The organism is Streptomyces sp. NPDC002265, assembly GCF_040296125.1.
In the GTDB taxonomy this organism is placed as follows: Bacteria; Actinomycetota; Actinomycetes; order Streptomycetales; family Streptomycetaceae; genus Streptomyces.
The window spans coordinates 1-57,671 of record NZ_JBEOWS010000003.1 but is presented as its reverse complement, the minus strand read 5'-3'; the positions used below and the strand labels follow the sequence as shown (position 1 = coordinate 57,671).

At 72.5% G+C, this 57,671-nt stretch carries 46 protein-coding genes and 1 pseudogene (1 of these 47 running past the window's edge); 31 read left to right on the top strand and 16 right to left on the bottom strand.

What is annotated here, in order from left to right:
- Positions 1-210: the final stretch of a hypothetical protein gene (locus ABT085_RS01085; RefSeq protein ID WP_351600191.1), read on the top strand. It extends 594 nt beyond the left edge of the window; the window shows 210 of its 804 coding nt (coding positions 595-804); its start codon lies off the left edge, out of view; its stop codon occupies positions 208-210.
- Positions 211-349: 139 nt separating this feature from the next.
- Here the strand turns inward: ABT085_RS01085 and ABT085_RS01080 are convergent, their stop codons facing one another.
- Together ABT085_RS01080 and ABT085_RS01075 are read right to left on the bottom strand one after the other, a co-directional pair.
- Positions 350-2,746 (bottom strand): cation-translocating P-type ATPase, encoded by a 2,397-nt coding sequence (locus tag ABT085_RS01080; RefSeq protein WP_351600189.1) that lies wholly within the window; start codon positions 2,744-2,746, stop codon positions 350-352.
- Between the two features lie 206 nt (positions 2,747-2,952).
- Complete coding sequence (locus tag ABT085_RS01075) at positions 2,953-3,222, bottom strand: DUF2530 domain-containing protein (protein WP_351600187.1); 270 nt, start codon at positions 3,220-3,222, stop codon at positions 2,953-2,955.
- Between the two features lie 240 nt (positions 3,223-3,462).
- On the opposite strand from ABT085_RS01075, the gene ABT085_RS01070 reads away from it, so the two are divergent.
- Entirely contained in the window at positions 3,463-4,914 is a 1,452-nt protein-coding gene (locus tag ABT085_RS01070) for an NCS2 family permease (RefSeq protein ID WP_351600185.1), read from the top strand.
- 13 nt (positions 4,915-4,927) lie between these two features.
- Here ABT085_RS01070 and ABT085_RS01065 read toward each other — a convergent pair whose 3' ends face one another.
- A complete protein-coding gene (locus ABT085_RS01065) occupies positions 4,928-5,110 on the bottom strand; it encodes a ribbon-helix-helix protein, CopG family (RefSeq protein ID WP_152894851.1) in 183 nt (60 codons plus the stop codon).
- Positions 5,111-5,295: 185 nt separating this feature from the next.
- On the opposite strand from ABT085_RS01065, the gene ABT085_RS01060 reads away from it, so the two are divergent.
- The 3 genes from ABT085_RS01060 (at position 5,296) to thpR (ending at position 7,991) form a co-directional block, all read left to right on the top strand.
- Complete coding sequence (locus ABT085_RS01060) at positions 5,296-5,733, top strand: MarR family winged helix-turn-helix transcriptional regulator (RefSeq protein WP_351600183.1); 438 nt, start codon at positions 5,296-5,298, stop codon at positions 5,731-5,733.
- Between the two features lie 60 nt (positions 5,734-5,793).
- A complete protein-coding gene (locus ABT085_RS01055; protein WP_502982583.1) occupies positions 5,794-7,149 on the top strand; it encodes an MFS transporter in 1,356 nt (451 codons plus the stop codon).
- 203 nt (positions 7,150-7,352) lie between these two features.
- Entirely contained in the window at positions 7,353-7,991 is a 639-nt protein-coding gene (gene thpR, locus ABT085_RS01050; protein WP_351600181.1) for an RNA 2',3'-cyclic phosphodiesterase, read from the top strand.
- 345 nt (positions 7,992-8,336) lie between these two features.
- Here thpR and ABT085_RS01045 read toward each other — a convergent pair whose 3' ends face one another.
- The 3 genes from ABT085_RS01045 to ABT085_RS01035 all read right to left on the bottom strand — a co-directional run bounded on the left by ABT085_RS01045 (position 8,337) and on the right by ABT085_RS01035 (position 10,746).
- Positions 8,337-9,326: an aldo/keto reductase gene (locus ABT085_RS01045; RefSeq protein WP_351600247.1), complete on the bottom strand. Its 990-nt coding sequence runs from the start codon at positions 9,324-9,326 to the stop codon at positions 8,337-8,339.
- A 44-nt stretch (positions 9,327-9,370) separates the two neighbouring features.
- Positions 9,371-9,964 carry a Uma2 family endonuclease gene (locus tag ABT085_RS01040; RefSeq protein ID WP_351600179.1) on the bottom strand — a complete coding sequence of 198 codons (594 nt, stop codon included), beginning with the start codon at positions 9,962-9,964 and terminating at the stop codon, positions 9,371-9,373.
- 104 nt (positions 9,965-10,068) lie between these two features.
- Positions 10,069-10,746, bottom strand: coding sequence for an SGNH/GDSL hydrolase family protein (locus ABT085_RS01035; RefSeq protein ID WP_351600177.1), 678 nt, complete (start codon positions 10,744-10,746; stop codon positions 10,069-10,071).
- Positions 10,747-10,864: 118 nt separating this feature from the next.
- On the opposite strand from ABT085_RS01035, the gene ABT085_RS01030 reads away from it, so the two are divergent.
- From ABT085_RS01030 to ABT085_RS01005, 6 genes are all read left to right on the top strand, one after another.
- Positions 10,865-11,854, top strand: coding sequence for a WD40 repeat domain-containing protein (locus tag ABT085_RS01030; RefSeq protein WP_351600175.1), 990 nt, complete (start codon positions 10,865-10,867; stop codon positions 11,852-11,854).
- A 116-nt stretch (positions 11,855-11,970) separates the two neighbouring features.
- Positions 11,971-13,485 carry a cellulase family glycosylhydrolase gene (locus ABT085_RS01025; protein WP_351600173.1) on the top strand — a complete coding sequence of 505 codons (1,515 nt, stop codon included), beginning with the start codon at positions 11,971-11,973 and terminating at the stop codon, positions 13,483-13,485.
- A gap of 236 nt (positions 13,486-13,721) precedes the next feature.
- Complete coding sequence (locus tag ABT085_RS01020) at positions 13,722-14,576, top strand: patatin-like phospholipase family protein (RefSeq protein ID WP_351600171.1); 855 nt, start codon at positions 13,722-13,724, stop codon at positions 14,574-14,576.
- Positions 14,577-14,733: 157 nt separating this feature from the next.
- Positions 14,734-15,336 (top strand): hypothetical protein, encoded by a 603-nt coding sequence (locus tag ABT085_RS01015; protein ID WP_351600169.1) that lies wholly within the window; start codon positions 14,734-14,736, stop codon positions 15,334-15,336.
- Positions 15,333-16,508: a lysylphosphatidylglycerol synthase transmembrane domain-containing protein gene (locus tag ABT085_RS01010; protein ID WP_351600167.1), complete on the top strand. Its 1,176-nt coding sequence runs from the start codon at positions 15,333-15,335 to the stop codon at positions 16,506-16,508. Before ABT085_RS01015 ends, ABT085_RS01010 begins: the two co-directional genes overlap by 4 nt.
- Positions 16,509-16,615: 107 nt before the next feature.
- A complete protein-coding gene (locus tag ABT085_RS01005; RefSeq protein ID WP_351600165.1) occupies positions 16,616-17,920 on the top strand; it encodes an ABC transporter permease in 1,305 nt (434 codons plus the stop codon).
- Positions 17,921-18,077: 157 nt separating this feature from the next.
- Here ABT085_RS01005 and ABT085_RS01000 read toward each other — a convergent pair whose 3' ends face one another.
- On the bottom strand, positions 18,078-18,743 hold the full coding sequence (locus tag ABT085_RS01000) for a nitroreductase (protein ID WP_351600163.1): 666 nt from the start codon (positions 18,741-18,743) through the stop codon (positions 18,078-18,080).
- A 190-nt stretch (positions 18,744-18,933) separates the two neighbouring features.
- On the opposite strand from ABT085_RS01000, the gene ABT085_RS00995 reads away from it, so the two are divergent.
- Positions 18,934-19,536, top strand: a complete 603-nt coding sequence (locus tag ABT085_RS00995; RefSeq protein WP_351600161.1) for a TetR/AcrR family transcriptional regulator — start codon at positions 18,934-18,936, stop codon at positions 19,534-19,536.
- 97 nt (positions 19,537-19,633) lie between these two features.
- Here ABT085_RS00995 and serC read toward each other — a convergent pair whose 3' ends face one another.
- Complete coding sequence (gene serC / locus ABT085_RS00990) at positions 19,634-20,752, bottom strand: phosphoserine transaminase (protein ID WP_351600159.1); 1,119 nt, start codon at positions 20,750-20,752, stop codon at positions 19,634-19,636.
- Positions 20,753-20,959: 207 nt separating this feature from the next.
- On the opposite strand from serC, the gene ABT085_RS00985 reads away from it, so the two are divergent.
- The 3 genes from ABT085_RS00985 (at position 20,960) to ABT085_RS00975 (ending at position 26,470) form a co-directional block, all read left to right on the top strand.
- Complete coding sequence (locus ABT085_RS00985; protein ID WP_351600157.1) at positions 20,960-24,004, top strand: FAD-binding and (Fe-S)-binding domain-containing protein; 3,045 nt, start codon at positions 20,960-20,962, stop codon at positions 24,002-24,004.
- A 226-nt stretch (positions 24,005-24,230) separates the two neighbouring features.
- On the top strand, positions 24,231-25,352 hold the full coding sequence (locus ABT085_RS00980) for a lipid II:glycine glycyltransferase FemX (protein WP_351600155.1): 1,122 nt from the start codon (positions 24,231-24,233) through the stop codon (positions 25,350-25,352).
- Between the two features lie 158 nt (positions 25,353-25,510).
- Complete coding sequence (locus tag ABT085_RS00975; protein ID WP_351600152.1) at positions 25,511-26,470, top strand: EamA family transporter; 960 nt, start codon at positions 25,511-25,513, stop codon at positions 26,468-26,470.
- Positions 26,471-26,495: 25 nt separating this feature from the next.
- Here the strand turns inward: ABT085_RS00975 and ABT085_RS00970 are convergent, their stop codons facing one another.
- On the bottom strand, positions 26,496-28,088 hold the full coding sequence (locus ABT085_RS00970; RefSeq protein WP_351600148.1) for a M48 family metalloprotease: 1,593 nt from the start codon (positions 28,086-28,088) through the stop codon (positions 26,496-26,498).
- Positions 28,089-28,287: 199 nt separating this feature from the next.
- Between ABT085_RS00970 and ABT085_RS00965 the strand changes: the two genes are divergently transcribed.
- Together ABT085_RS00965 and ABT085_RS00960 are read left to right on the top strand one after the other, a co-directional pair.
- On the top strand, positions 28,288-29,082 hold the full coding sequence (locus ABT085_RS00965) for a TIGR03084 family metal-binding protein (RefSeq protein WP_351600144.1): 795 nt from the start codon (positions 28,288-28,290) through the stop codon (positions 29,080-29,082).
- Positions 29,079-30,480: pseudogene (locus tag ABT085_RS00960) on the top strand (acyclic terpene utilization AtuA family protein); the annotation flags it as partial. The gene ABT085_RS00965 and the pseudogene ABT085_RS00960, both read left to right, overlap by 4 nt.
- Before the next feature lie 297 nt (positions 30,481-30,777).
- Here the strand turns inward: ABT085_RS00960 and ABT085_RS00955 are convergent.
- Complete coding sequence (locus tag ABT085_RS00955; RefSeq protein ID WP_351600142.1) at positions 30,778-31,542, bottom strand: TIGR03089 family protein; 765 nt, start codon at positions 31,540-31,542, stop codon at positions 30,778-30,780.
- Between the two features lie 139 nt (positions 31,543-31,681).
- Here ABT085_RS00955 and ABT085_RS00950 point away from each other — a divergent pair, with 139 nt between their 5' ends.
- Positions 31,682-33,196: a peptidoglycan recognition protein family protein gene (locus tag ABT085_RS00950; RefSeq protein ID WP_351600140.1), complete on the top strand. Its 1,515-nt coding sequence runs from the start codon at positions 31,682-31,684 to the stop codon at positions 33,194-33,196.
- A 163-nt stretch (positions 33,197-33,359) separates the two neighbouring features.
- A complete protein-coding gene (manB, locus tag ABT085_RS00945; RefSeq protein WP_351600138.1) occupies positions 33,360-34,442 on the top strand; it encodes a mannose-1-phosphate guanylyltransferase in 1,083 nt (360 codons plus the stop codon).
- A 276-nt stretch (positions 34,443-34,718) separates the two neighbouring features.
- Here manB and ABT085_RS00940 read toward each other — a convergent pair whose 3' ends face one another.
- The 4 genes from ABT085_RS00940 to ABT085_RS00925 form a co-directional block, all read right to left on the bottom strand.
- On the bottom strand, positions 34,719-35,720 hold the full coding sequence (locus tag ABT085_RS00940) for a DNA-3-methyladenine glycosylase family protein (protein ID WP_351600136.1): 1,002 nt from the start codon (positions 35,718-35,720) through the stop codon (positions 34,719-34,721).
- Between the two features lie 105 nt (positions 35,721-35,825).
- Positions 35,826-37,157, bottom strand: coding sequence for a coenzyme F420-0:L-glutamate ligase (locus tag ABT085_RS00935; protein ID WP_351600135.1), 1,332 nt, complete (start codon positions 37,155-37,157; stop codon positions 35,826-35,828).
- Positions 37,154-38,137, bottom strand: coding sequence for a 2-phospho-L-lactate transferase (gene cofD, locus ABT085_RS00930; RefSeq protein WP_351600133.1), 984 nt, complete (start codon positions 38,135-38,137; stop codon positions 37,154-37,156). The genes ABT085_RS00935 and cofD overlap by 4 nt, the downstream gene beginning before the upstream one ends.
- Before the next feature lie 70 nt (positions 38,138-38,207).
- Positions 38,208-38,732 carry a cysteine dioxygenase gene (locus ABT085_RS00925; protein WP_351600131.1) on the bottom strand — a complete coding sequence of 175 codons (525 nt, stop codon included), beginning with the start codon at positions 38,730-38,732 and terminating at the stop codon, positions 38,208-38,210.
- 677 nt (positions 38,733-39,409) lie between these two features.
- On the opposite strand from ABT085_RS00925, the gene ABT085_RS00920 reads away from it, so the two are divergent.
- From ABT085_RS00920 to ABT085_RS00910, 3 genes are all read left to right on the top strand, one after another.
- Positions 39,410-39,673 (top strand): WhiB family transcriptional regulator, encoded by a 264-nt coding sequence (locus tag ABT085_RS00920; protein WP_003975777.1) that lies wholly within the window; start codon positions 39,410-39,412, stop codon positions 39,671-39,673.
- 252 nt (positions 39,674-39,925) lie between these two features.
- Positions 39,926-43,690, top strand: a complete 3,765-nt coding sequence (locus ABT085_RS00915; RefSeq protein ID WP_502982582.1) for a glycosyltransferase family 2 protein — start codon at positions 39,926-39,928, stop codon at positions 43,688-43,690.
- Positions 43,687-45,228 carry a DUF5719 family protein gene (locus tag ABT085_RS00910; RefSeq protein ID WP_351600127.1) on the top strand — a complete coding sequence of 514 codons (1,542 nt, stop codon included), beginning with the start codon at positions 43,687-43,689 and terminating at the stop codon, positions 45,226-45,228. The genes ABT085_RS00915 and ABT085_RS00910 overlap by 4 nt, the downstream gene beginning before the upstream one ends.
- 33 nt (positions 45,229-45,261) lie before the next feature.
- Here the strand turns inward: ABT085_RS00910 and ABT085_RS00905 are convergent, their stop codons facing one another.
- Positions 45,262-45,711, bottom strand: a complete 450-nt coding sequence (locus tag ABT085_RS00905; RefSeq protein WP_351600245.1) for a metallopeptidase family protein — start codon at positions 45,709-45,711, stop codon at positions 45,262-45,264.
- A 281-nt stretch (positions 45,712-45,992) separates the two neighbouring features.
- Here ABT085_RS00905 and ABT085_RS00900 point away from each other — a divergent pair, with 281 nt between their 5' ends.
- From ABT085_RS00900 to ABT085_RS00865, 8 genes are all read left to right on the top strand, one after another.
- Complete coding sequence (locus tag ABT085_RS00900; protein WP_152894381.1) at positions 45,993-46,415, top strand: DUF3499 domain-containing protein; 423 nt, start codon at positions 45,993-45,995, stop codon at positions 46,413-46,415.
- A gap of 153 nt (positions 46,416-46,568) precedes the next feature.
- Complete coding sequence (locus ABT085_RS00895) at positions 46,569-47,933, top strand: phosphomannomutase/phosphoglucomutase (protein ID WP_351600125.1); 1,365 nt, start codon at positions 46,569-46,571, stop codon at positions 47,931-47,933.
- 703 nt (positions 47,934-48,636) lie between these two features.
- Positions 48,637-48,807 (top strand): Trm112 family protein, encoded by a 171-nt coding sequence (locus ABT085_RS00890; protein WP_152895083.1) that lies wholly within the window; start codon positions 48,637-48,639, stop codon positions 48,805-48,807.
- 29 nt (positions 48,808-48,836) lie between these two features.
- The gene (locus ABT085_RS00885; protein WP_351600122.1) at positions 48,837-49,970 is read left to right on the top strand and encodes an SIS domain-containing protein; all 1,134 of its coding nucleotides are present in this window, start codon (positions 48,837-48,839) and stop codon (positions 49,968-49,970) included.
- A 65-nt stretch (positions 49,971-50,035) separates the two neighbouring features.
- Complete coding sequence (gene manA, locus ABT085_RS00880) at positions 50,036-51,187, top strand: mannose-6-phosphate isomerase, class I (RefSeq protein ID WP_351600120.1); 1,152 nt, start codon at positions 50,036-50,038, stop codon at positions 51,185-51,187.
- Positions 51,188-51,326: 139 nt separating this feature from the next.
- Complete coding sequence (locus ABT085_RS00875; protein WP_351600118.1) at positions 51,327-52,307, top strand: cation diffusion facilitator family transporter; 981 nt, start codon at positions 51,327-51,329, stop codon at positions 52,305-52,307.
- Positions 52,308-52,702: 395 nt separating this feature from the next.
- Positions 52,703-54,160 (top strand): adenosylhomocysteinase, encoded by a 1,458-nt coding sequence (gene ahcY, locus ABT085_RS00870; protein ID WP_351600116.1) that lies wholly within the window; start codon positions 52,703-52,705, stop codon positions 54,158-54,160.
- Between the two features lie 176 nt (positions 54,161-54,336).
- Positions 54,337-54,951 (top strand): hypothetical protein, encoded by a 615-nt coding sequence (locus ABT085_RS00865; protein WP_351600115.1) that lies wholly within the window; start codon positions 54,337-54,339, stop codon positions 54,949-54,951.
- 123 nt (positions 54,952-55,074) lie between these two features.
- Here the strand turns inward: ABT085_RS00865 and ABT085_RS00860 are convergent, their stop codons facing one another.
- Positions 55,075-56,088, bottom strand: coding sequence for an RDD family protein (locus ABT085_RS00860; RefSeq protein WP_351600113.1), 1,014 nt, complete (start codon positions 56,086-56,088; stop codon positions 55,075-55,077).
- A gap of 130 nt (positions 56,089-56,218) precedes the next feature.
- Between ABT085_RS00860 and ABT085_RS00855 the strand changes: the two genes are divergently transcribed.
- A complete protein-coding gene (locus tag ABT085_RS00855) occupies positions 56,219-57,226 on the top strand; it encodes a stage II sporulation protein M (RefSeq protein WP_351600111.1) in 1,008 nt (335 codons plus the stop codon).
- The last annotated feature ends 445 nt before the right edge of the window (positions 57,227-57,671 follow it).

Below are 57,671 nucleotides of genomic sequence, written 5' to 3'. Positions count from 1 at the left end.
GCCGGCTACGCCACCCAGCCGGTGAAGCTCCAGTTCAAGAAGAAGGGCGCCACCGCCTACACGACCGTCAAGACGGTCAAGACCAGCTCCACGGGCGCCCTGAAGACGACGGTCACCGCGTCCGCCGACGGCTACTACCGCTACGTCTTCGCGGGCACCACGACGACCCCGGCCGTCAACGCCGCGGGCGACTTCATCGACGTGCAGTAAGAGCCGCACCCGGCTGTAAGAGGCCGTGGGCGGCGGTGGCCGCCGGCAGGCGGCGGCCGCGGCAGCCACCGCACCCACAGCGTCCGCACCGAACGCCGGCACCGGCAGTACCGCCAGTACTGCGGGTGCCGGCGTTCCGTCATGCGGGGAAGCGGCGGTCGACCCACTTCCACAGCAGTTCCAGGACGACGGCCGACACCGCCGCGATGCCCACGGCCGTCCAGGGCATCGCCGTCCCCTCCAGCTTCAGCGCGAAGAAACTCTGGAGCGACGGCACCACCAGCACCACCAGGAACCCGGCGGCCATCGAGGCGACCAGGACGACCCGCCACCAGGTGTACGGGCGGGCGATGATCGCCAGCACCCACATCGAGATCAGGAACAGGGTCAGCGTGGCCGCGCTCGTCTCCGCGTCCAGCGAGTCCGCCCCGGAGTAGTGGTGGCGGGCGAGCAGATAGGTCACGAAGGTCGCCGCCCCGGCCACCACCCCGCCCGGGATCGCGTACCGCATGACCAGCCGGACGAAGTGCGGCCGGGCGCGCTCCTTGTTGGGGGCGAGGGCCAGGAAGAACGCCGGGACGCCGATGGTCAGGGTGGACAGCAGGGTCAGGTGCCGGGGCAGGAACGGGTACTCGACCTGCCAGCACACCACCAGCACGGCCAGCAGGACCGAGTAGACGGTCTTGACCAGGAAGAGCGTGGCCACCCGGGTGATGTTGCCGATCACCCGCCGCCCCTCGCCGACCACCGAGGGCAGCGTGGCGAAGCTGTTGTTCAGCAGCACGATCTGCGCGACGGCCCGGGTCGCCTCGGATCCCGAGCCCATGGACACACCGATGTCGGCGTCCTTGAGCGCGAGCACGTCGTTCACCCCGTCCCCGGTCATCGCGACCGTGTGGCCGCGGGACTGGAGGGCGCCCACCATCTCCCGCTTCTGCTGCGGGGTGACCCGCCCGAACACGGTGCCCTCGTCCAGGGCCCGCGCCATCTCCCCCCGGTCCGTGGGCAGCCCGCGCGCGTCGACGGCGGTGCCGGTGAGCCCGAGCTTGCCCGCGACCGCCCCGACGGACACCGCGTTGTCACCGGAGATCACCTTGGCGTGGACGTTCTGCTCGGCGAAGTAGCCGAGGGTGTCCGCCGCGTCCGGGCGCAGCCGCTGCTCCAGTACGACGAGGGCGGCGGGCCGGACGTCCTTCGCCACGTCGGGACCGTCGAGGTCGCGGGTGGCCCGGGCGAGCAGCAGGACCCGCAGCCCCTGCTCGTTGAGCCGCCCGGTCTCGGCGAGGGCGGGGTCGGTGTCGGGCAGCAGCACGTCGGGGGCCCCGAGCAGCCAAGTGCTCGACTCGCCGTTGCCCTCGCTGAAGGAGGCGCCGCTGTACTTGCGGGCGGAGGAGAACGGCAGGGACTCGGTGCAGCGCCACTCCTCGGTGTCCGGGTAGGCGTCGATGACGGCCTGGAGGGAGGCGTTGGGCCGCGGGTCCGACTCGCCGAGCGCACCGAGCACCCTGCGTACGTGGGACTCCTCGTGGCCGCCGAGCGGGCGCAGCTCGGTGACGTCCATGCCGCCCTCGGTGAGGGTGCCGGTCTTGTCGAGGCAGACGATGTCGACGCGGGCGAGTCCCTCGATGGCGGGCAGCTCCTGGACGAGGCACTGTTTTCGGCCAAGCCGGATGACGCCGATGGCGAAGGCGACGGAGGTGAGGAGCACGAGCCCCTCCGGGACCATCGGGACGATCCCGCCGACCGTCCGGGCGATGGAGTCCTTGAATCCGTGCTGCTGGACGAAGAACTGGCTGATGATCAGGCCGATCGCGGTCGGGATCATCATCCAGGTCACGTACTTCAGGATCGTGGAGATGCCGGAGCGCAGCTCGGAGTGGACCAGGGTGAAGCGGGAGGCCTCCTCGGCGAGCTGGGCGGCGTAGGCCTCGCGGCCCACCTTGGTGACCTTGAAGGCCCCGCCGCCGGCCACCACGAAGCTGCCGGAGAGCACCGGGTCGCCGGGCCGCTTGACGACCGGGTCGGCCTCACCGGTGAGCAGCGACTCGTCGACCTCCATCCCGTCGGCCTCGGCGCAGACGCCGTCGACGGCGACCTTGTCCCCCGGCCCGATCTCGACGAGGTCGTCGAGCACGAGCTCGGAGGTGGCTATCTGGACGGCCGCGCCGTCCCGCCGGACCGTCGGCCGGGTCTCCCCGACGACGGCGAGCGAGTCCAGGGTCTTCTTCGCCCGCCACTCCTGGACGATGCCGATACCGGTGTTGGCGAGGATCACGTAGCCGAACAGGCTGTCCTGGAACGGCGCGACGAACAGCATGATCAGCCAGAGCACGCCGATGATCGCGTTGAACCGGGTGAAGACGTTCGCGCGGGTGATCTCGGTCAGGGAACGACTGCTGCGCACGGGGATGTCGTTGACCTGTCCACGGGCCACGCGCTCGGCGACCTGGGCGGTGCTGAGTCCGGTGGCCGGCGGCGGGGGCATGGGGACGGGGTGCACGGGATCGAGCTCGGCGCCGGCGTCGATGTGCCTCATGCCTTCGACGGTACGTGCGGATTTGACGGTTCACCCGCCGAGTGGGCGGAAGTTCCGACCTGAGGACGAGGAGGGCGCGCGGGGGCTGATGCCGTGGTCGTACGGGCGCCCGGCAGGGACGACCGGCACGGACGACGCGGGGCCCGGGCCCGTGGTTCCGACGGGTGTGCGGACCCGTGGTTCCGGCGGGCCCGTCGTTCCGGTGGCTACTCGGCCGCCGGGACCGCCGCCGCCGCGGCCGCCCGCTTGATCGCCGCGTCGCGCTTGCGTACGTACCAGATGCCGATCAGGCCCAGCCCGCCGCCGGCCAGACAGGTCCAGATCCACCATGCGTGGCCGTGGTCCGCGTACCAGCCGTAGAAGGGGAGCTGCACGAGGAACAGGACGAACCAGATGATCGTGCCGCCGGTGATGGTGGCGACCACGGGGCCCTCCAGGGGCTCGGGCGCCTCGTGCGTGGGGGTCCATTTGGTCATGCGCACAGCTTACGAGGCCGTCGGGGTGGTGACGCAGGGAGCGGTGGGTCACCTGTGGGATATGGGGTCTACGCGCGGAGATAGCTAAATCGACTTCATATGTTCATACTGAAACGGTACGAGCCTGGCCACTTCTTGTCGTAGGAAACACCAACAGCATCGTGGGGGAACGCTGAAGGTGACCTGGGAGCGGCGAGGCTCGATCATGTTCCCCACCCCCGTCACCCCCTGAGGTCCCGCATGTCCACCTCGGCCCCCGCCAAGGTTCCCGCGCCCGAGCAGCCGGGCGGCACGCCCGCGTACGGCGCTCTCGACCGCTACTTCAAGATCTCCGAGCGGGGCAGTTCGCTGTCCCGGGAGATCCGTGGCGGTTTCGCCACCTTCTTCGCGATGGCCTACATCATCGTGCTGAACCCGATCATCCTGGGCAGCGCGAAGGACATGTACGGGCACCAGCTCGACAACGGCCAGCTGGTCACGGCGACCGTGGTCACGGCGGCCTTCACCACCCTCCTCATGGGTGTCATCGGCAACGTGCCCATCGCGCTCGCCGCGGGTCTGGGTGTCAACTCCGTGGTCGCGCTCCAGCTCGCCCCGCGGATGACCTGGCCGGACGCCATGGGCATGGTGGTCCTGGCCGGCTTCGTCGTGATGCTGCTGGTCGCCACCGGTCTGCGCGAGCGGGTCATGAACGCCGTGCCCTACGGGCTGCGCAAGGCCATCGCCATCGGTATCGGCCTGTTCATCATGCTGATCGGTCTGGTCGACTCCGGCTTCGTCTCCCGGATCCCGGACGCCGCCCACACCACCGTCCCGCTCACGCTGGGCGTCGACGGTCACCTCACCGGCTGGCCGGTGCTGGTCTTCATCCTGGGCACGCTGCTGACCCTGGCGCTCATCGTGCGCAAGGTTCCCGGCGCGATCCTGATCTCGATCGTCGCCATGACCGTCCTGGCGATGATCATCGATGCGATCGCGACGATCCCGTCCTGGGGTCTGACGACGCCGAAGTGGCCCGGCAACCCCGTCGCCACCCCCGACTTCGGTCTGATCGGCAAGTTCAGCCTGTTCGGCGGTTTCGACAAGGTCGGCGTGCTGACCGGTGTGCTGTTCGTCTTCACGGTCCTGCTGTCGTGCTTCTTCGACGCGATGGGCACGATCATGGGCATCAGCGACGAGGCCAAGCTGACCGACGCGCAGGGTCAGATGCCCGGCATCAACAAGGTCCTCTTCGTCGACGGCATCGCGGTCGCCGCGGGCGGCGCCTCCTCCTCCTCGGCCACCACCTGCTTCGTGGAGTCCACGGCAGGCGTCGGCGAGGGCGCCCGCACCGGCTTCGCGAACGTCGTCACCGGCGCCCTGTTCGCCGTGGCCCTGTTCCTCACCCCGATCGCCACGATGGTCCCGTCCCAGGCGGCCACCCCCGCCCTGATCGCGGTCGGCTTCCTGATCCTGGCCGGCTCGGTCAAGGAGATCGACTGGGCCGACTTCACCATCGCCATCCCGGCCTTCGTCACGATGGTCATGATGCCGTTCACCTACTCGATCACCAACGGTATCGGCATGGGCTTCATCACCTTCGTGGTGATGCGGCTGGCGGCCGGCCGGGCCAAGGAGATCCCGGCCGCGATGTACGTCGTCTCGGCGGTGTTCGCCTTCTACTACCTGATGCCGGCCCTCGGCCTGACCTGATGGCGCGGGGTTCTCACGTGACCCCGTAGAACTTCTCCGTCTCCTCGACGGCGGTCTGGAACCGCTCGTCGAAGTCATCGCGAATGAGCGTCCGGACGACATAGTCCTGGACGCTCATTCCCCTTTTCGCGGCATGTTCCCGGAGCCTCTCGAGCAGCTCCCCGTCCACACGCAGGCTGAGCACGCTGGTCCCCATGCGTACGAGAGTCGCTGCACGCTTCGGTGTGGCGCGAGACGTTCCCCCTATGGATCACCCGTATGAGTGATATCTGGGTTGAGCCGTCCGGGTCACGGGCATCCCCGCGCGCCCCGACGGCCGTGAGCGCGTGCCGCGCGTTTCCCATTGGTCTTTAGCGAGAGTAATGAGTTACGCTAAAGACCATGTCGGACCTTACCCATGGCGACGATGTTGCCGCCGTGAACTCCCTGCGATCCGCAGTCATGCGGCTGTCCCGTCGGCTCAAGCACCAGCGAGTCGACGAGTCGCTCAGCCCGACCGAGATGTCGGTGCTGGGCACCCTGTCCCTGTGCGGGAGCGCGACCCCGGGCGAACTCGCCCGCAAGGAACACGTCCAGCCGCCGTCGATGACCCGCATCGTCGCGCTGCTGGAGGCCAAGGGCCTGGTCCGGCTGGAGCCTCACCCCGAGGACCGGCGCCAGAAGGTCGTCACCCAGACCGAACAGGCCACGGCGATGCTGGAGGAGAGCCGCCGCAAGCGGAACGCCTTCCTTGCCTCCCTGGTCGACGGCCTCGACGACGACGAGTGGGCGAAACTGCGCGCTGCCGCCCCCGTCCTGGAGAAGCTCGCACACCTGTAGACCGGCACAACCCGGCCGCGCGTCAGGCGAACGGGCGGCCGGACGAGGAGGCGAATCCTTTTGAGTACGGGATCCGGAGCACCTTCCGCCCCCGCACCGACCATCCACGACACCTCACCCGGCCGGTCCCGCCGGTCCTCGATGTTCAGCTCACTGAAGGTCAGGAACTACCGCCTGTTCTTCATCGGCCAGGTCGTCTCCAACACGGGGACCTGGATGCAGCGCATCGCCCAGGACTGGCTGGTCCTCAGCCTCACCGGCTCCTCCACGGCCGTCGGCGTCACGACGGCCCTGCAGTTCCTGCCGATGCTGCTCTTCGGCCTCTTCGGCGGCGTCCTCGTCGACCGGCTGCCCAAGCGCGGCACCCTGCTCGTCACCCAGTCCGCGATGGCCGTGACCGGGCTCGTGCTGGCCTTCCTGACGCTGTCCGGAGACGTCCAGGTCTGGCACGTCTACCTCGCAGCCTTCGCCGTCGGTCTCGCCACGGTCGTCGACAATCCGGCCCGCCAGTCCTTCGTCACCGAACTGGTCGGCCGCGACCAGTTGCAGAACGCGGTCAGCCTGAACTCCGCGAACTTCCAGTCCGCCCGGCTGGTCGGCCCCGCCGTGGCGGGCCTGCTGATCACCGGGGTGGGCACCGGCTGGGCGTTCCTCGCCAACGGCCTGTCCTTCGTCGCGCCCATCGCCGGACTGCTGCTGATGCGCGCCCGCGAACTGCACGTCGTCGAGCGGGCCCCGCGCGGCAAGGGTCAGCTGCGCGAGGGTCTGCACTACGTCGCCGGGCGGCCCGAGCTGATCTGGACGATCGCCCTGGTCGGGTTCATCGGCACCTTCGGGTTCAACTTCCCCGTGTACCTCTCGGCCTTCGCCGACGACGTCTTCCACGCGGGGGCGGGATCTTACAGCCTCTTCAACACGCTGATGGCGGTCGGCTCACTGGCCGGCGCGCTGCTCGCCGCCCGCCGGGGCACGGCGCGGATGCGGGTGCTGGTCGCGGCGGCGGTGGTCTTCGGCGCGGTCGAGATCGTCGCCGCCCTCAGCCCCTCCCTGTGGCTGTTCGCCCTGCTCATGGCCCCCATCGGGATGTTCGGCATGACGGTCAACGTCACCGCCAACACCAGCGTCCAGATGGCCACCGACCCGGCCATGCGCGGCCGGGTGATGGCCCTGTACATGATGGTCTTCATGGGCGGCTCGCCGGTGGGCGCGCCGATCGCCGGCTGGATCACGGACACCTACGGAGTGCGGGCCGGACTGGCGGCGGGCGGTGCCGTCTCGGCCGTCGCGGCCGTCACCATCGGCCTGGTCATGGCCCGCGTCGGCGGACTGCGGCTGGCGGTGGGCTGGAACCACGGCCACCCGCGGGTGGGCTTCGTCCCGAAGGAGCGCCAGGAGGAACTGGCCGCGGCGGTCTGAGCCGCCGCAGCGTACGTGCCGGGCCCGGGGGAGACCGCTCCCCCGGCCCTCTGCGTTTCCCCCGGGGTGCCGGCTCCGGCGCGATGCGCCGTCGTCCGTCCGGCCGCCCGGGACACCGGCTCCGCGCCTCCCGGGCGGGCGGGGGCGTACGTGCGTGGGCGGGAGGCTCGCCGGACGGTCCGTTCCCTGGAAGGGTGACGTCCATGAGACTCTTCGCCGCCGTGCTGCCCCCGCAGGACGTCACCCGCGAACTGGCCGCCGAGGTCGACACCCTGCGCAAGCTGCCCGGCGCGCAGGGGCTGCGCTGGACGGGCCGCCCCGGCTGGCACTTCACGCTCGCGTTCTACGGCGAGGTCGACGACGACCTCGTACCCGCGCTGTCGGTCCGGCTGGAGCGCGCCGCGCACCGCACGTCCCCCTTCCCGCTGGCGCTGCGCGGCGGCGGGCAGTTCGGGCACGGACGGGCGCTGTGGACGGGCGCGGCCGGCGACCTGGAGACGCTGCGGCTGCTGGCCGACCGCAGCGAGGCCGCCGCGCGCAAGGCGGGCGTGCCCATGGGCGAGCACCGCCGCTACCAGGCCCATCTCACGGTGGCCCGCAGCCGCGACGGGATCGACACCCGCCCGTACGTCGAGGCCCTCGCCGGGTTCACCAGCGACACCTGGACGGTGACGGACCTGTGCCTGGTCCGCAGCAACCTGCCGAAGTCGGGCGTGCCCGGCGAGCAGCCCCGCTACGAGACGGTCGTCCGCTGGCCGCTGGGCTCCGCCCGGCGAACCGGGGACGACGGGAGCGAGGAGAGCGCCGGGGACACCGGGAGTGACGGGGGCCACGTGGCCTGAGCGGAGCCGGGCGGCTTCAGGACGGTCCGCCGGACGGGTTTGCGCCGGGGCCGGTTACGCTCGGACGCGTGGACCCGAAAACCCGGAACCGGATCATGGCCGGTGTGCTTGTGCTGCTGTTCGTCGTCGTCGCCCTGGCGGCCGCGCTCGGCAGGTGAGCGCGGCCGTGCGGGGCCGCGGCCGTAGGGGTCCGGGACCGGGTGAGCCCGTGCCCCTCCAGGCGCCGTGACCCGGGCCGGCCCGCCGGGCCGACGGTCCGGCCCACCGGGGCGATCCCCGGTGACCGTCCGTCGGCCGTGCGTCGACCGTCTGTGGCCGTCCGTCAGCGGTCCGAAGGCGGGCCGCCTACCAGGCGAAGGCCTCCGGGGACGGGCCCGGCCCCGGGAAGATCTCGTCGAGACCCGCCAGCAGCTCCTCGCCCAGCTCCAGCTCGACGGCGCGCAGCGCCGAGGCGAGCTGCTCGGGGGTGCGCGGGCCGACGATCGGGCCGGTCACACCCGGCCGGGTGAGCAGCCAGGCCAGCGCGGCCTCGCCGGGCTCCACGCCGTGCTTGTCGAGCAGATCCTCGTACGCCTGGATCTGCGCGCGTCCGGCCGGGTCGGCGAGGACCTCGGCCGTCCGGCCGGAGGCACGGCGTCCGCCCTCGGCCTCCTTCTTGAGCACCCCGCCCAGCAGACCGCCCTGGAGCGGCGACCAGGGGATGACGCCGAGCCCGTACTCCCGCGCGGCCGGGACGATCTCCATCTCGGCGCGCCGCTCGGCGAGGTTGTAGAGGCACTGCTCGCTGACCAGGCCCATGGTGCCGCGGCGGGCGGCGATCTCGTTGGCCTGGGCGATCTTGTAGCCGGGGAAGTTGGAGGAGCCGACGTAGAGGATCTTCCCCTGCTGCACCAGTACGTCGACGGCCTGCCAGATCTCCTCGAAGGGGGTCGAGCGGTCGATGTGGTGGAACTGGTAGACGTCGATGTGGTCGGTCCGCAGCCGCTTCAGGCTGGCGTCGACCGCCCGCCGGATGTTGAGCGCGGAGAGCTTGTCGTGGTTGGGCCAGGCGTCGCCCTCGGCGGCCATGTTGCCGTAGACCTTGGTGGCGAGGACGACCTTGTCGCGCCGCTCGCCGTTCTGCGCGAACCAGTTCCCGATGATCGATTCCGTACGGCCCTTGTTCTCGCGCCAGCCGTACACGTTCGCCGTGTCGAAGAAGTTGATGCCGGCGTCGAGAGCCGCGTCCATGATCGTGTGGCTGTCGGCCTCGTCCGTCAGGGGGCCGAAGTTCATGGTGCCGAGGACGAGTCGGCTGACCTTGAGTCCGGTGCGTCCGAGCTGCGTGTACTCCATGGTCTCCAAGCCAACGTCCTGGAGTGCACTCCAAGCAAGGGGGATCAGTCGCGCGGGAAGTCGTCGGTCCTGAGAGTGAGCGCGAGGGGAGTCGTGGTCATGTCGACGTCGGTTCCGTAGCCGACGCGCAGGTTGTACGCGTAGTCGCCCTCCTTGGGCTCGGTGTACACATGACACGCTCCCTGGTACGGGTCGGCGATCAGGTACACGGGCACCCCGGCGAGTGCGTACGCGGTCCGCTTGGGCCCGTAGTCGTTCTGGGCGGTCCCCTTGGAGACGACCTCGGCGACGAACTCGACGTCCTCGTACCGCCAGCGGCCCTCGTCGTCCTTCGCGGCGCCGTCGCGCAGCTTGGCCACATCGGGGCAGAAGCCGTTCTGGGGACCGGGGAAGTCGATACGGACGTCCGAGAACACCCGCGCGCGCCTTCCGAACCGGTCTTCGAGCGCCCAGAGGATCTCGCGAATGGTCTCCCAGTGGACGTCCCGCTGTGGCGTCATGAAGACGCAGCCCCCCACGATCTCTGCCTTGTAACCCTCGGGGACGGGCATCCGGGCGAGTCGCTCGAACCACTGGTCCAGGCGCTCGGCGTTGTCGTCGGCCATCTCGATCTCGATCCTGTCTTCCAGGACGGTCATGGTGGCGCTCCTCCCCGGCCGCCCTCCGCACGAGCGCGACCGCGCGGTTCAACGATACGCACAGTGACCGGGTCACGGCAGGAGGCGTGGGCCGGAGCGGGGCATCAGCCCCGGTCGTACTCCCCGCCCAGTCCCCACCCCTGGTGCATCGCCTCCGCGAAGGCTTCCGCGATCTTGTGTTCGCCGTTCGCGTTGGGGTGCGTGCCGTCGTAGGTGTCGTGGTCGATGCCGTACCCGGGCGGCGGCGAGGCCAGCAGCAGGGGCGAGCGGGGCTCGTCGAGGTCGGCGACCGCCTTGGCCAGGAGTTCGTTGAAGGCGGCGACCTCCAGCGCGAACTCGGGGTCCTCCAGCGCGCGGGAGTTGGGTATCACCGGCAGGACGACCATCCGCACCCGGGGGTTCGCCGACCGCGCCTCGGTCACGAAGAGCCGCACGTTGTCCGCCGTCTGCCGGGCGTTGGTGTAGAAGCCCAGGTCGATCAGGCCGAGGGCGACCAGCAGGACGTCCACCCGGTGCGCGCGGACCGCGTCGCCGACCAGCGGGGCCATGTGCAGCCAGCCCTCGCCCCAGCCGGCCAGGTGCGCGCGCGGGAAGTCCGGTTCGGCGTACTCGTACGACGTGGGCGCGTCCGTCGCCTTGTCGTGGAGCGTCTCGCGCGGGCCGACGACGGTGAACGGGCCGCCGTACGTCGTGCGCAGGTGCTGCCACATCCGGTAACGCCAAGTGTGTTCGCCGGCGCTTCCGATCGTCTGGGAGTCGCCGACGGGCATGAACCTGAGCATCCGCTCATGATGAACGATCGGCGGGCCGTCGGCGGACCGGGCCGGGTGTGAGGCCTGCCACGCGGACGACGGGCCTCGGCTGACGCGGCACCAGGTCCGGGATGGCAGTCTTGGGGGCATGCGTCGACCGTTCGCCCTCCTCGCCGGTGTCCTGCTCACGGGTGTGCTGGCCGCGCCCGCCTCCGCCTCCGACGGCGACGAGGGGTTCACCATCAAGGACCCGCGCATCACCGAGTCCAGCGGCCTGGCCGCCTCCCGTCTGCACCCCGGGATCTACTGGACCCACAACGACAGCGACGACGGGCCCTACCTCTACGCCGTGGACAGCGCCACCGGGAAGACGGTCGCCACCCTCACGCTGAGCGGCATCGGTTCGCCGCGTGACGTGGAGGCCATCTCCATCGGCCCCGGCAACCAGATCTACGTCGGCGACATCGGCGACAACCTCGACGGGACCTGGCCGTACGTCTGGATCTACCGGCTGCCCGAGCCCAAGGTCCTCAAGGACCAGACGGTCAAGGCCACTCAGTACGTGGTGAAGTACTCCGACGGCGCGCGCAACGCCGAGTCGCTGGTCGTCCACCCGAAGACCGGCCGGGTGTACATCATCGACAAGAAGGAGGACGGCGGGCACCTGTACGAGGGCCCGGCCGAGCTGTCGCCCTCCGGCGCCAACATCTTCAAGCCCGTCGCCGCGGTCGACCTCTGGGCGACGGACGCCGCCTTCTCGCCCGACGGCAGCCGGCTCGCCGTGCGCGGCTACTTCGGAGGCATCTACTACGACTGGAACGGCGGGAAGATCGAGCGGCTGGGCCGCCTGAACGTGCCGTTGCAGGGCCAGGGGGAGTCCGTCACGTACTCCGCCGACGGGACCAAGCTCATGTACGGCAGCGAGGGCGCCGGCAGTTCCGTGCAGGCGGAGGACGCGCCCGGCGGGGGCTCCGGCGGCGACGGGTCCGGCTCCGACAAGCCGTCCGGCGGCGGCAGTCCGGGGGATTCCGCGACGGGCGGCGGCTCCGGCGGCAGCGGTGTCACCTACGGCGCGCTCGCCGTCGCCGCGGTCTGCGCCGGGCTGTTCGGGGTGCGGCGGCTGCTGCGCCGGAACTGAGGTTGCGTCAGGCGTCTTGACGGACACGTGAGTTCTTACTTCCATGGGAGATGCGGTGTCGTGGGAGCGCTCCCACACGTTCCGGACCCGCGCCCCCCACGAGAGGAAGCAGCGACATGTTCCGCAGTCTGCGCAGAGCGCTGTGTGCCGCCGCCGCGGCGCTCCTGTTACCGCTGGCCGGCGTCCAGGCCGCCCATGCGGCCGCCGCCCCGGCCGCCGGGGCGGGGTACTGGCACACCAGCGGCCGTCAGATCCTGGACGCGTCCGGACAGCCGGTGCGGATCGCCGGCATCAACTGGTTCGGCTTCGAGACCGCCAACTACGTCGTGCACGGCCTCTGGTCGCGCGACTACAAGAGCATGATCGACCAGATGAAGTCGCTGGGCTACAACACCATCCGCCTCCCCTACAGCGACGACATCTTCAAGAGCACGACCGTCCCGAACAGCATCGACTTCTCCGGCGGCAAGAACGCCGACCTGGCGGGCCTGAACTCGCTGGGCGTCATGGACCGGATCGTGTCGTACGCGGGCCAGGACGGTCTCAAGGTCATCCTGGACCGGCACCGGCCGGACTCGGCCGGGCAGTCGGCGCTCTGGTACACCTCGGCCGTCCCGGAGTCGACCTGGATCGCGAACCTGAAGGCACTGGCGTCCCGTTACGCGGGCAAGGACACCGTCATCGGCATCGACCTGCACAACGAGCCGCACGATCCGGCCTGCTGGGGCTGCGGGGACCAGGCCACGGACTGGCGGCTGGCGGCGCAGCGCGCGGGCAACGCCGTGCTGTCCGTCAATCCCGCCCTGCTGGTCTTCGTGGAGGGCGTGCAGTCGTTCAACGGGGTCTCCGGCTGGTGGGGCGGCAACCTGATGGGCGTCGGGCAGTACCCCGTGCAACTCGACGTGCCCAACCGGGTGGTGTACTCCGCCCACGACTACGCGACCAGCGTCGCCCAGCAGAGCTGGTTCAGTGATCCGACGTTCCCCGCCAACATGCCGGGCGTCTGGGACAAGTACTGGGGCTACATCTTCAAGCAGAACATCGCGCCCGTGTGGGTCGGCGAGTTCGGTACGACGCTCCAGTCGACGGTGGACCAGAAGTGGCTGGCGGCGCTGGTGAGTTATCTGCGGCCGACCGCCACCTACGGCGCCGACGCCTTCCACTGGACGTTCTGGTCGTGGAACCCCAACTCCGGTGACACCGGCGGCATCCTGAAGGACGACTGGGCGACCGTGGACACGGTGAAGGACGGGTATCTCGCGAGCATCAAGGCGCCCGGCTTCCCGGCGGGCGGCGGCGGTGGCGGCGGGGGTGGCGGGGGCGGCACCACGGCCGCGTGCAGCGCCGTCTACAGCGTCAGCAGCGACTGGGGCAGCGGCTTCAACGCCGACGTCAAGGTCACCAACACCGGGACGACCGCGCTCACCTCGTGGAAGGTGACGTGGACCTGGAGCGGCTCGCAGCAGGTCACGAACATGTGGAACGCCTCGTACACACAGAGCGGGGGCACGGTGACCGCCGTCAACGCGGCCCACAACGGCGCTGTCCCGGTGGGCGGTTCGGCGAGCTTCGGGTTCGGGGGCGCGCCGGGCGGCGGCGCGGTGCCGAGCCTGAGCTGCACGGCGGGGTGAGAGCGGTGTGAGAGCGGTGTGAGACAAGGGCGTCCGGTGTCCGCCGGGCGCCCTTCCTTCCCCCCTAAAGGAAAACGAATGTTCGTCTTGACGGGTTCCGATCGGTGCCGCAGGATGGGGAACCGCAAAACAGAATGATCGTTCGCGTAAAGGGAGGAGGCGGCATGGGCACCGTGCGAACCGGTGGGCCGGCGACGGCTCCGTGCCAGGTTCCAGGGGATGCCGGGGCGCCGGTCGTGCCTGCGCCGGCCGCGCCCGTGGCGGCCGAGCCGGCGCGGTCCGGCACCGTGGCGTTCGTGCTTCAGGGCGGCGGCAGCCTGTGCGCATCGCAGGTCGGCGCGTTGCGGGCGCTCACGCAGGCCGGGATCAGGCCCGATCTCGTGGTGGGATCCTCGGCCGGCGCGCTCAACGGCGTCGCCTTCGCCGCCGACCCGAGCGTCGAGGGCATCGACCGGCTGGAAGCGCTCTGGCTGAGCCTCAAGCGCCGGCACGTCGCGCCGATATCGCCCCGGACCCTGATCAGGGCCCTGCTGGGCCGGGGGGAGGCGGCGGTCTCCAGCGCGGCACTGCGGCAGGTGCTGCGGTCCGGCATCGGCGTCGGCCGGATCGAGGAGACCGTCGTCCCGGCGCACGCCGTGGCGACCGACTTCGAGACCGGCGCGGCGGTCGTCCTGTCCCACGGCGACGCCGTCTCGGCGCTGCTCGCCTCGGCGGCCTTCCCGGGCCTGTTCCCGCCGGTGCGGGTCGGGGGGTGCCGCCTCGTCGACGGCGGAGTGTCGGCGGACATGCCGGTGCTCCAGGCGGAAGCGCTCGGCGCGAGCACCATCTACGTACTGCCCGCCGCGGTGACGGAAGAGGACGGCCGCCGGCCGCCCGCGGCCCTGGACGTCGCCTTCCGGGCGGTGTGCCAGATCCTGGACGAACGTGAGCGGCGGGACTTCGAGGCGGTCCGCGGATCGGTGCTCCGGCTGCCCGCGGCCCGCACCCCCGTGGGAAGCCTCGTCGACTTCCGCGACACCCCGCGGCTGGTCCGGGCCGGCCACCGGCTCACCGAGGACTGGCTCGCCCGGCAGACCGCGGCCACGGTGTGAGGACCCTGATGGCCACCCTCACCGCCGCGGCGCGCCATCGGTCTCCGCGCCCCTCGTCCGCCCGCACCCGGCCCGTCGCGGTGGCATCGAGCGCGCCGGCCGGATTCCGTCGTCCTCCGGCCGTACCGTCCCGGCTGCTTCCCCCAGGTGACTCGTCATGATCTTTTCTGTCCCGCCCCCGCTCCCGGACGAGCTGGGCCCCCCGGACATCAAGGCCGCATCACCGGACGCAGGACACGGCAACGGGAGTCGCGGAGGCAGCAACTGGCTGGACAGCCGGCGTCGCGGCCAGGGCTCCTCGCGTCTGCCGCTGCACCTTGCGGAGGCTTTCCTCGTCAGCGACGACACCGAAGAACCGGCGGGGGGTCTGCTGCGCTTTCGGATATCCGACGGCGACGCGGCCGGCCGCCCGCGGCGCTCCTGGTGGCGCCAGGCGGACCTGGGGCGTCAACTCGCGGGATCCGGAGGGCAACTGCGGCTGGTCCGCAACCACCTCCAGGACCGGACCGGTACCCGCCGGACCCTCACCGCCATGCTCACGTTGAACGGCGTCACCGGAGCCGTCACCCTGACCCGGCTGAACATCGTCGGCCCGTTCCCGTCGATCGCGGGGAGGGAACCGGGCCAGGTCGCGGCCGTCCGCGTCGACGTGCGGTTCCCCGCGGGCCTGTGGGACCTGGCCGTCCCGGAGCACACGCGGTGCCAGGTGCACCTGGAGGGTCTGGTCCGTCTGCTGCCCGACTGGCCGACACCGCGATGAGCGGCCCGCACGAGGCCGGGCCGGACGGTGGCCGCGATCCGGACGCGGCGGCGGGTGCCCGGACGGAGCGGGTCGGCGAGGGCGACGAGTTCACGTCCTCGCCGCGCTTCCGCCGGCGTGCGGTGCTGACCGCCGGCGCCATGGTGGCGGTGATGGGCGCCGAATGGATGCTGGTCGAGCCCCACGCGCGCAGGGCGGCAGGGGAGTTGGCCCGGGTTCGGCCCGCGTGGCTCCTGCTGGCCCTTGCCGCCGAGATGGCCTCCATGATGGCGTTCGCCCGCCTGCAACGACTCGCGCTCGGCAGTGGCGGGCTGCGCGTCGGGCTCGGCTCCGCCGTCGCCACGGTCTTCGCCGGGAACGCGGTCGGCGCGACCCTGCCCGGCGGCAGCCTGGTCTCGATCACCTACCGGACGCGCCGTATGCGTTCCTGGGGCGCCAGCGCGCCTCAGATCGGCTTCACGCATGCGGCCACCGGTGTGCTGGGCGCGATCGCGCTCGTCGCGCTCGCCGGCGTCGGCCAGACGCTCGCGGGGGACGGCTCGCAGCTCGCCCGGGGCGCCGTCCGGATCGCGGCGACCTGCGCCCTCACCGGCGCCGCCCTTGCGCTCGTCCACCACGCCACCGTGCTGCGTCGGCCCCTGAGTGCGTGGCTCCGGCTGTGGCGCAGACTGCGGCCCGGGGCCGTGGGGGGCGTGGGTGTCGTGGGTGCCGTGGAGCAGACGTCGGCCGACCGGCTGCTCGACGAACTGGCCGCCATGCACCCGCCGGCCCGTTTCTGGGCGCGGGGGTTCGGTTTCGCCCTGCTCAACTGGACCGCCGATTTCTTCTGTCTGCTCACCGTGTGCCATGCGGTGGGGGTCTCGCCCGCCCTGAGCACGGTGCTGCTCGCCTACGTCGCGGGGGTGTCGGCCGCGTCGGCCATGCCGCTGCTGCCCGCCGGGTTCGGCACCCTCGACGCTGCCCTGGCCCTCACCCTGCACCACGGCGGGGTGTCCTTGACCGGCGCCACGGCCGTCGATCTCCTCTACCGGCTGATCACCCCCGGGCTGGTCGGTGTCGCGGGATGGGTCCTGCTGCTCCGGCAGCGGCGACGGTCGGCTCGGGGCGGGGACAGGGACAGGGGCGACAGCGGCCTCGGTCGCTCCCCGGCGGCCGCGGCGAGGCCGGCGTGACCTGCGGCATGGGACCCAGAAAGAAAAACGAATGTTCGTGTTGACGTTTGTGCGCGGCCATAGCAGACTGGACGGGCAAATAGAACGATCATTCGTCTTTTGGGAGCGTGACCGTGAAGAACCCGTTGCTGGGACTCCTGTCATGGGGGCGCCGGGCCGCCGTCGTGACGGTGGCGTTGCCACTGGTGATCTCGCTGGCCGTGATGGCGTACGCATGGCCCGCATCGCGCATCGCGCCGCGTGATCTGCCGGTGGGGATCGTGGGTACGAGCACGGCCAGCCAGCATGCGATCGAGGCCCTCGCGCACAGCAAGCCGGGGGGATTCGACTTCCGCCTCTACCCGGACGAGGCGTCGGCGCGCTCCGCGATCGAGAACCGTGACGTCTACGGTGCCTTTGTCGTCACCCCTGCCAGTCTCACCGTGCTGAAGGCCTCCGCCGCCAGTGTGACCGTGGCCCAGCTCCTCGATGCGTCCGGCCAGCAGCTTGCCGCTCATGCGAACCAGGTGGCGGCCGCGCGTGCGGCCGCGAGTGCCGCGCCGTCGGCGGCCGCTGGTGCCACGCCGCCGGCCCACGGCGGGTCCGCGAAGTCCCAGGCCGGGAAGCGGGTCTCCGGGAGTGCCGCGCCGTCGGCCCACGGTGGGTCCGCGAAGTCCCGGGCCGGGAAGACGGTCTCCGGGGCGCCGGTCAAGGTCGGTGTGCAGTCGGTGGACGTCGTCCCGATCTCCGCGGACGATCCCCGGGGGGTGGTGTTCAGTTCGGCGGTTCTTCCGCTCACCATCTGCAGCATCCTGATCGCGGCGCTCATCACGATGTCCGATTTCCGGATGCCGGGCCGACGCCGGCTGGTCGACCTGGTCGTCGCGTGCGCGGTGACCGGCCTCAGCGCCTATCTGGTCGCCCAGGGCATTCTCGGTGCGCTGCCGCACCAGCACGTGGCCACCTGGGCGGCCCTGTCCCTGACCGTGCTCGCCATCAGCGCGACCACCGCCGGTCTGATCACGCTCATCGGCCCCGGAGGGCTCGGGGCCAGTGCCGCGCTCATGGTCTTCGCGGGGAACCCGTTCTCCGGCAGCACGTCCGCACCGGAACTGCTGCCCAAGGTGGTGGACGACATCGGTCAGTGGCTGCCTCCGGGCGCCGGTGCGAATCTGCTGCGCGGCACGGCCTACTTCGACGGCAACGGCTCCGGAGGCCACATCGCCGTTCTCGTCCTGTGGAGCGTGCTCGGCCTGGCGGCCGTCGCCTTCGGGGGCCGCCGGACAGCTGCCGCGGCGGACGGCTCGTACGCGCAAACCCCCTTCGGGGCCGGCGGTGCGAGTGACGAAGGTCCGGCCGTGAGCGAACCCGCGACGTCCGTCCGGCGGTCGGCCCCTGGCGCGCACTCCGAGTCGCCCTCCCCGGCGTGGTAGGAAACCACCCGCACCCGCACCTGCACGCCCGGCACGCGGCCGGCTGCTGAGGCGGACCGCGTGATCACCGGGTACGTGCGGGCGGTTGCGGCCGGCGGAGCCGGCCGCGGCGCCTGTTTCGGCCGAGGCCGCAGGGTGTGTCGCGGCCGGACAGGCGCTAGTCCTCGACGAACGTGACCGTCTCGTCGAGCGGTGCCCGGCCCGTACGGGGATCGCCCACCGTGAGGTCCTCGAACCCGATCGACATGCCGCAGAAGAGGATGAGGTCGTCCGGGGGCGACAGGACCTCCGCGACGGTCCTGCGGTACACGGACCACGCCATCTGCGGGCAGCTGTGCAGCCCTTCGGTGCGCAGCAGCAGCATGACGGTCTGCAGATACATGCCGAGGTCGGACCACTGGGGCCGGCCCATGTCGCGGTCGATGTAGCAGAACAGGGCGACGGGCGCGCCGAAGCAGTCCCAGTTCGCGGCGGCGGCCCGCTGGCGCGCCTCCCAGTCCTCGCGTTCGATGCCGAGTGCGCTGTAGCGCTCCCGGCCGAAGGCGGACCGGCGCTCGTGGTACGGGGACTTCAGCGCGGGCGGGTACATCTCGTACTCCCGCTCGTCCCACGGGTCGGCCGCGGCCACCCGCTCGCCGGCGCGGCTCTTGAGCTCGGCCAGTGGCCGCCCGGTCAGCACGTACACATGCCACGGCTGGAGGTTCGAACCGGACGGCGCCCATGCCGCGGCGGACAGTACGCGCTCCAGCACCTCCTTCGGGACGGGCCGGTCGGTGAATCCGCGCACCGCCCGCCGGCTCGTGACCGCCTCGTAGACGTCCAAGATCGCCAGCCTCCCTGTCCGAGGGACTTTCGGCCCGATCGATGTCAATAGTCCGGAAAGTATGGCGGAGTATCGCGGTCCTGTGGTCCGGTCTGCCGTCGCACCGGCGCGTATGGCGCCATGGGAGTCTGTCCTCGTCAACGTGTTAAATTAACACGAAGGTTCGTTTTTTTAATGCATAGGTAGGGCGATGCCGAAGGTCACGCAGGAGTACATGGAGGCCCGCCGGAAGCAGATCCTGGACGCAGCCCGTCGCTGCTTCCTGCGGGACGGATTCCACTCGACGTCCATGCAGGACCTGTTCGCGGAGGCCGACCTCTCGGCGGGGGCGGTGTACCGGCATTTCGCCAGCAAGGACGAGATGATCACGGCGATCGTCGAGGAGAACATACGCGAGGTCCTGGCCATGGTCCACGGCGTCGCCGAGCACCGGCCCAGCAGCTCCGTCGGGGCCATGGTGGCCGACGTCCTCGAACTGGTGAAGGCCAAGACCCTCGAACAGGACATCGCCGGGCTGGCCGTGCTGGCCTGGTCCGAGTCCCTGCGGAACCCCTCGCTGGCCGCTCAGTTCAAAGACCTGCTGGCCCAGATGCGCCTCGACTTCGCCGAGGTCGTCCGCGAGCACCAGAAGAGCGGCAACCTGCCGCGCGAGGTGCCTGCCGAGGCGATCGCCGCCACTTTCGTGTGCATCCTGCCCGGCTACATCCTCCAGTTGGCCATGGGCGACCTCCACGGCGTGGAGGGAGTCCCCGACGCCCTGCGGGCGCTCTGGCCCGACACGGCCGCGTCCTGACACCGGTCGGGCGCCGGGGGAGGGCGAGACGCGGCGAGGGGCGCCCGGTGTCCACCGGGCGCCCCTCGGAGCTGTGCGAGCGGGATGCGGGAAGCGGTCAGAGCTTCTCGATCACGTAGTCGATGCACTTCGTCAGCGCCTCGACGTCCGCCGGGTCGATCGCCGGGAACATCGCGACGCGCAGCTGGTTGCGGCCGAGCTTGCGGTAGGGCTCGGTGTCGACGATGCCGTTGGCGCGCAGCACCTTGGCGATCGCGGCGGCGTCGATCTCGTCCGAGAAGTCGATCGTGCCGATGACCTGGGAGCGCTTGGCCGGGTCCGCGACGAACGGGCTCGCGTGCTTGGAGTCCTCGGCCCAGGAGTACAGGCGGGTGGAGGAGTCCTTCGTGCGCTCCGTGGACCAGGCCAGGCCGCCCTGGCCGTTGATCCACTCCAGCTGCTGGTTGAGCAGGAAGAGGGTGGCGAGGGCCGGGGTGTTGTAGGTCTGGTTCTTGCGGGAGTTGTCGATCGCCGTGGGCAGCGAGAAGAACTCGGGGATGTGGCGGCCGGACGCGTGCACGCGCTCGGCGCGCTCGATCGCGGCCGGGGAGAAGACGCCGATCCACAGGCCGCCGTCGGAGGCGAACGACTTCTGCGGGGCGAAGTAGTAGACGTCCGTCTCGGCGATGTCGACCGGCAGGCCGCCGGCGCCGGAGGTGGCGTCCACCAGGACGAGGGAGCCCTCGTCGGCGCCCGGCACGCGCTTGAGGGGCGCGGCCACACCGGTGGAGGTCTCGTTGTGGGTGAAGGCGTACACGTCGACGCCCGCCTCGGCCGAGGCCTCGGGGTGGGTGCCCGGCTCGGAGGAGATCACGGTCGGCTCGGCCAGCCAGGGCGCCAGCTTGGCGGCCTTGGCGAACTTGGAGCTGAACTCGCCGAAGGTGAGGTGCTGCGACTTGTTCTCGATCAGGCCGTGGGTCGCGACGTCCCAGAAGGCGGTGGAGCCGCCGTTGCCGAGGACGACCTCGTAGCCCTCCGGGAGCTGGAACAGCTCGGAGATGCCCGCGCGGACCTGGCCGACCAGGTTCTTGACCGGGGCCTGGCGGTGGGAGGTGCCGAGCAGGGACGTACCGGTGGCGGCCAGGGCGTCCAGCGCCTCCACCCGCACCTTGGAGGGACCCGCGCCGAAACGACCGTCCGCGGGCTTCATGTCAGCAGGAATCTGGATCTCAGCCACGAGCCGGAGGGTATCGCCTCGGCGAAACGGGACGGAACCGTGTCCGTTCGATGAGACGATCGCGCCGCTCCGCGGACCTGTGCGTACCTACAGCACCGGCGCCGGATCGTCATCCGCCGGACGTACGGGAGCCGTCCGGCCGCCATCCGGACGCCGCCCGTTCGTCACCCGCTCGTTCCTGCCGGTGGCCGTGGGCATCCTGGGCGTATGAGGGATCTCGGTGCACGGAAGGGCCCGGACGGGCCGGGCGGCGCGGGCGGTCCGGCCGGGCCGGGTGGCGCGGCCGACCCAGGTGGCGCGGGTGGTGCGGCGGATCCGGCGGGTCTCGCCGCGGAGTTGCGGCGGGCCGTCCGGGGCGAGGTCGGCTTCGACGTCACCTCCCGGGCCCTGGTGACGATGGACGCGTCCAACTACCGGCGGGTCCCGCTCGGCGTGGTGGCGCCGCGGGACGCCGACGACGTGGCGGCGGTGCTGGCCGTGTGCCGGGAGCGCGGGGTGCCGGTGGTGGCCCGGGGCGGGGGCACGTCGATCGCCGGGCAGGCGACGGGGACGGGGGTGGTGCTGGACTTCACCCGGCACATGAACCGGCTCGTCTCGCTGGACCCGCACGCGCGCACGGCCGTCGTGCAGCCGGGGCTCGTCCTCGACCGCCTCCAGGAGGCCGCCGCGCCGCACGGACTGCGCTTCGGTCCGGACCCGTCCACCCACAGCCGGTGCACGCTCGGCGGGATGATCGGCAACAACTCCTGCGGCGCGCACTCGGTGGCCTGGGGGACCACCGCGGACAGCGTGTGCGAACTGGAGGTGCTCACCGCGCGCGGCGCGCGCTCGCGCCTCGGACCGGGCTGGGCCGGCGCGCCGGACGGTCTGCGGGAGCTGGCGGAGGGCGAACTGGCGCGGCTGCGCACCGGCTTCCCCGACCTGCCCCGCCGTATCTCCGGGTACGCCCTGGACGCGCTGCTGCCCGAGCGCGGCGCCGACGTCGCCCGCTCGTTCTGCGGCTCCGAGGGCACCCTCGGGGTGCTGACGGAGGCGGTCGTACGGCTGGTCGAGGCACCCCGCGCGGTCGCCCTGGCCGTGCTGGGGTACGCCGACGAGGGCGCCGCCGCCGAGGCGGCCGCCGGGCTGCTCCCGCTCGGCCCGCTGACCGTGGAGGGGATGGCGGCGGACCTGGTGCGCGGGACGGCCCGGCTGCCCCGGGGCGGGGCCTGGCTGTTCGTGGAGACGGGCGGCGACACGGCGGCCCAGGCGCACGCGCGGGCCCGGGAGGTCGCGCGGGCGGCCGACGCCGTCGACGCGCTGGTGGTCACCGACCCGGCCGGGCAGCGCGCGCTGTGGCGGGTCCGCGAGGACGCGAGCGGCACGGCCACCCGGATGCCGGACGGCTCCGAGGCCTGGCCGGGCTGGGAGGACTGCGCGGTGCCGCCCGCCCGGCTCGGCGCGTATCTGCGCGACTTCCGGGCCCTGATGGCCGCCCACGGCCTGCGGGGCACCCCGTACGGGCACTTCGGGGACGGCTGCATCCATGTCCGTATCGACTTCGACCTGCTCACCGAGGCGGGCGTGGGCCGCTTCCGCCGCTTCTCCGAGGAGCTCGCCGACCTGGTGGTGGCGTACGGCGGCTCGCTCTCCGGGGAGCACGGCGACGGCCAGGCCCGCGCCGAGCTGCTGCCGAGGATGTACGGCACGCGGACGGTGGCGCTCTTCGAGCGCGCCAAGGCGGTCTGGGACCCCGACGACCTGCTCAACCCCGGGATGCTGGTGCGCCCGGCCCCGCTGGACACCGATCTCCGTTTCTCCGTGCTGCCGCGCACCCCCGTGGACGTGGCCTTCGGCTATCCGGCGGACGGCGGCGACTTCTCGGCGGCGGTGCGCCGCTGCGTCGGGGTGGCGAAGTGCCGTACGGCCGAGGCGTCCGGGCCCGCGGTGATGTGCCCGTCCTTCCGGGCGACCGGCGAGGAGGCGCACTCCACCCGCGGACGCGCCCGGCTGCTGCACGAGATGCTGGCGGGTGAGCTGGTGACGGACGGCTGGCGCTCCACGGAGGTCAGGGACGCGCTGGACCTGTGCCTGTCCTGCAAGGGCTGCCGCTCGGACTGCCCGGTCGGGGTCGACATGGCCACGTACAAGGCGGAGTTCCTGTACCACCACTACGCCGGGCGCCGCCGCCCCATGGCCCACTACACGCTCGGACGGCTGCCGGTGTGGCTGCGCTGGGCCGCCCGGACGCGCGCGGTACGGGTGCTCAACGCGCTCGCCCGCGTACGGCCGCTGGCGTGGACGGCGAAACGGCTCGGCGGGATCGCCCCGGAGCGGGAGATCCCCCGGCTGGCACCCGAGCCGTTCAGCCGGTGGTGGCGGGTCCGGGGGGCGACGGCGCCCGGTTTGGCGAGGGCCGGTGGCACGGGGGCCGGTGACCCGGCGACCGGCGATCTGGTCGTCCTGTGGCCGGACACCTTCACCGAGTACCTCTCGCCCGCCGTGGGCCGGGCGGCCGTGCGGGTGCTGGAGGCGGCGGGCCTGCGGGTGGCGCTGCCGCCGACGCTACGGCCGCCGCGGGGCCGGATCGCGGACGGCCGGACGAGGTCGGCGGCCACCCTGCTGACAGCGCGTCACGACCGGGTCTGCTGCGGTCTGACGTACCTGTCCACGGGCCAGCTGGACCGCGCCCGCACCGTGCTGCGCCGCACCCTCGACCTGATGGCGCCGGTGCTGGAGACGGCCGCCCCGGTCGTCGTCCTGGAGCCGAGCTGTGCCGCCGCGCTCCGCGGCGACCTGCCGGAACTGCTGCACGACGACCCGCGCGCGGCCCTCCTCGCCGCCCGCGTCCGCACCTTCGCGGAGGTCCTCGAACAGCTCGCTCCCGGCTGGGCCGCGCCCCGCGTGGACCGCCCGGTCGTCGGCCAGACCCACTGCCATCAGCACGCGGTGCTCGGCGACGGACCGGACCGCCGGCTGCGTACGGCGGCGGGACTGACCGGCGAGCTCGGCGGCGGCTGCTGCGGACTGGCCGGCAACTTCGGCTTCGAGAAGGGGCACGAGGAGGTGTCGAGGGCGTGTGCCGAGGAACGGCTCCTGCCGTCGGTGCGGGCCGCGGCGGCCGGGACGGTGGTCCTGGCCGACGGGTTCTCCTGCCGGACCCAGCTGGAGCAGCTGGCCGGGGTGCGGGGGAGACATCTGGCGGAGGTGCTGGCGGAGCACCTGCCGGGCGGCCCGGACGGACGGCCGCCCGGACCGGACGAGGTCGGCTGAGCGGGCCGGCGGGGCCGACGGGGCCGGCGGGGGCCGGCGGGGTCGGCTGAGCGGGCCGGTGGGGTCGGCTGAGCGGGCCGGTGGGGTCGGGCGACCGGGCCGGTGGGGTCGGCGGGGTCGGCTGAGCGGGCCGGACGGACGCGTGGCGCAGGACGAAGCGGGCAAGCCCTCCTAGGCTGACCGATGAGCCGCGTATCGCCAGGAACCGTACGAGGGAGCCCCGCGCATGACCTTTCGCGTCCAGCCCATCACCCGCGCCCAGCACCTCGCCTTCGTCTCGGCCCGCCCCTCCGTCAGCCATCTCCAGATCCCGTCCTGGAGTGATGTGAAGCCCGACTGGCGGGCCGAGAGCCTGGGCTGGTTCGACGAGGACGGGCGGCTGGCCGGGGCGGGCCTGGTGCTGCTGCGGCCGCTGCCCAGGCTGCGGCGGTACCTGGCGTATCTGCCGGAGGGGCCGGTGATCGACTGGTTCGCGCCCGACCTGGAGCGATGGCTGCGGCCGATGCTCGCCCAGCTGAAGTCGCGGGGCGCGTTCTCGGTCAAGATGGGGCCGCCCGTGGTCGTACGGCGCTGGAGCGCGGACGCGGTAAAGGCGGCGATCGCGGATCCGGGCGTCCGGCGGCTGGGCGAGGCGGAGGCGACCTCGTACGAGCCGCTCGCCGAGGGGGTCGCGGACCGGCTGCGCCGGATGGGCTGGCGGCGGGCCGCGGCCGGCGGGGAGGAGGGGTTCGCGGCCGGGCAGCCGCGCTACGTCTTCCAGGTGCCGTTCGCCGGGCGGTCGCTGGAGGACGTCCACGGCGGCCTCAACCAGCAGTGGCGGCGCAACGTCAAGAAGGCGGAGAAGGCCGGGGTCAAGGTCGTGCCGGGCGGCCCGGAGGACCTGCCGGTGTTCTACGGGCTGTACACCGAGACCGCCGAGCGCGACCGCTTCACCCCGCGCCCGCTGTCGTACTTCCGGCGCATGTGGACGGCGCTCAACTCCGAGCACCCCGACCGGATGCGGCTCTACCTCGCCCATCACGACGGCGAGGTGCTGGCCGCGGCCACCATGCTGACCGTCGGCGACCACGTCTGGTACTCCTACGGCGCCTCCACCGCCCGCAGGCGCGAGGTCCAGCCCAACAACGCCGTGCAGTGGCGGATGATGACCGACGCCCACCGGCTGGGCGCCTCCGTCTACGACCTGAGGGGCATCACCGACACGCTGGAGGAGTCCGACCATCTGCTCGGCCTGCTCCGCTTCAAGGTGGGCACCGGCGGACAGGCGGTCGAATACCTCGGCGAGTGGGACTTCCCGCTCAACCGGCTGCTGCACCGGACGCTGGAGTTCTACCTGGCCCGCCGCTGACCCGGCACCGCCGCCCGGCGTCCGGCGGGGGCCTGCCGGTCTCGGCATTCAGGACAGTCCCGTCAAGGGTTCACACCCCTGACGAAGTCCATTACCCTGGACTCGGAAGTGCATCACGATGAACGATCTCTGATCCGAGCCAGCCCCCAGGACCGCATGTGACCACCCCCAGCGCCACCACCCCGTCGTCGTCCCCGTCCGCGTCGGCGACGGACTCCGCGCCCGTCCCCACGGGTGGCGCGCCCCGCCGGTTCGGTTCGCTCGGGCCGGTCGGACTGGTCCTGGCCGGAGGCGTCTCGGTGCAGTTCGGCGGCGCGCTCGCCGTGACCCTCATGCCACGGGCCGGCGCGCTCGGCGTGGTGAGCCTGCGACTGCTGGTGGCGGCGCTGGTCCTGCTGCTCGTCTGCCGTCCGCGACTGCGCGGCCACTCCCGCGCCGACTGGGGCACGGTCGTCGTCTTCGGCATCGCGATGTCCGCGATGAACGGCCTCTTCTACCAGGCCGTCGACCGCATCCCGCTGGGCCCGGCCGTCACACTGGAGGTCCTCGGCCCGCTCGCGCTCTCGGTGGTCGCCTCCCGTCGCGCGCTCAACCTCGTCTGGGCGGGGCTGGCCCTCGCCGGTGTCTTCCTCCTCGGCGGCGGGGGGTTCGGCGACCTCGACCCCGGCGGTGTCGCCTTCGCCCTGGGCGCGGGCGCGATGTGGGCGGCGTACATCGTCTTCAGCGCCCGCACCGGCCGCCGCTTCCCGCAGGCCGACGGGCTCGCCCTCGCGATGGCGGTCGGCGCGCTGCTGTTCCTGCCCCTGGGGCTGGCCGAGTCGGGGACGAAACTGTTCGACCCGGTGACGTTCGGTCTGGGCGCCGGGGTGGCCGTGCTCTCCTCCGTGCTGCCCTACACCCTCGAACTCCTCGCCCTGCGCCGGCTGCCCTCCTCCACCTTCGCCATCCTCATGAGCCTGGAGCCGGCCCTGGCCAGTGCCGCGGGCTTCCTCGTCCTGCATCAGGCCCTGACCGTCCTCCAGGCGGCCGCGATCGCCCTGGTCATCGGCGCGAGCATGGGCGCGGTACGCACCCAGGTGGGCCGCGCGAAGGCGGCGGTGCCGCCGAGCGCTTCCTGACGGTTTCAGGGGCGGGTCTCCGCGGCTATGCGGACACCCGGCCGACACCGGCGAGCAGGGCGCGCAGGGGCGCTGTGTCGGGCGTGTCGGCAACGGCGGCATCGACGGCGTCGTCCATGCCTCGTTCCCATTCCTCGGGCAGAGCGAGTCCGGGGTGCCCCGACCACGCGATGTCGGGCGTGGCGTGCCCCGTCTCGACGAGACGCAACTGGATCATGCCCGCGAGCCCGTCGAAGATCCTGGGGCGGATGAAGTTCCGGGCCGACGGTCCCGTCAGGTGTGACGCCTGCGGGGGCTTGGGCATGCGGTCGGCGACCGCCGTCCACAGCAGGCCACGGTCGAACGCGTCGAGCACCGCCTCCAGGCCGGGCAGCTCGGCGTCGGCGTTGCGAACCGGTGCGGGCTCCGTCTCCTCGGCGCGCAGCGTCCTGGCGACCGCGAGCCGAAGGGGACGGGACAGGTCTCCGGCGTCGGCGACCGCTCGGGTCATGACGAGGTCGTCCCAGCTCATGCGCCGCAGTTGCGCCGCCTCGGGCGGCAGCGTGTGTGCCTCCAGCTCGGCGAACACCCGGCCGGGGTCGTGCAGCAGGGCGAGCGCTGCCGGTTCGTCGGCCGATCCGTCCGCGAGATCGTCGGCAGGGAGTTCCTCGATCAGGGCGACCCGTTCGGCGGTCGGCGGGTGCGAGTCGTACCGGTGCGGCCGTGGCGGACGCTGCCCGGCACCGAGAGCGGCGAGGCGCTCCCCGGGCCGGGCGGCGAGCAGCCGCGGGAAACCGCCGTGCACTTCGCCCACCGGCGGCAGCGCCTCCAGCGGCTCGCCCATCCCGGCGTAGGTCTGCAGGTAGTAGGTGTGCGCCGCGTCGAGGACCGGCAGAGCGCGCAGCGCGGCGGCCGTCGCGTCACGACCCGCGTGCCGTGCGGCCATCCGGTCGGCGGCAAGTTCCTGGTGCCGGGCCACGGACTGCGAGGTCCGGAGGAACATCCGGGCGTAGCCGACGTACAGGGCGCCGACCGTGTGGTGCAGCGGGGTGCTGCCCCGGCCGAACACCTCCACCGTGTGCAGCACTGCCATCCGGCCGCGTACGGTGACGCCGCCGAGCCGTGTGTCGAGGTTGGCGTAGTGCCCGAACTCGTGGGCGAGGACGGCGCGCAGCCGCGGGACGGTCAGCCCCGCGAGCAGCGGCAGGCCCAGGACCATACGGCGCCGTCCGGGCAGCAGGCCCAGCAGACGACTCTGCTCCATGACACCCGCGTTGACCTCGCCGACCAGGTAGAGCTCGTCCGGAGGCCGTTCCCCTGCCGCCTCGGCGGCGGCGTGTATCTGTTCCCACAGCTCGGGCTGATCCTGCGGCGTGACCGCCACACCCTGCGGTGCCGGCCCCAGGCGGCCGGCTTGCAGGAAGACGTACATGCCTCGCAGAATCGCCACCGCGAGGAGCACGGTGACCGCCAGGACCATGCCCTCGAATCCGGCCATCCGCGCGATGAACAGCCGCGTCATCAGCAGCCAGTCGAGCACCGCCATGGCCGCGATGAGCACCGCGCCCATCAGGAAGAACCCGACCAGCAGTACGTAGGCGCGAACAGCGCGCAGCCGAAAGGCCAAAGCTTCCCCCACCACAGGACTCGGCCGGCCCGGACAGGCAGGCGACGCCCGCGGATATTACCGTCCGACTGCTCGTCTGACGTTGCCTTTTCCGCCCGGGCGGCCGCGATCGCGCTGGTTCGGCGGGAGTGTGGGCGCGGCCCTGACGCAGGGAAACAAATTCATGCAAGCATGCTTGATTGTTTCTGGGCCCGCTGGCATGCTCCCCGGCATGTCCGATCCGACGCCAGTGTTCGATGATCTGCGTGACGAGAGCGATGAACTCGACCGGCTCGTGGCCGAGTTGAGTCCGCGGCAGTGGGAGCTCGCGACTCCCGCGCCCCGGTGGACCGTCGCCCACCAGATCGCCCACCTCGCCTGGACCGACCACTCCGCCCTGCTCGCCGTCACCGATGCCGCCGCCTTCCAGGGCCTGGTCGAGAAGGCCCTGGCCGCGGCGGACACGTTCGTCGACGAAGGGGCCGACGCGGGCGCCCAGCTGCCGCCCGCCGAGCTGCTGTCGCGGTGGCGGGAGGGGCGGGCCGCGCTCGACCGGGCGCTGCGCGCCTCCGTGTCGGGCGCCCGATTCCCCTGGTACGGGCCGCCCATGTCCGCCGCCTCGATGGCCACCGGCCGGCTGATGGAGACCTGGGCCCACGGCCAGGACGTCGCCGACACCCTGGGCGTGGTCCGCGTCCCCACCGACCGGATCAGGCACGTGGTCCGGATCGGGGTCCGCGCGCGGGACTTCGCCTTCGGTGCGCACGGACTGCCCGTGCCCGGCGAGGAGTTCCGGGTGGAGGTCGTCGCGCCCTCCGGCGAGACCTGGGCCCACGGCCCCGAGGACGCCCCGCAGCGGGTCACCGGGACCGCCCTCGACTTCTGCCTCCTGGTCACCCAGCGTGCCCACCGCGCCGACGTCGACGTACGCGCCGAGGGCCCCGACGCCGACCGCTGGCTCGACATCGCGCAGGCCTTCGCGGGCCCGCCCGGCGACGGACGTCCCCCGAAGGGGGACGCGGAGTGACCCTGCGCATAGGCAACGCGTCCGGTTTCTACGGCGACCGCTTCGACGCCCTGCGCGAGATGCTCACCGGCGGTGAACTGGACGTCCTGACCGGCGACTACCTCGCCGAGCTGACCATGCTGATCCTGGGCCGTGACCGGCTGAAGGACCCGGGCGCCGGTTACGCCCGTACCTTCCTGCGGCAGCTGGAGGACTGTCTCGGCCTGGCGCACGAGCGGTCCGTGAAGATCGTGACGAACGCCGGCGGGCTGAACCCGGCCGGCCTCGCGGACGCGGTGCGCGCACTGGCGGACCGGCTCGGGATCCCGGTCCGGGTCGCCCATGTCGAGGGCGACGACCTGCTGGCCCGCCACCCCGGCGCCCTCGCCGCCCACGCCTACCTCGGCGGCTTCGGCATCGCGGAGTGTCTGCGCGCGGGCGCCGACGTCGTGGTCACCGGGCGGGTCACCGACGCGGCCCTGGTCACCGGGCCCGCCGCGGCCCACTTCGGCTGGGCGCCGGACGACCACGACCGGCTGGCCGGGGCCGTGGTCGCCGGACACATCCTGGAGTGCGGCACCCAGGCCACCGGCGGCAACTACGCTTTCTTCGGCGAGCGCGCCAAGGACCTGCGCCGGCCGGGGTTCCCGCTCGCCGAACTGCACGCCGACGGCAGCTGCGTGATCACCAAGCACCCCGGCACCGGCGGCTTCGTCGACGTCGGCACGGTCACCGCCCAGCTGCTCTACGAGACCGGGGGCGCCCGGTACGCGGGCCCCGACGTCACCGCCCGGCTGGACACCGTACGGCTCACCCAGGACGGCCCCGACCGGGTGCGGGTCGAGGGCGTCACCGGGGAGGCTCCGCCGCCCGCCCTCAAGGTCGGCCTCAACCGCTTCGGCGGCTTCCGCAACGAGGTCGTCTTCGTTCTCACCGGCCTCGACATCGAGGCGAAGGCCGCGCTGGTGCGGGAGCAGATGGCGGACGCCCTCGCTGGGAACCCGCCCGCCGAGGTCCGCTGGGACCTGGTCCGCACCGACCGGCCGGACGCCGGTACCGAGGAGACCGCGAGCGCGCTGCTGCGGCTGGTCGTGCGCGACCAGGACCAGACGGCCGTGGGCCGGGCGCTGAGCGGCGCCGCCATCGAACTGGCCCTCGCGAGCTATCCCGGATTCCATGTGGTGGCGCCACCCGGGAAGGGCGCGCCCTACGGGGTCTTCGAGGCGGCGTACGTCCCCCAGGACACCGTGGAGCACCTGGCTGTGCTCCACGACGGACGCCGGGTCGCCGTGCCCGCCGCCCCCGGCACCCTCGTACTCGACGAGGTGCCGGAGCCCGCCCTGCCCGAGCCGCCTGGGGAGAGGGTCCTGTCAGCCCCTCAGGGAGACGATGGCGTCCGCCCGGTCAGGGGCGCGAGGAACCGCGCACCCCGCCGCAGCCGGCCCGCGGCTTGACCCCGACGGTCGCGCCTCGGGGGCAGAAGCACCCGCACGTCTCGGGAGACGGTGGTGTCGGCCCGGTCAGGGGCGCGAGGAACCGCGCACCCCGCCACAGCCGGCCCGCGGCTTGAACCCGGCGGTCCCGTCTCGGGGCAGAGGCACCCGTATGTCTCGGGAGACGGTGGTGTCGGCCCGGTCAGGGGCGCGAGGAACCGCGCACCCCGCCGCAGCCGGCCCGCGGCTCTGACACCGACCTCCCGGCGAAGCCGCCCCGCGCTCAGCGACCCGCGCGGACCGCAGTGACCCGCTCGCTCTCGACCCGCTTCGCCAGCGCGTCCTCCGCGAGCTCCTCCAGGTGCCGGCACAGCACCACGGACCCGTCGCTCGCCAGCGCCGCGTACAGCCCGGCGCTCAGCCCCTCCCACGTGTCGTAGGGCAGCCCCGACAGCAGCCGGGCCCCGGGCCCGGTGAACCCCAGCCCGGCGGCCTCGCCCCGCGCCCGCTCCACGACCTCGGCGCCCGTGAACTCCGCACCGGCCACGATCAGCGCGGGCTCCTCCGGGTCCACGGGCACGTACGGCGTGAACCGGTCGCCATGGGTCGGCACCTCCACCGCGTAGTCGGCGTAGCCCTCAGGGGGGCCCGGCAGGAAGCGGCGGCCGAGCGGTGCCAGCGACAGCGCGTACCGCTCCCCGCGGCACGCGAGCCCCGCCTCGAACCGCCCGGGTCCGGCCACGACGAAGTCCGCCCGCGCCGGGTCCCCCGACACGTCGGCGACGACACCCACCGACGAACACGCCAGCAGCCACACCGCCGTCTGCCAGTGCGCGGGCAGCAGCAGCGCGACCCGGTCGCCCGGTTCCGCGGACAGTCCGTCCTGGAGGAGGTTGGCGGTCTTGGCCACCCAATTGGCGAAGGTGGCCACGGACAGTTCGACGCGTTCGCCGGTGGCATCGTCGTAGAAGGTCACCAGGGGGCGCGCGGGATCCGCGGCGAGCGCGGAACGCAGCAGGTCGGCAGGGGTGCGATCGGTGGCATTCACCCGCGCAAGCGTACGCGGGCGGCGCCGCGGGCTCCCACCGGCGGGCCGGTCGCGGGCCACCGGTTCGGCGGAACCGGTTCCGACGGTCCGTCAGTTCTCCGATGGACAGATATATATGATTATGTCCAGGATCGACGGCATGCGTGGATTGCTTGCTTCTTCGATCGGTGTCACCTGTGCGGCCGCCCTCGCCCTGCCGCTGAGCCCGCCCGCCGCCGCGGCACCCATGGCGGTGTCCGCGAGCGCGCTCCCGACCGGCGACGCGGCCGTCCCCGCCGCGTCGGACCTGCCCGGCAGCACCCAGTCGCTGCCCCTCGTCCCCCTCGCCCCCGACCACCGGGGCTCCGCCACCCGCACCCCGGGCGCCCTGACCAGGGACCAGGGCCTGCCGCGCCGCAACGTGCACCGCTTCTCCCTGGTCGGCGTCGTCTGGGACAACCCGGACGTCGAACTGCGCGCCCGGGTCCAGGTCCGCACCCGCGCCGCCGGTGCCCGCGCCTGGTCCGGCTGGCGGGACGTCGACACGCACAACGGCGACCACGGCGCCGACCCCGGCACCGCCGAGCGCGCCTCGGGCCGGGTGCGGGGCGCCACCGCGCCCCTGTGGGTGGGCGATTCGGACGCGGTCGAGGTGCGCGTCCACGCCGGGAGCGGCGCCCACGGCCCGGCCTCCGCGCAGCGGGCCGGCCGCAGCCCGCGCGCGCTGCCCCCGGCCGGCTCCCGTTCCCTGCTCCCCTCCGGGCTGCGCCTCGAACTCGTCGACCCGGGGCGCGCGAACCCGGGCCGGGCCGTCCCCGCCGCGCGACCCGGCCCGCGCCACGCGCCGGTGGCCGCGCCGCGCGCCGGTGCCGTGAAGTTCCGTACCCCGCTCGGGACATCGGGCGCCGGGGTCCGGCTGACCGCCGCCACGGCCGCCGCGTCCGCCGCCAACGCCGACCTGGTCCCGCTCGGCGCCGCCGTGATCCCCGCGCTGACCCGGCGGCAGACCGTGGACGAACTGCGCACCCTGCCGGCCGCCGACCCGGCGCAGCGCCGGCGGGCGACGCCGTACATCGGCCCGCGCCCGCGCATCGTCACCCGGCTCGGCTGGGGCGCGAGCGAGGGGCTGCGGGAGAAGGGGTTCGTCTACTCCTCGAAGGTCAAGGCCGCCTTCGTGCACCACACGGCCTCCGGCAACACGTACACGTGTGCACAGGCGCCGTCGCTCATCCGCGGTATCTACCGCTACCACGTCAAGAGCATGGGCTGGCGGGACATCGGCTACAACTTCCTCGTCGACAAGTGCGGAAACATCTACGAGGGGCGCGCCGGGGGAGTGGCGAAGCCCGTCCGGGGTGCCCACACCCTCGGTTTCAACACCGACAGCATGGGGATCGCGGTCCTGGGCACGTTCGGCACCACCAGACCGGCCGCCGCGGCGGTGACGGCCATCGCCCGGCTGACGGCGTGGAAGCTGGGTCTCTCCGGTGCCAATCCGCGCGGAAAGACATATCTGACGTCCGGCGGTGGCAATCTCTACCGAAAAGGTAAGAAGGTACGACTGAACGTGATCTCCGGCCACCGGGACGGGTTCGCCACGGAGTGCCCAGGACAGCAGCTCTACGGCAAACTCGGCACGGCCCGTACGAACGCGGCCCGCTATCAGGGGCGCTGACGGCCGGAGCGTGTTCGGCGGGGCGCATTCACCGCCGTCGGGGGACAGCCGGGAACCAGGGGCGGACACCGCGCGGCAACCGAAGAAGCCAACGAGACGGTCTGCGTACACTGGCCGGCCGAAAGACAGTTCGGCCGGTCCCGGCAGGAAGCAGAGACGACAGGTGACAGAAGCGATCCTCCTGGTCGGCGGCAAGGGAACCAGGCTGCGCCCGCTCACGGTGCACACGCCCAAACCCATGGTCCCGGCGGCCGGGGTGCCGTTCCTCACGCACCAGCTGGCGAGAGCGAGAGCGGCGGGCGTGGACCACATCGTCCTCGCCACGTCCTACCTGGCCGAGGTCTTCGAACCGCACTTCGGCGACGGCTCGGAACTGGGTCTGCACATCGAGTACGTCACGGAGGAGGAGCCCCTCGGCACGGGCGGCGCGATCCGCAACGTCGCCTCCCGGCTGCACTCCGGCCCCGACGACCCGGTCCTGGTCTTCAACGGCGACATCCTCACGGGCCTGGACATCGGGGCGCTCGTGGACACCCACGAGTCGACCGGCGCCGACGTCTCCCTCCACCTCACGAAGGTCACGGACCCGCGCGCCTACGGCCTGGTCCCCACCGACGCGACCGGCAGGGTCCTGGCCTTCCTGGAGAAGCCCCAGACGCCCGAGGAGATCATCACCGACCAGATCAACGCGGGGGCGTACGTCTTCCGCCGCTCGGTCATCGACACGATCCCGCGGGAGCGCCCGGTCTCCGTCGAACGCGAGACCTTCCCGCAGCTGCTCGCCGCCGGCGCCCACCTCCAGGGCCTGGTCGACTCGACGTACTGGCTCGACCTCGGCACCCCGGCGGCCTTCGTACGGGGCTCGGCGGACCTGGTGCTGGGCCGCGCCCCCTCTCCCGCGGTCCCGGGCCGCTGCGGCGACCGTCTCGTCCTGCCGACGGCCAGGGTCGCCCCGGACGCCAAGCTGACCGGCGGAACGGTGGTGGGCGAGGGCGCGTTCGTCGCGGAGGGCGTCCGGGTGTTCGGCAGCACGATCCTGTCGGGTGCCGTCATCGAACCGGGCGCCGTCATCACCGACTCGCTCATCGGCTCCCGGGCCCGCGTCGGCCGACGGACCGTCCTCACCGGCGCGGTGGTCGGCGACGGCGCGGTGGTCGGCGCCGACAACGAACTCCGTGACGGCGTGCGCGTCTGGTGCGACGCCCGTATCCCGGCGGGCTCGGTGCGTTTCTCCTCCGACCAGTAGCACCACCACCCAGGGGGCGCCGCCACCAGGCCGCGCCCCACCCCAGCCGAAATCCGCAGGCACCCGTGCCGCGCTCCGTAATCCGCGGGCGGCTGTGCCGCCAGGGGCGGCACGGGCGGGCGCGGGCGGCACCCCGTCGGCGCCGGGCAGCGCACCCCACCCGGCCTCGGCACCGACCCCCTGTGCGGCCTGCCCCGGGGCACCTCACCCGACCTCGCCGCACCGCCGCCCGACCTCGCCGCACCGCCAACCGGCCGCGTCGCGCCGCACCGCGCCCTACAACCGCCCGATGTCCCAGCGAGGCATCTTCGGCGCACGCCGCGCCGGAGTCCTCCCGCCCAGCAGGATCAGCCGCGCCGCCCGGTGCCGCTGCCCCGCGTACGGCTCCAGCAGCCTCAGCATCACCGCGTCGTCCGCGTGCCGGTCCCCGGCGAGCGCCCAGCCCACGATCCCCGGCAGATGCAGATCCCCCACGGTCACCGCGTCCGGTGCCCCGTGGCTGCGCTGCACGGTCTCCGCCGACGTCCACGGCCCGATCCCCGGTACGAGTTCCAGCCGGGCCTGGGCGTCCAGGGGCTGCATCCCGGCCGCCTCCTCCAGCCGCGCCGCGACCCGCACGGCCCGCAGGACCGTCGACGCCCGCTTGTCGTCGACCCCGGCGCGGTGCCACTCCCAGGACGGGACGAGCGCCCAGGTCCGTGGCGCGGGCATCACGAACATCCGCCCGTCCACGGGACCCGGTGCCGGCTCCCCGAACTTGCGCACCAGCAGCCGCCACGCCCGGTACGCCTCGTCGGTCGTGACCTTCTGCTCCAGGACCGACGGGATCAACGACTCCAGCACCAGTCCGGTGCGGGTCAGCCGCAGGCCGGGTCGCCGGTGCCGGGCGACGGCGACCAGCCGGTGCCGTGGCTCGAAGGCGGCGGGATCGTCCGCGGCACCGAGCAGCTCGGGCAGCCGGTCCAGCAGCCACTCGGCCCCGGGCCCCCACGCCTCGCCGCGCACCTCGGTGCCGCGGGCGGCGACCCGCAGCGTCCCGGGCCCGGCAGGCGTCAGGCTGGCCCGCCACACGGACCCGTCCGGTGTCGTACGGAAGGTGGGGTCCGCCGGGCCGCGCCGCAGCGGCCCCAGCACCAGCCCCAGATCCAGCGGGCCGTCCGGCACCCAGGTGCGCACCCGCCCCGGCGCGGGAGCCGGCCGCGGAACACCCCCGGGCACCACGACATGCCCGCCGCGTACGGTCGTACGCGTCGGGCGCGGAGCGAATCGTCCTGACACGGATGGGATCCCAGGGATGCCGGAGATGTTCTGCGGGAGCCGCGGCCCTCTGCCGAGAGCCGATGGTGACGGTGTCCTACGAGAGTAGGCGCTCGGACGGCTGCATCACCGCACCTCGATGAAGGCCCCCGCGGTCCGCTCCGGCCGAGGCCTCGGCAGCTCCGCCGGATGACCGATGGCGACCGCCCCCATCGGATCCCAGTGCGCCGGCAGGTCCAGCACCTCGCGCACCACGTCCCGGCAGAACATCGTCGACGACACCCACGCGGACCCGAGCCGCTCCCCGGCCAGCGCGACCAGGAAGTTCTGCACCCCGGCCCCGGTCGCGACCACGAACATCTCCCGCTCGGCCCCGTCGCGGCGCGCGTCCCCGTACGTGTGCGAGCCGTCCATGACGAGACACGGCACGGCGAGGTACGGCGCGGCGCGCAGCACCTCGCCGCGCCGCACCCGCTTGGCGATGGAATCCTCGCTCTTGCCGTCCCGCCGCAGGTCGGCGATCCAGGCGTCCCGCATGGCGTCCAGCAGCGCGGTCCGCGACCGCTCGGACTCCAGCAGCACGAACCGCCACGGCGTGGTGTGGTGCGGTGCGGGTGCCGTCACGGCCGCGGCCACCGCCCGCCGTACGGCGCCCGGGTCGACCGGCTCGTCCGTGAAGGCCCGTACCGTACGCCGCTGGGTGACCGCCTCGCGGACCGCCTCCGACGTCCCGAGCCGGAACATGTCGTCGCGCGCGTCGCGCACCATGGCCCGCGCTCCCTGGGCGGCGTCCCGGGCCAGCACGTGCGACAGCCCGCGCGCCACGGCGACCGGCAGTCCGGCGGCCTTGCCCTTCACCAGGTCCCCGGCGGCGGCCAGTTCGTCCGCCGTCGCCACGACGGTGGCGCTGAGCGGATTGCCGTACCCGTCCGTGCCGCCGCGCAGGTCGTCGAGGACGCGCACCCCGGCGGCGCCGATGGCGACGTCCGTGAGCCCCGCGCGCCAGGGGCGCCCGAAGGTGTCCGTGATCACGACGCCGACCTCGACACCGAGGATGTCGCGCAGCCCGTCCCGTATCGACCGGGCCGAGGCGTCCGGGTCCTCGGGCAGCAACAGGACCGTGCCCGCAGGGGTGTTGGAGGCGTCGACGCCCGCGGCCGCCATCACCAGACCCTGCCGGTTCTCGACGATCCGCAGCGCGCCGCGGCGTGCCACGACCCGTACGGTCTCGGCGTCGATCGCCGCTTCCCGGTCGGCCGCCTCGACGACGCGTCCCTCCGCCTTGGACACGATCTTCGAGGTGACGAGGAGCACGTCCCCGTCGGCGAGCCCGGGTTCGGCCGCGGCGATCAGCTTGGCGAGGTCGTCGCCCGCGCTCACCTCGGGGATGCCGGGCACGGCCCAGACCCGGAAGCCGTCGGCGGCCGCGGCGGGGCCCTCGGCGGAGAAGTCGCTCACGCTCCCCGCACCTCCTCCGCCATGTCCAGAGCCTCCCGGGCCATCTGCGCGGTCGCGTCGAGGCCGGTCATCATCAGGGGGACGGCGCGGCAGCGGATGCCGGCCGCCCGGACCCGGTCCACCACGCCCGCGTCCACGGTGTCGACGAGCCAGCCGTCGAGGAGACCCGAACCGTAGTGCTCGGCCACCGCGGCGGCCGAGGACTCCACGCCGACCGCGGCGAGCACCTTGTCGGCCATGCCGCGCACGGGCGCGTCCCCGACGATGGGGGACAGGCCCACCACCGGCACCCCCGCGTCGGCGATCGCCTCCCGGATGCCGGGCACCGCGAGGATGGTGCCGATCGAGACGACCGGGTTGGACGGCGGGAACAGGACGACGTCCGCCTGCTCGATCGCCTCCAGCACCCCGGGCGCCGGCTTCGCCTGCTCGGCGCCGACCGGCACGACCGCCTCCGCGGGCACCGAGGCCCGCAACCGCACCCAGTACTCCTGGAAATGAACGGCCCTGCGCTCGCCCGCGCCCGCGGCGGGGTCGCCCTCGGGCAGGGTGACGGCCACATGCGTCTCGACGCGGTCGTCCGTCATCGGGATCAGCCGCACACCCGGCTTCCAGCGGTCGCACAGCGCCGCGGTGACCGCGCTGAGCGGATATCCGGCGCCGATCATCTGGGTCCGCACGATGTGCGTGGCGAAGTCCCGGTCGCCCAGCCCGAACCACTCCGGCCCCACGCCGTACGCCGCGAGCTCCTCCTTCAGGTGGAACGTCTCGTCGGCCCGTCCCCAGCCCTGCTCCTCGTTGATGCCGCCGCCGAGCGTGTACATCACCGTGTCGAGGTCCGGGCAGACCTTCAGCCCGAACAGGTGGATGTCGTCCCCGGTGTTGCCGATGACCGTGATGTCCGCGTCCGGCGCGGCCTGCTTCAGACCACGCAGGAACCGGGCACCGCCGATGCCGCCTGCCAGAACCACAATGCGCATGGGGCCAAGTCTCGCAGGCCGCAACGGCAGCGTGACAGGCGGTTGTGGACAACCGCGACAACCGCACCTGTCACGCGCGTACGGCGTCCGGTCGGCCGCGCGTCGCCGGTGCCGAGCACTGCGCGGTGTGCATCGGCATCTCGGTCAGGCCCGGGAAGTAGACGTGCAGGCTGACCGCGGGCTCCAGCGTGTCGTTCACCACTTCGTGCGCGTACCCCGGCGCGAACACCCGCTCCCGGCCGCGGCCGTCGCCCGCTCCCAACGCGCGCGTGCCGCGCTCGGTGTGCTCGGTGAGAGTGCCCTCCAGGACGGTCATCACGCCGGAGGAGGGGCCGTGGTCGTGCAGTCCGCTGCCCTGTCCGGGGACCCAGGACAGCAGCCACACCTCGTAGCCGGGGCCGGTGCGCAGCCGGTGGTACCAGCGCGTGGTGGCGTCGTACCGGACGAGGTGGGACCACTGGGCGCGGTCGGCGGCGATGGAGCGGGCGAGCCCGACGAAGTCGGCCACGGTGGCCGGGTGTTCGCGCGGCGGCTGGAGGAGGTGCGGGACTTCGAGGATGTCGCCCGCGATCTGGAGGTCGCTGTCGCTGTTCATGGGTGCGGTGGTTCCTCGGCGAGAGTGGGGGGTGCTGGCTGGGTGTCGCGTGCCGTCCGCCCGGATCGCGGGCGAGAGGGGTGCCCTGGTGCGGGCAGGGGAACAAGCAGCCGAGTCGCGGTGGACTCAGTGGCAGCCGGAGCGCGTTGGGCTCAACAGCTGCAACAGCAACAGCTACAGCGAGCGCGGGCAGCACCGTGGGACCCGGCGGTGCGGGTCGAGGTGAGGGCCGAGTTCGCGAGCATGCCCTCAAGGACAGCGGTTCACACCTTCACTGTCAACCCGACGCCCGATATGTGGGACATGTTTCACCTCATCCGGTTCATCTCTCGGGTGAAAGGTTTGTTCATACGCCCACCCGGACACAAGGCGCACAACCGGGCGCGCCGGCCTCGTCGCGCGCGTCGGAACGAGATCGAACATCTCGGCGTCCTTCTTCGTACAGGGTCCTGTGCCGGACCGGGAGGTCCGCGCGGGGCTCGTCTGCGGGTCAAGGTTTATGGCGATTTGAACACTTTCCGAGTGACCTTGGTTCCGCAGAGTGAATAAGGGGCCCAATAGCAGATCTCGGCTTGACTCGCCCGGAGCAGCACACTTGTAATTTCACTCGTGTCGTTCAGCCGAGATCGGTGATACGGCCACGACACGGGGACGCGAAAGACAGACGAGGGGCGCACATGACCGAGCTGGTGCAGCAACTGCTGGTCGACGACGCGGACGAGGAACTCGGCTGGCAGGAGCGCGCGCTGTGCGCCCAGACCGACCCCGAGTCCTTCTTCCCCGAGAAGGGCGGCTCCACCCGCGAGGCCAAGAAGGTCTGCCTCGCCTGCGAGGTTCGTTCCGAGTGCCTCGAGTACGCCCTCGCCAACGACGAGCGGTTCGGCATCTGGGGCGGCCTGTCCGAGCGTGAGCGCCGTCGGCTGAAGAAGGCCGCCGTCTGAGCCCGAGCCCGACTTGGATCACTACGGCCCGGTACGGCCCGGCACCTCGAGCGGTTCATCGAGGCCGTAGCCCGGAGGACAGAGCACAAACAGGCACATAGGGAGCGAAGGGCCCGTCGCGGGTGGCTTGTCCACAGGCGGCGGGCCGCTGTGCTGCCCAGCCGATAGTGTGGTCGCTCGTCCGAGACGCACCGCTGTCCCCCGTGGGCACAGGCGTCCACCGCAGTCCACCGAACCGGGGCCCGTACCTCGATGTCCGTGCACAGCCACATGGCAGCTCAACAAGACGCTGCCACCCCTGAGTTCCCGCGCCACGTCGTGACGGCGGTCCTCGTCGCGCACGACGGTGCCCGCTGGCTGCCCGACGCGCTCGCCGGGCTGCTCGGCCAGGAGCGCCCCGTGCAGTACGCGGTGGCGGCCGACACCGGCAGCGCGGACGAGTCCGCCCTGCTGGTCGGCGACGCCCTCGGCGACGACCGCGTACTGCACCTCGCGCGGCGCACCGGCTTCGGCCAGGCCGTCGAGGAGGCCAACCGCGCGGCCCCCGTCCTCACCCCGGACGAGCTGCCGTACCTCAAGCGCCCCAGCGGCTGGGACCCCGTCACGCGCAGCTGGCGCGACGACAACTACGACCTGCCGGAGCTCCCCCACGGAGAGCCCGTCCAGTGGCTGTGGCTGCTGCACGACGACTGCGCCCCTGAACCCGACGCCCTGGCCCAGCTGCTGCGCGTCGTGGAGAACGAGCTCGAACTGGGGCGCGACGACGTGGCCGTCGTCGGCCCCAAGCTGCGCGGCTGGTACGACCGCCGGCAGCTGCTGGAGGTCGGCGTCACCATCGCCCACTCCGGCCGCCGCTGGACCGGCCTGGACCGCCGGGAACAGGACCAGGGACAGCACGACCACATCCAGCCGGTGCTGTCCGTCTCCACCGCGGGCATGCTGATCCGGCGCGACGTCTTCGAGGAACTCGGCGGCTTCGACCGCCGGCTGCCCCTGATGCGTGACGACGTCGACCTGTGCTGGCGGGCCAACGCCGCCGGTCACCGCGTCCTCGTCGCCCCGGAGGCGGTCGTCCGCCATGCCGAGGCGGCCTCCCGCGAGCGCCGCGCCGTCGACTGCGCGGGCCGCACCACGGCCTCCCCGCACAAGGTCGACAAGGCGGGTGCCGTCTACACCCTGCTCGTCAACACGCGTACGGCCGTGCTGCCCTGGGTGCTGCTCCGGCTCGTCGTCGGCACGCTCGTGCGCACCCTCGCCTACCTCGTCGGCAAGGTGCCCGGCCAGGCCGTCGACGAGATCCGCGGCCTCCTCGGCACCCTGCTGCGGCCCGAGCGGATCATCGCCGGACGGCGCAGGCGAGGCAGGCCACTGGTCGACAAGGGCGAGCTGCGGCCGCTGTTCCCGCCGCCCGGCGCGACCGTGCGGGCCACCGTGGAACAGGCCGCAGGCAACTTCTTCAGCGGCTCCGACCCCGACGCCGTCTCCGGCGCGGGACGGCACGGCGGGGCCGTCGAGTCCGGCCCCGGCGGCGACGACGCCGACTTCCTGGAGATCGAGCAGTTCGCCCGGCTCAAGCGCATCGCCCGCAAGCCCGGCCCGGTGCTCTTCCTGGTGCTGCTGCTCGTCTCCCTGGTCGCCTGCCGCGGACTCCTCGGCTCCGGCGCGCTGGCGGGCGGCGCCCTGCTGCCCGCCCCGCCCGACGCGGGCGAGCTGTGGTCGCGCTATCTGGACGCCTGGCATCCGGTGGGCGCGGGCGGCACCCCGTCCGCACCGCCGTACCTGGCGATCGTGGCGACGCTCGCCTCGCTCCTGCTCGGCTCGACCGGACTCGCCGTCACGGTCCTGCTGGTCTGCTCGGTGCCGCTGGCCGGCTTCACCGCCTACTTCGCCTCCCGCCCGCTCGTCGAGTCGAGCCTGCTGCGCGCCTGGGCGGCCGTCGTCTACGCCTTCCTGCCCGCCGCCACCGGCGCGCTCGCGGGCGGCCGCATCGGCACCGCCGTCCTGGCCGTGCTGCTGCCGCTCATCGCCCGCGCGGGCGTCGCGGCCGGCGGCCTGGCGAGCGCCTCAGGCGCCCGCGGCAGCTGGCGCGCGACCTGGGCGTACGCACTGCTGCTGACGATCACCACCGCGTTCACCCCGATCGTGTGGCCGATCGCGCTGGTCCTCGGCGTCGCGGTACTGGTGGTGCGCCGCGGCGACCTCCCCGCCCACGCCCTGCGCCTCCTGGTCCAGCTGGGCACGCCCCTGCTGGTCCTCGCCCCCTGGTCGCTGTCCCTGCTGCCGTTCGGCTTCTTCCAGGAGGCCGGACTCGACTACGGCCCCTCGGCCGCCTCCGCCCTCGACCTGCTCGGCGCCAGCCCGGGCGGTCCCGGCACGGTCAACGGGCTGATGCTCATCGGCATCGTGCTGGCGGCACTGGCCGCCCTGGTCCGCTCCGAGCGCCGGTCCGGCATCTGGAAGGCCTGGGCGGTCGCCCTGGTGGGCCTCGTCTTCGCGGTCCTGTCCAACGGCTCCACCTGGGCCGGCCCGGCCACCCTCGTCTACGGTCTCGCCCTGCTGTCGGCCGCGGTGCTCGGCGCGGACGGGGCACGCGCACGGGTGGCCGAGATGAGCTTCGGCTGGCGGCAGCCGGTGGCCGCGCTGATCGTCTTCGCCTCGGCCGCGGGCCCGCTGCTCGTGGCCGCCGGCTGGATGATCGGCGGCGCCGACGGCCCGCTGGAGCGGCGCGACCCGGTGCAGGTGCCCGCGTTCGTCGCCGAGGAGGGCAGCACCCGTGACCAGGCTCGCACCCTGGTCCTCGACAGCGACTCCACCTCCCGCGTCGGCTATGTACTGGTCCGCGGCTCCGGCGCCCGCCTCGGCGACGCCGAACTCGCCGCGGCCCAGGGCGAGAACGACAAGCTCGACAAGGTCGTAGCCAACCTCGTCGCCGGCTCCGGCGCCGACCAGGCCGACCAGCTCGGCGGCTTCGCCGTGCGCTACGTCCTCGTCCACAAGGGCGCGCCCCGCCAGATCACCCGCGTCCTGGACGCCACTCCCGGCCTGTCCCGGCTCAGCGAGCAGAACGGCAGCGCGCTGTGGCGGGTCGACCAGGAGGTCTCCCGCGCCGCCGTCGTCGCCAAGTCCGGCTCGGGCGCCCCGACGCCGGTCGCCGCCGGACCGGTCGAGATCCACACCACCCTGCCGTCCGGTGCCGACGGCCGGGTCCTGCGGCTGGCCGACTCCGCGGCCGACGGCTGGACCGCCACCCTGGACGGCAAGCCGCTCACCCGCACCACCGTCGACGGCTGGGCCCAGGGCTTCGAACTCCCCTCCTCCGGCGGGAAACTGGACGTCACCTACGACGACCCGTTCACCCACACCGCCTGGATGTGGGCCCAGGGCGCGCTGGCCGTCGTGCTCGTCGTGCTGGCCCTGCCGGGCCGGCGCCGGGACATCGACGACGACCTCCCCGAGGAGCCCGCGTTCGCCGCCGAGGCCGCCTCCGGCGAGGGCCGCCGTGCCCGCCGGCTGCGCGCCCAGGCTGAGGCCGAGGCCGACGGCGATCTCGGCACCGAGACCGGCGAGTTCGGCGAGGAGGACGGCTTCCCGGCCCCCGGTCAGGAGGAGACCTCCGTCACGGTCCCCCGGCAGCAGTCGTACGACACCGCGATGGACCAGGACGAGCGCGGCCAGGACTGGGAGGGCGGGTCGGCGGGCTACCAGGACGCCGAGTACGACCCCTACGGCGACGAGCGGCAGTACGAGGGCGCCCAGCAGTACCAGGCGGCCGCGTACGACCCGGCGTACCAGGCCGATCCCTACCAGGGCGACCCGTACCAGGGCGGCCAGGGCGGCCAGTACGACCCGTACGGCTACGGCGGCGGCCAGGCCCGGCAGGCGTCGTACGACCAGACGTACGACGAGACGTACGAGCAGGCGTACGACCCGACGTATCCGCCTGGCTACGACATGACGTACGACCCGACGCAGCCGCACGGCAACGGCAGTGAGCGCCCCGACGGGAGTCAGCAGTGAACCGCACCACCCTGTCCCTGATCGCCGGGACGGCAGCGCTCGCCGCCGTCACCGGGTTCGCCGCGCTCAACCCGCCGGACGCCGTCGGCGCGGACACCGCCAAGGCGGCCGCCCAGCAGCCCGTGGAGCGCACCAGCCTGGTCTGCCCGGCGCCCAGCACCTCCGACATCGCCGACACGTCGTACACGTCCTTCACGCCCGTCACCCAGGGCACCGGCAGCAGTGGGACGGCCGAACTCCAGTCCGCCACGCAGGAGTCGGCCGACGGCACCGGCAGCGCCAAGAGCGACGGCAAGGACAGCAAGGCCGACGGCAAGGACGCCAAGACCGACGCCAAGAAGGCCGCCAAGCCCGTCCTGACGCCCAAGGAGCCCGGCACGCCTGCCGTCGGGGACACCTCCGGCGGCGACGCGCCGGGGCTCCTCGGCACCGCCGAGGGTAAGTTCGCGCCCGGCTGGACGGTCCAGGAGACCACTCAGGTCGCCGTCGGCAGCGGCCGCGGCGTGCTGGGCGTCAGCTGCACGCCCCCGGACACGGAATTCTGGTTCCCCGGCGTCAGTACCCTCGCCGACCGCACCGACTACCTCCACATGACCAACCCCGACGACTCCGCGGCCGTCGTCGACATCGGGCTCTACGGCAAGGACGGCGCCCTGGAGTCGACCGTCGCGGACGGCATCACGGTCCAGCCGCACTCCAGCGAGCCGATCCTGCTGTCCACCCTCACCAGCGAGAAGCAGGACGGCCTCACCGTGCACGTGACCGCCCGCAGCGGGCGGATCGGCGCCACCGTGCAGGCCCTGGACGACAAGCTCGGCGGCGACTGGCTGGCCGCGGCCGCCGACCCGGCGGACAGCCTCGTCCTGCCCGGCATCCCCAAGGACGCCACCGACGTCACCCTGGTCGTGTTCACCCCCGGGGAGGCCGACGCCGACCTGAAGGTGCGGCTGGCCTCGCCCTCCGGCCTGATCACCCCCGCCGGGCACGAGACGCTGCACGTGAAGTCCCGGATGACGACCACCCTCGACCTCGCCGACGTCACCCGCGGCGAGGCGGGCTCGCTGGTCCTGACGCCGACCGGCCAGTCCGTACCGGTCGTGGCCGCGCTGCGGGTCGTCCGCGGCAAGGGCAGCGGGCAGGAGACGGCGTTCATCCCCGCCACGAGCCCGGTCGGCACGCGCGCGACGGCCGCCGACAACAGCGCCAAGGGCACCACCCTGTCCCTGACCGCCCCCCAGGGCACCGCGCAGGTCAAGGTCACGGCGTCCGCGGGCAGCGGCGGCGGCACCGCGCAGAGCAAGACGTACACCATCAAGAGCGGCACGACCCAGGACGTCGAGCTGCCGGTCCCGAGCGGCCTGAAGGGCACGTACGCGCTGACCGTGGAGGCCGTGTCGGGCGGCCCGGTCTACGCGGCCCGCATGCTCGCGGTGACGAAGGACGACGTCTCGGGCTTCACGGTGCAGACCCTGCCGGACGACCGGGGGACCGTGGCGGTGCCCGAGGCGGACCAGGACCTGTCGGTGCTCCAGCAGTAGAGCGGCCCGCCCCCCGGCCGGCCGGGGGGCGGCTCAGTCCTCCCCGTACCGCGGATCCACCGTCTCCGGCGTCAGCCCCAGCAGCTCGGCGACCTGCTCGACGACGACCTCGTGCACCAGCGCCGCCCGCTCGTCGCGCCCCTTCGTGCGGATCTCGACCGGGCGCCGGTACACCACGACCCGCGCCGGGCGGCCCTCGCGCGCGGGGATCGTCCCGCCCAGCGGCACCGCCTCGTCGTTCCAGGGTTCGCCCGGCCCGTCCAGCCGAGGCACCTCCAGCACGAGGAAGTCGATGTCCGCGAGCTGGGGCCAGTGCCGCTCCAGGCGCTCCACCGAGTCCTGCACCAGATCCGCGAAGACCTCGGCCCGGCTCGCGGCGAGCGGCACCTGCGGCGGCGCGATCGGGCCGCGGATGCCACGCCCGTGGCGATCACGGCGGCGCGGCCCGGGGCCGGCGGCGGGGGGCGGTACGGCGTTGTCCATCACCGCTGAAGCGTAGACCCCGCGGGGACCGCCCGCCCGGCCCCCGCGCGACATCCGGCCCATCCGCACGGCATGTTTCGGGATGACCATTCCAGCCAAGGTCCGGCTCGTTTCCGTACCCCTTCGCGATCGTCGATCTCAAGACAATTGACGGTGTTTGTACTGAGTCGTGACCGGATGAGGGCCTGCCCAAGGCCCTGAAATCGGGGGTCGACGCAGGTCGGCAGGGGGTGTCCGGAGGGGCGCGGGGAGCGTTTCACGACACGACACGGTGGGGTGACCTGGGGGAGAGTCGTCGCGGCCCGCTCAAGAGTGCGGTACCGTCCAACGTCGTGAGCCCTGTACGTCGCTGTTCGCGCACCGCCTGCGGCCGACCCGCCGTTGCGACGCTGACGTACGTCTACGCCGACTCGACCGCGGTTCTCGGCCCGCTCGCCACCTACGCCGAACCCCACTGCTACGACCTGTGCGCCGAGCACTCCGAGCGCCTCACCGCCCCGCGCGGCTGGGAGGTCGTCAGGCTTCTGGACGCCTCGGCACCGGCCCGGCCCAGCGGCGACGACCTGGAAGCGCTCGCCAACGCGGTGCGCGAGGCGGCCCGTCCCCAGGAGCGGGCGGCCGGTGGCGGCGGGGCCCGTGCGGCCGACCCGATGGAGGTCGCGCGCCGTGGCCATCTGCGGGTGCTGCGCTCCCCGGACAACTGACCCGACCCGACCGGATCCCGACCTGACCCGACGTCATCCGACCTGACGTTACGGCCGGAGGTCCACTTCGCGTCCACTATGCGTCCACACCCTGCGGTGTCGGCCCGTGCGGGTAGTTTGGGGCGACCGACAGGACTTTCAGAAGGGTTGGCCGTGGCTGCTGATCTGTCACAGATCGTGAAGGCGTACGACGTGCGCGGGGTGGTCCCGGACCAGTGGGACGAGACGCTGGCCGAGCTGTTCGGGGCCGCCTTCGTCCAGGTGACGGGCGCGGACGCGATCGTGACCGGCCACGACATGCGGCCGTCGTCGCCCGGCCTGTCCCGTGCCTTCGCGCGGGGTGCGGCGGCCCGTGGCGCCGACGTCACCGAGATCGGTCTCTGCTCGACGGACCAGCTGTACTACGCCTCGGGCTCGCTCGGTCTTCCGGGCGCGATGTTCACGGCGTCGCACAATCCGGCCCGCTACAACGGCATCAAGATGTGCCGCGCGGGCGCGGCGCCCGTGGGCCAGGACACCGGGCTGACGGAGATCCGCGAACTGGCTGAGCGCTGGTCGGAGTCGGGCGCCCCCGCGCCGGCCGCGACGCCGGGAACCGTCACCCGGCGCGAGACGTTGGAGGATTACGCGGCCCACCTGCGTTCCCTCGTCGACCTGACCTCGATCCGCCCCCTGAAGGTCGTCGTCGACGCGGGCAACGGCATGGGCGGCCACACCGTGCCCACCGTCCTCGCCGGTCTGCCCCTGACCGTCGTCCCCATGTACTTCGAACTGGACGGCTCCTTCCCCAACCACGAGGCGAACCCGCTGGACCCGGCGAACATCGTGGACCTCCAGAAGCGGGTTCGCGAGGAGGGCGCCGACCTCGGCCTCGCCTTCGACGGGGACGCGGACCGCTGCTTCGTGGTCGACGAGCACGGCGACCCGGTCTCGCCGTCCGCGATCACCGCCCTGGTCGCCGCGCGCGAGCTGGCCAGGAACGGCGGCAAGGGCGTCGTCATCCACAACCTCATCACGTCCTGGACAGTCCCCGAGGTGGTGAAGGAGAACGGCGGCACCCCGGTCCGCACCCGGGTCGGCCACTCGTTCATCAAGGCCGAGATGGCGAACTCGGGCGCGATCTTCGGCGGCGAGCACTCCGCCCACTACTACTTCAAGGACTTCTGGAACGCCGACACCGGCATGCTGGCCGCCCTGCACGTCCTGGCGGCCCTCGGCGGCCAGGAGGGCCCCCTGTCGGGCCTGGTGGCGCAGTACGACCGCTACACCGGCTCCGGCGAGATCAACTCCACCGTCGCCGACCAGGCCGACCGCATCGCCGCGATCCGGGCGGCGTACGGCAGCCGCGAGGACGTCACCCTCGACGACCTCGACGGTCTGACAGTCAGCACCTCCGACTGGTGGTTCAACGTCCGTCCCTCCAACACCGAACCGCTGCTGCGCCTCAACGCGGAGGCACGGGACGCGGCGACGATGGCGACGGTGCGCGACGAGGTCCTGGCGATCATCCGCGCCTGACCGCCACGCGTACGCCACGGAACGGCGGGGCGAGCGACGGGCCGGCTCCCACGGCAGTCCACGCCCGTTACAGTCCCGCCGCTCACCGACGTCCGTCCGCCGACGTCCGTCCGCCGACCTGCGCTCGCCGACGTCGGTCGGTCGACGTCGCCTCACCGACGTGGGCTCATCGACGTCCGTCCGCCGACGTCCGCTCGTCGACGTCCGCTCGTCGACGTGCGCTCGCCGACGTCGGTCGGTCGACGTCGCCTCACCGACGTGGGCTCATCGACGTCCGTCCGCCGACGTGCGCTCACCGACGTGCGCTCACCGACCTCCGCCACTGACCCCGATCCACTGACCCCGAGTCACCGGCCCGCGTTTCGGTGCGCGTGACCGGTCCACCTGTCGGCCGACGGCACCACTTTGCCCCGTCGGCGCAGGGCACCATTCCGCCCCGTCGGCGCAGGGCACCACTCCGCCCCGTCGGCGCACGGCACCACTCCACCCCACCCCGCCTGACCTCAGCGGCCTGCCGCACGCCTCCGCGTGGCCCTGCCGCCCGGCTCTCGTCGTACCGCCCGCCCCTGTGCGGCCGTCCTGCCCGGCCTTCCGTGGCCGCCCGCCCGACCCCCAACACCCCGCCCCCACCGGCGGTACCCTGACCAGGCACATCCGCACACGCGCGCGCATACCGCGCACGCACCCGCCGAAGGGACCGCCCATGCCGCTCGAAGCCGGCCTCCTGGAGATCCTCGCCTGCCCGGCCTGCCACGCGCCGATCACGGAGCAGGACGACGAACTGGTCTGCACCGGCCAGGACTGCGGTCTGGCCTACCCCGTCCGGGACGGCATCCCCGTCCTCCTCGTCGACGAGGCCCGCCGCCCCGCGTAACGACGACCGGGGATCGGAGACTGCCACCCATGCTCGACGAATCGCTGCTCGACGCACCGGAGGCCCTCGCCGCGGCCGACCGCCGCGCCCTTCTGCGCGGCGCCGCCGAGGCGGGCGCCCGGGTGCGCACGGCCGCCCGGCACGCCGCCGAGGCGGGCGTCCACGACCTCAAGCCCGACGGCCGCCCACGCGCCGTCCTCATCGCGGGCCCCGGTGCCGCCGCCACCTGTGCCGCCGACCTGCTCGGCACCCTCGCCGGCGCCGGCAGCCCGGTCACCCGGCTGGCCCCCACCGGCGTCGCCCCGGCGTCCGGCGCCCTGCGCTGGGAACTCCCCGGCTGGGCAGGCTCGGTGGACCTGCTGCTGATCGCCACCCCCGACGGCACCGAGCCGTCCCTCTCCCTCCTCGCCGACCAGGCCTACCGCCGGGGCTGCTCCGTCGTCGCGGTGGCCCCCGCCGGAACCCCGCTCGTCGAGGCAGTGGCCGGCGCCCACGGTCTCTTCGTACCGATGGCGACCGCCCCGTACGACGAGGGCGACGAACCACCCCTCACCGCCTCCGCGCCCGGGGTCTTCTGGGCGCTGCTCACCCCGCTGCTGGCCCTCCTGGACCGCGTCGGTCTGCTCACCGCTCCGCCCGACGCCGTCGAGAAGGTCGCCGACCGTCTCGACCACATCGCCGAACGCTGCGGTCCCGCCATCGCGACCTACAGCAACCCCGCCAAGACCCTGGCCGCCGAACTCGCCGACTCCCTGCCGGTGATCTGGACCGAGGGCGTCTCGGCCGGCCCGGCCGGCCGCCGCTTCTCCGCGGCCCTCGCCGAACTCGCGGGCCGCCCCGCCCTCGTGGGCGAACTGCCCGAGGCGCTCGCCGCGCACAGCGCCCTGCTGGCCGGCCCGCTCGCCGCCAGCGCCGACCCGGACGACTTCTTCCGCGACCGGGTGGAGGAACCGCCCGCCTTCCACGCGCGCGTGGTGCTGCTGCGCGACCGCCCCACCGGCGGCCTGACCGCCGCGCCCTCCGCCCGTGACCTGGTCCTCAGTCACGACACGCCGATCAGTGAACTGGAGCCGGAGACCGGCGGCGAACTGGAGACCCTCGCGGAACTGATCGCCATCACCGATTTCGCCGCCGTTTACCTGGCGCTCGCTTCCGGTGCCTGATCCTTGGTCCGCACCTTCCGGCCGGCGCTCGCCGCGCCGCGTACCCACGGAGACTGAAACTCAGCATGGACCGCCTCGACAACACCGTCCGCCCCTACGCCTGGGGTTCCGTCACCGCCATCCCGACCCTGCTGGGCGTCGAACCGACCGGTGAGCCGCAGGCGGAGATGTGGATGGGTGCCCACCCCGGCGCACCCTCGCGCACGGACCGCGGCACCCTGGTCGAGGTGGTCGACGCCGACCCCGAGAAGGAACTCGGTGCTGCGGCGGTGGCCCGGTTCGGCCCCCGCCTCCCCTTCCTCCTCAAGCTCCTCGCGGCCGGCGCGCCCCTCTCCCTCCAGGTCCACCCCGACCTGGCGCAGGCGAAGGAGGGCTACGCCCGGGAGGAAGGCGACGGCGTACCCGTCGACGCCGCCCACCGCAACTACAAGGACGCCAACCACAAGCCCGAACTGATCTGTGCTCTCACCGAGTTCGACGGGGTGTGCGGCTTCCGTGAACCGCTCCGGGCCGCCGAGCTGCTCGACGGCCTCGGCGTGGACTCCCTCAAGCCGTACGTCGATCTGCTGCACGCCCATCCCGAGGAAGCGGCCCTGCGCGAGGTGCTGACCGCGATCCTCACCGCCGACCGCGAGCAGATGGCCCACACGGTCGCCGAGACCGCAGCCGCCTGCGACCGTCTCGGCGGCGACTACGCCCCGTACGCGGGCCTCGCCCACCACTACCCGGGCGATCCCGGTGTCATCGCCGCGCTGCTGCTCAACCACGTCAGACTCCAGCCCGGCGAGGCCCTCTTCCTCGGCGCCGGCGTCCCGCACGCGTACTTCGGCGGCCTCGGTGTCGAGATCATGGCCAACTCCGACAACGTCCTGCGCTGCGGGCTGACCCCCAAGCACGTGGACGTCCCCGAACTGCTGCGCGTCGTGCGCTTCGAGGCCGCCGACCCCGGCGTACTGCGCCCGGAGGCCTCGCCCGACGGCGAGGAGGTCTACGAGACCCCCATCGACGAGTTCCGGCTGTCCCGGTACGTCCTCGCCGACGGCGGCCCCGCCCGCGATCTCACGCGGACGACCCCGCAGATCCTGCTCTGCACGGCCGGAACCGTACGGGCGGGCGAACACGAGCTGCACCCCGGGCAGTCCGTGTTCGTCCCGGCGGGTGAAAAAGCCGAAGTGTCCGGTGTCGGCACGGTGTTCAGGGCCACCGTGATCGTCTGAAGCGTCCTGCGCGGGTGGCCTGCCGTGTCGGCGCCGGACCGGGCTGCAACAATGTCCCACCGGCAAAGGACGGGCAAAGCCACCCGCGGGCGGCGCCCCGGACGGCGTACGCACGAAGGCGAAGGGACAACGCGAACACATGAGCGCGTCAGGCGGCACCAAGGCGATCGTGGCGGCACTCGGGGCCAATCTCGCGATCGCGGCATCGAAGTTCGTGGCGTTCGCGTTCAGCGGCTCGTCCTCGATGCTCGCCGAGGGCGTGCACTCGCTCGCCGACTCCGGCAACCAGGCCCTGCTGCTGGTCGGCGGCAAGAAGGCACAGCGTGAGGCCACCCCGCAGCACCCCTTCGGCTACGGCCGCGAGCGCTACATCTACGCCTTCCTCGTCTCGATCGTCCTCTTCACGGTCGGCGGCATGTTCGCCGTCTACGAGGGCTACGAGAAGATCCAGCACCCGCACGAGATCGAGCACTGGTACTGGCCGGTGGGCGTGCTCGTGTTCGCGATCATCGCCGAGGGCTTCTCCTTCCGCACCGCCATCAAGGAGTCGAACGAACTGCGCGGGGCGCTGTCCTGGTCGCAGTTCATCCGCCGCGCCAAGGCACCCGAGCTGCCCGTCGTCCTCCTGGAGGACTTCGGCGCCCTGATCGGTCTGGTCCTCGCCCTCGGCGGCGTCGGCCTCTCCCTGCTCACCGGCGACGGCGTCTGGGACGGCATCGGCACCGTCTGCATCGGTGTCCTGCTCATCCTGATCGCCCTCGTCCTCGCCGCCGAGACCAAGTCCCTGCTTCTCGGCGAGGCCGCGGGCACCGAGGACGTCAGGAAGATCGAAGCCGCGATCGTCGACGGCCACACGGTCACCCGCGTCATCCACATGCGCACGCTCCACCTCGGCCCCGAGGAACTGCTGGTCGCCGCCAAGATCGCCGTCCAGCACGACGACACGGCCACCGAGGTGGCGAAGGCCATCGACGCCGCCGAGGCCCGCATCCGCGAGGCGGTCCCGATCGCCCGCGTGATCTACCTGGAGCCGGACATCTACAGCGAGGCCCAGGCCGCCAAGGGCCCGAACCCCGCTGCGACGCCCGGCGGCCCGACCCCGGACACATCCGGCCACTGATCCCGGCCGACATCCTGCTCCGTCGTCGGAGCAGCGCGGGCCACGGCGGCGGTACCGGCACCGCCGCCCACACCGCCCGACCAGGGCGGCGACCTCCGGCCCACCCCCGCTCGGGCCGGACAAGCCCCCCTGCTGCGGCCGAGATCGGCCAGGTGCGTCCCGAGACGGACTGGGGCGGGCGGGCCCGCCGGTGTAGCTTGGGGTGAAGTCAGACGTCGCTGCTGATGGCGGTCGGGCGGTCCCGGTGTGGACCGGCCGAGGGAGAGAGGGCCTCCGACGGACGGACTGCGCTGCGCACACGCCGGCATGGCTGTGCCCCTTTCGGGCACCCCTGTGTCCGCCGCCGCGCAGAACAGCCCTATCCACCTCGCCCCGATACCGAGGAGCAGCCCGCAATGACGACTGTCGACAACCGACAGGACTTCAAGGTCGCCGACCTCTCCCTGGCCGAGTTCGGCCGCAAGGAGATCACCCTCGCCGAGCACGAGATGCCCGGCCTGATGTCGATCCGCAAGGAGTACGCCGAGACGCAGCCCCTCGCGGGCGCCCGCGTCACCGGCTCCCTGCACATGACGGTGCAGACCGCCGTCCTCATCGAGACCCTGGTCGCCCTCGGCGCCGAGGTCCGCTGGGCCTCCTGCAACATCTTCTCCACCCAGGACCACGCGGCCGCGGCCATCGCCGTCGGCCCGAACGGCACGCCCGACAACCCGCAGGGCGTCCCGGTCTTCGCCTGGAAGGGCGAGACCCTGGAGGAGTACTGGTGGTGCACCGAGCAGGCGCTGACCTGGCCGAACAGCCCCACCGGCGGCCCGAACATGATCCTGGACGACGGCGGTGACGCCACCCTCCTCGTCCACAAGGGCGTCGAGTACGAGAAGGACGGCAAGGTCCCCTCGCCCGACACCGCCGAGTCCGACGAGCACCGCGTCATCCTCGAACTGCTGAACCGCACGATCAGCGACGGCTCCCAGAAGTGGACCCAGCTCGCCTCGGAGATCCGCGGCGTGACCGAGGAGACCACGACGGGCGTCCACCGCCTGTACGAGATGCAGCGCGACGGCGTCCTGCTGTTCCCCGCGATCAACGTGAACGACGCGGTGACGAAGTCGAAGTTCGACAACAAGTACGGCTGCCGGCACTCCCTGATCGACGGCATCAACCGCGCCACCGACACCCTGATCGGCGGCAAGACCGCTGTCGTCTGCGGTTACGGCGACGTGGGCAAGGGCTGCGCGGAGTCCCTGCGCGGCCAGGGCGCCCGCGTGATCATCACCGAGATCGACCCGATCTGCGCCCTTCAGGCGGCGATGGACGGCTACCAGGTCACGACCCTCGACGAGGTCATCGACAAGGCCGACATCTTCATCACCACGACGGGCAACAAGGACATCATCATGGCCGCGGACATGGCCAAGATGAAGCACCAGGCGATCGTCGGCAACATCGGTCACTTCGACAACGAGATCGACATGGCCGGCCTCGCCAAGATCCCCGGCATCGTCAAGGACGAGGTCAAGCCGCAGGTCCACACCTGGAAGTTCCCCGACGGCAAGGTCATCATCGTGCTGTCGGAGGGGCGTCTGCTGAACCTGGGCAACGCCACCGGTCACCCCTCCTTCGTCATGTCGAACTCCTTCGCGGACCAGACACTGGCCCAGATCGAGCTGTTCGCCAAGCAGTCGGAGTACCCGATCGGCGTCTACACGCTGCCCAAGCACCTCGACGAGAAGGTCGCCCGGCTCCACCTGGACGCGCTCGGCGTCAAGCTGACGACGCTGCGCCCGGAGCAGGCGGCGTACATCGGCGTCGAGGTCGAGGGCCCCTACAAGTCGGACCACTACCGCTACTGAGCCCCGCCCGCCCGCGGTGAGCGCGTCCACGAACCCGGCGCGCTCCTCCGCAGCGGACCCCAGCACCTCCGAGACAGGCCCCCGCACCCCCGTGTCGGGGGCCTGCCCCATTGGTGCCCCCAGCCGGAACCACCCGTCACGACGCTCCGGCCAGCCCGTCAAGACTCAGGACCCCCATGCCCCGCGGCCGTTATTCGCTCCACGATCCGCACGATCACACCCCCCTCGCACAAGAGCACTTCCAGTGCGCCCCCGGCCCCTCCGGCTGGCGCTACGTCTCCCAGCTGACCTCCGCCTCGGGCGAGCACACCGGCTCGGTCGACCTCGCCCTCGACGAGCTGGGCCGCCCCATCCGACTCGAACTCCACGCGAGGGGCTGGCAGGTCCGCGGCGCCGCCCTGGACGGCGTCACCTGGGTCCGTACGGACCCCACCGGCGCCCATGCCGCCGAAGGCAATGTCCCGGCACACGCCTTCACCGGCACGTCCCCCGCGTTCCTCGTCGCCACCGCCCGGCTGCTGCGCCTCACCCCCTCCGCCTCCGCGACCCGGGTACGCCTGGTCGCCTTCACCGACCCGGTCCTCGCCCCGCGCACCGTGGACCAGTCCTGGGCCTTGGTGAAGAGAGAAACACACGCCACTGACAATGGGCCTCTGACCGTGGACGAGTACCAGGTCACAGCCCTGGACACGGGTGAGCGGCACACCGTGCACCTCGCCGGCGACGTGGTGCTCGCGGCTCCGGGGATCGAGCTTGAGGACCTGGAATCGCCGCCGTCGGTGTTCGCCTGAGGCGAGGCACCACAGACCGCCGGAACCGCCCGGACCGCCGGAACCGCCCGGACCGCCGGGACCGGCCGGAACGGCCGGTGAGCGACGGACGGGCAACGCTGCCGAGCCGGCGGCCCGCGGAGATCACGCGGGCGGCGCGAACCCGGACGAGGGGCGGTCGGGCGGCGTGGTCCCCGAGGAGTCCGACGGCGCGTCCCCCGGCACAGTGGACCCGCCCGCCGTACCGTGCGGCGCGGGCAGCGGCGCGGAAGGCGCGGGGGAGTCAGCGGCGGGGACCGGAACCACGTCGGCGGCAGGAGCCGGGGCGGGGTACACGGCGGGGGACACAGGGGAGGCATACGGGCCGTACGCGACCGGCACCCCGCCGGCGGGTGCGGTGGCCGACGTCCCGTTCCCGAAGGCCCGTCGGGCCTCCCGGGCCTGCCGTTCCTGCACCACCGCCGCCAGATAGGCGGCCGGCACCACTCCGTGCGGCACGGGAGTCCCCGTACGGTCCGCGAGATCCGTGGCGAGCCGCGCCGCCATGGCCCAGCCGACCTGCGGGTCCAACTGCCGCATCCGGGTCAGGTACTGCCGGATCGCGAGCCACAGATCATCGGGTACCGAGGACAGATCAAGCCCGGAGAAGCGTCCGACGAGCCAGGGCGGAGGCGGCGGCACGAAGCCGGTCTGCGCCGCGGGCACCCGCTCGCGTACGACCAGAGTCCCGGCGAACACGTCCCCGATCCGTCGTCCCCGCGCCGACACGAGCGAGGCGATGACGGCCACCACCCCGAGCGTCAGCAGAATCTCGACCACACCGACCGCACCCCGGACCAGCGCGTGCCGGAACCGGATCGGCCCGCCGTCGTCGCGGACCACGCGCAGCCCGACCGCCATCTTCCCGAGCGAACGCCCGTGGCTGAGCGTCTCCACCGCGATCGGCCCGCCGACCAGCACGAGAAGGAACGCCGCGATCGACACCGCGATCTGCGCGGCCTCGTCCAGGGAAGCCGTGGACAGCACCAGGACCACCATCACCGCGACGTAGACGACCACGGCGACGGCCACGTCGAGCAAGATGGCCAAAGTCCTGCTGGGCAGCCTCGCCGGGCGTAGCTCCAGAGCCACCGCCTCGCCCGTCACCAGCTCACTCACGTCCGCCGTCCCTTCCCTGACCTGCCCCGAGAACGGTCAGTCTGCCAAGCTGAGGGCGCATCGCGCCGCAGTACGAAAAGCCGACACCACGACGAGCCGCCGACGAACAGCTCAGGAGCAGGCAAAACCGATGGACCTCGACGTCTTCGTCTCCGCCCACCGAGCCGAGTGGGACCGCCTGGACACCCTGCTGAAGCGTCGGCGCCGGCTGACCGGAGCCGAGGTCGACGAACTCGTCGTCCTCTACCAGCGCACCGCCACCCACCTCTCGCTGATCCAGTCCAGCGCTCCTGATCCACAGCTGACCGGCCGGCTCAGCCAGCTGGTGGCACGCGCGCGTGGTGCGGTGGCCGGCACCCGCACCGCGTCGTGGCGTGACGTCACCCGCTTCCTGACCCAGGGCTTTCCCGCCGCGGTCTACCGGTCCCGGCACTGGTGGGTGCCCACCGCCCTGGTGTCCACCGTGGTGGCGGTACTGCTCGCCTGGTGGATCGGCACCAGCCCCGACGTGCAGTCCTCCATAGCGGCCCCCAGCGAACTGCGCGAGCTCACCCGCCCGGGGGGCGAGTACGAGACGTACTACTCGTCCCATCCGGCCGCCGCGTTCGCGGCCCAGGTCTGGACGAACAACGCCCAGGCCGCAGCGATGTGCCTGGTCCTCGGCGTCTTCCTCGGCCTGCCCGTCCTGTGGATCCTCTTCGAGAACATGCTGAACCTCGGCGTCGGCCTGGGCCTGATGTCCTCCGCCGGACGGCTGGACACGTTCCTCGGCCTTCTCCTCCCGCACGGTCTGCTGGAACTGACGGCGGTCTTCGTCGCCGCCGGCACCGGTCTGCGCCTCGGCTGGACCCTTGTCGACCCCGGTCCGCGCAGCCGGCGCACGGCCCTCGCGGAGGAGGGACGCGCCGCAGTGGGAATGGCGATCGGGCTCGCCCTGGTCCTCTTCGTCTCCGGCGCGATCGAAGGCTTCGTCACGCCCTCGGGCCTGCCGACCTGGGCCCGCATAGGCATCGGCGTAGCCGCTGAGCTGGCCTTTCTCGCGTACGTGTACATCCTGGGCGGCCGTGCCGCCCGTGCCGGGGAGACGGGCGACATCGAGGAGGCCGAGCGCAGCGCGTCCGTGCCGACGGCCGCCTGATGTGCGAACACTCCTCCAGAGCTGTTAATCTCTTCTTCGCCCCGCAAGAGCTGTTGACGCAGCTCGCGTGGGGAGGTAGATTTGAGCAGTTGCCTGGAACTGGACCTGATCCGGTCGGCAACGGTGAGTAGTCTTCCTGCTCCTTGGAACATTGATTCCGGGAAGCCCCGATTCACTCGGAATGGATGGCCGAAACAAACGGCCCGAAACTTCTGATAAAGTCGGAACCGCCGGAAAGGGAAACGCGAGAGCGGAAACCTGGAAAGCACCGAGGAAATCGGATCGCGAAACGGTCTGATAGAGTCGGAAACGCAAGACCGAAGGGAAAAAGCCCGGAGGAAAGCCCGAGAGGGTGAGTACAAAGGAAGCGTCCGTTCCTTGAGAACTCAACAGCGTGCCAAAAATCAACGCCAGATATGTTGATACCCCGTCTCCGGCCGATCGG

What these genes read in the sequence shown, in the direction of transcription:
- ABT085_RS01080 (WP_351600189.1), bottom strand. Translation starts at nt 2,746, where the DNA reads ATGAGGCACATCGACGCCGGCGCCGAGCTCGATCCCGTGCACCCCGTC.
- ABT085_RS01075 (WP_351600187.1), bottom strand. Translation starts at nt 3,222, where the DNA reads ATGACCAAATGGACCCCCACGCACGAGGCGCCCGAGCCCCTGGAGGGC.
- ABT085_RS01070 (WP_351600185.1), top strand. Translation starts at nt 3,463, where the DNA reads ATGTCCACCTCGGCCCCCGCCAAGGTTCCCGCGCCCGAGCAGCCGGGC.
- ABT085_RS01065 (WP_152894851.1), bottom strand. Translation starts at nt 5,110, where the DNA reads ATGGGGACCAGCGTGCTCAGCCTGCGTGTGGACGGGGAGCTGCTCGAG.
- ABT085_RS01060 (WP_351600183.1), top strand. Translation starts at nt 5,296, where the DNA reads ATGTCGGACCTTACCCATGGCGACGATGTTGCCGCCGTGAACTCCCTG.
- thpR (WP_351600181.1), top strand. Translation starts at nt 7,353, where the DNA reads ATGAGACTCTTCGCCGCCGTGCTGCCCCCGCAGGACGTCACCCGCGAA.
- ABT085_RS01045 (WP_351600247.1), bottom strand. Translation starts at nt 9,326, where the DNA reads ATGGAGTACACGCAGCTCGGACGCACCGGACTCAAGGTCAGCCGACTC.
- ABT085_RS01040 (WP_351600179.1), bottom strand. Translation starts at nt 9,964, where the DNA reads ATGACCGTCCTGGAAGACAGGATCGAGATCGAGATGGCCGACGACAAC.
- ABT085_RS01035 (WP_351600177.1), bottom strand. Translation starts at nt 10,746, where the DNA reads ATGCTCAGGTTCATGCCCGTCGGCGACTCCCAGACGATCGGAAGCGCC.
- ABT085_RS01030 (WP_351600175.1), top strand. Translation starts at nt 10,865, where the DNA reads ATGCGTCGACCGTTCGCCCTCCTCGCCGGTGTCCTGCTCACGGGTGTG.
- ABT085_RS01025 (WP_351600173.1), top strand. Translation starts at nt 11,971, where the DNA reads ATGTTCCGCAGTCTGCGCAGAGCGCTGTGTGCCGCCGCCGCGGCGCTC.
- ABT085_RS01015 (WP_351600169.1), top strand. Translation starts at nt 14,734, where the DNA reads ATGATCTTTTCTGTCCCGCCCCCGCTCCCGGACGAGCTGGGCCCCCCG.
- ABT085_RS01010 (WP_351600167.1), top strand. Translation starts at nt 15,333, where the DNA reads ATGAGCGGCCCGCACGAGGCCGGGCCGGACGGTGGCCGCGATCCGGAC.
- ABT085_RS00995 (WP_351600161.1), top strand. Translation starts at nt 18,934, where the DNA reads ATGCCGAAGGTCACGCAGGAGTACATGGAGGCCCGCCGGAAGCAGATC.
- ABT085_RS00985 (WP_351600157.1), top strand. Translation starts at nt 20,960, where the DNA reads ATGAGGGATCTCGGTGCACGGAAGGGCCCGGACGGGCCGGGCGGCGCG.
- ABT085_RS00980 (WP_351600155.1), top strand. Translation starts at nt 24,231, where the DNA reads ATGACCTTTCGCGTCCAGCCCATCACCCGCGCCCAGCACCTCGCCTTC.
- ABT085_RS00965 (WP_351600144.1), top strand. Translation starts at nt 28,288, where the DNA reads ATGTCCGATCCGACGCCAGTGTTCGATGATCTGCGTGACGAGAGCGAT.
- ABT085_RS00950 (WP_351600140.1), top strand. Translation starts at nt 31,682, where the DNA reads ATGCGTGGATTGCTTGCTTCTTCGATCGGTGTCACCTGTGCGGCCGCC.
- cofD (WP_351600133.1), bottom strand. Translation starts at nt 38,137, where the DNA reads ATGCGCATTGTGGTTCTGGCAGGCGGCATCGGCGGTGCCCGGTTCCTG.
- ABT085_RS00925 (WP_351600131.1), bottom strand. Translation starts at nt 38,732, where the DNA reads ATGAACAGCGACAGCGACCTCCAGATCGCGGGCGACATCCTCGAAGTC.
- ABT085_RS00920 (WP_003975777.1), top strand. Translation starts at nt 39,410, where the DNA reads ATGACCGAGCTGGTGCAGCAACTGCTGGTCGACGACGCGGACGAGGAA.
- ABT085_RS00915 (WP_502982582.1), top strand. Translation starts at nt 39,926, where the DNA reads ATGTCCGTGCACAGCCACATGGCAGCTCAACAAGACGCTGCCACCCCT.
- ABT085_RS00905 (WP_351600245.1), bottom strand. Translation starts at nt 45,711, where the DNA reads ATGGACAACGCCGTACCGCCCCCCGCCGCCGGCCCCGGGCCGCGCCGC.
- ABT085_RS00890 (WP_152895083.1), top strand. Translation starts at nt 48,637, where the DNA reads ATGCCGCTCGAAGCCGGCCTCCTGGAGATCCTCGCCTGCCCGGCCTGC.
- ABT085_RS00885 (WP_351600122.1), top strand. Translation starts at nt 48,837, where the DNA reads ATGCTCGACGAATCGCTGCTCGACGCACCGGAGGCCCTCGCCGCGGCC.
- manA (WP_351600120.1), top strand. Translation starts at nt 50,036, where the DNA reads ATGGACCGCCTCGACAACACCGTCCGCCCCTACGCCTGGGGTTCCGTC.
- ABT085_RS00875 (WP_351600118.1), top strand. Translation starts at nt 51,327, where the DNA reads ATGAGCGCGTCAGGCGGCACCAAGGCGATCGTGGCGGCACTCGGGGCC.
- ahcY (WP_351600116.1), top strand. Translation starts at nt 52,703, where the DNA reads ATGACGACTGTCGACAACCGACAGGACTTCAAGGTCGCCGACCTCTCC.
- ABT085_RS00865 (WP_351600115.1), top strand. Translation starts at nt 54,337, where the DNA reads ATGCCCCGCGGCCGTTATTCGCTCCACGATCCGCACGATCACACCCCC.
- ABT085_RS00855 (WP_351600111.1), top strand. Translation starts at nt 56,219, where the DNA reads ATGGACCTCGACGTCTTCGTCTCCGCCCACCGAGCCGAGTGGGACCGC.